This window comes from Pantoea sp. PNA 03-3, from assembly GCF_003201175.1.
Taxonomy (GTDB): domain Bacteria; phylum Pseudomonadota; class Gammaproteobacteria; order Enterobacterales; family Enterobacteriaceae; genus Pantoea; species Pantoea stewartii.
The window spans coordinates 365690-423360 of the sequence record NZ_QICO01000003.1 but is presented as its reverse complement, the minus strand read 5'-3'; the positions used below and the strand labels follow the sequence as shown (position 1 = coordinate 423360).

The window sequence follows — 57671 nt, the reverse complement described above, 5'->3', positions numbered from 1 at the left end:
AATGCCCCGCCGGGGCCAGCTTGAGAGATGGTGGCACCGGATGCCACAAACAGACCTGTACCGATTGATCCGCCAATGGCGATCATGGTGAGATGGCGTGCTTTTAGATCGCGTCGTAACGCAGGTTGTTGTGTTGTATTTGTGTCATTATGCATGTGTAAACATTACGCTGGGTAAAAATAAGGCGCGATTGTAGCAGCAAAGGCCACGCTGTATAGCGAATGCTACGCTGTTATTAGTTACCTTCATGATTGGCGCGAAATTATTAGCGGCGCCGCCTGTTTCCCTGAAATTCAAGGGGTTGAACCGCTGATTAAACCACCATTCATCGGGCGTTTACGTTTCCCGGCAGTACGATAAAAACCGCGACAGGGCCTTTGAGATGTGTTTTTGTCGATGGTGGATGCGATAAAGCGTGCGCGTCAGATTCGGCAAAGGCGTTTTCAGCTCAATCAGCGTCCCGGCGCTCAACTGCTCGGCAATCACCCGACGTGATAAGCAACTGATGCCCATCCCGTGCCGCACGGCATGCTTTATCGCTTCGGAGTTGCCCAGCTCCATGCCCAACTGAAATGTCGGCAAATGGGACAACAGCAGATAATCGACAATCTCGCGCGTACCTGAGCCGCGCTCGCGGAGAATCCAGGTGGCCTCAGCCAGCGAGGTCAGCGTGACGGGCTGCTGCAAAATGGCGGCGTCCGGTGCGGCAAAGACCACCAGTTCATCTTCCAGCCAGGGCTCGCTGACCAGTTCTGTCATATGGCACGGCCCCTCAATTAATCCCACATCGACGCGAAAATCGGAAACGGCTGTGATCACGTCCTGACTGTTTCCCACGCTCAGCTCTAAAGGCAACGTGGGGAAATCACGGCGGTAACCGGCAATCATCCCCGGCAGCAGATAATTCCCGATGGTGCTGCTGGCATAAATACGAATAGCCCCGTTATCTTCTTTAAATAACTGTTCGATTTCTGTGGCCTGTTCGAGCAGGCCAACGGCACGGGGATAAAGTAACCGGCCATGTTCGTTGAGCACTAGCCGCTTTCCTACCCGATCGAAAAGCTGCACACCTAACTGGTTTTCCAGATCAGCCAGGGCGGCACTGACAGCAGACTGGGAGAGCGCCAGCACCTGAGAAGCCTGGGTGGTAGAGCCGCTTTTAAGCACCTCGGTAAACACTTCAATTTGTCGCAGGGTAATATGCATGAAAACTCCGGAATCACTTAGCGCGCGACAAGGTAAACGATCAGGGCGATCCACAGCAGAAAAATCACACCCAGTACACCCAATACTTTTTTACCGCGTGCACGCTGTTGCTGCGCACGCGCGACGCTGCGGGCCCGAACCTCGCGCGGCAGCATTTTCAGCAGTAACATGACACCGGCAGGGATAATGACGGCATCGTCTACTAGTCCCACAACCGGGATAACATCCGGAATCAAATCGATCGGACTTATGCCGTACGCCAGCAACCCGGCGGCCAGGCCTTTACACCACAGCGGTGTTTGAGGATCGCGACAGGCAAAGGCGAGCGTCAGCACATCGCGTTTGATGAGCGTGATTAAGCGTTTCAGTCGTGCAAACAGCATAGTTCCTGCCTTATCACTTATAGCGGTAGATTATAAATATATAATCAATTTCACTTTTAACAAGCCCCGCATGATGATGAGCGCTCAACCAGGAGCGTAATCATGGCAGACATCACCCTTTCAAAAAATCCTTTCGTTCAGCAGTGGCTACCCGGCCTGTTGTTATGCGGCCTGATCGCCAGCGTGACTGCCGCTGTGGCCCAGGTGCCAGGCATCGCTCGTCTGGGTCTGGGCTCATTAACTCTGGCGATTATGCTGGGCATCATCGTCGGTAACAGCGTTTACTCGCCTCTTGCCGGCCAGTGTGACGCGGGCGTGCAGCTGGCAAAACAAAAACTGCTCAGGCTCGGTGTGATTCTGTTTGGCTTTCGCATCACCTTGCAGCAAATCACCGACGTGGGATTAAGCGGCCTGCTGATTGATGTGCTGACCCTGAGCAGTACGTTCTTTGTGACCTGCCTGCTGGGCCGACGTCTGCTGAAGCTTGACCGCGAAACTGTATGGTTAATTGGTGCAGGCAGCAGCATCTGTGGCGCCGCGGCGGTGCTGGCCACGGAACCGGTGGTCAAAGCGGCGCCGTCAAAAGTGGCCGTTGCCGTCGCTACGGTGGTGCTGTTTGGTACCCTGGCGATTTTTATTTATCCCGTTTTGTGGCCACTGGTGCATGACTTTTTTCCCCGTGTCACGCTGACGCAGTTTGGCATTTTTACCGGTTCAACCATTCATGAGGTGGCGCAGGTCGTTGCTGCCGGACACAGCATTGCGCCCGAAACCGAAAGCAGCGCCGTTATCGCGAAAATGCTGCGCGTCATGCTGCTGGCGCCGTTTTTACTGTTGCTGAGCGGCGCCCTGCGACGTGAGCAGGCAGAACAGCAGAGCGCAAAGCCGGTGACGTTTCCATGGTTTGCCCTGATGTTTGTCGTTGTCGCCTTGTTCAACTCGCTGCACTGGCTGCCGGCCGGATGGGTGAATATGTTCAACACGCTGGGAGGAATATTGCTGACCATGGCAATGGCGGCACTGGGTCTGACCACCCGTTTCACTGCTCTTCGTGCAGCGGGCTATAAACCTGTGCTGTTGGGGGCACTGGTCTTTGGCTGGCTGGTGCTGGGCGGCGGCACGATTAACCTGCTGGTTCAGCGTTTTATCGCGTAAGGCACGTTCATGCCTTCATCAAACCGGCCGCATGCAGGCCGGTTAGCCCGTTTGCTCGCGTACTGAAGGTGTTCATCTCACCCAACGTTGCGAGAAGCGCCGTAAATTAAACCATTGTTATTAGGTAAGATCCTCCCGTAGCTCTATTGTAGACCGGTGATTTTTACGAGCCGGAACTGATGAAGAGAACATCCCCAACACCGACACCTCACGACGCGCTGTTCCGACAGTTTCTGACCGAACCGGACGTGGCGCGGGATTTTATGGCGATCCACCTGCCACAAGCGTTGCGCGCCCTGTGCGATCTGACCACGCTTAAGCTGGAATCGGGTTCTTTTGTCGAGGACGACCTGCGGCAGTACTATAGCGATGTGCTGTACAGCGTGAAAACCGCGTCCGGCGAAGGCTATATCCACGTCCTTATTGAACACCAGTCTGGTCCGGATAAACACATGGCCTTCAGGTTAATGCGCTATGCGGTGGCCGCCATGCATCGCCATCTGCAAGCCGGACATCAAACGCTGCCGTTAGTCATTCCCGTCTTGTTCTACACCGGTAAACGTAGCCCCTATCCCTATTCTCTCTGCTGGCTGGATGGCTTTGCGTTACCGGATCAGGCGGGCAAACTTTACACGGCGGCTTTCCCTTTGGTTGACGTAACGCGTATCCCTGACGACGAGATCCTGCACCACCGCCGTATGGCCGCCTTAACGTTACTTCAGAAGCACATCCATCAGCGTAATCTGACCGTGATGCTTGACAGGCTGGTGGCTATTCTCACAAATGAATATCTCTCTTCATCACAGGTTATCTCGCTGGTAAACTACATGGTGCAGGCGGGCGAGGTGTCGGATGCGCACGCCTTAATCCATAAGCTGGCACAGCGGGTGCCGCAACACGGAGACGCACTGATGACCATTGCAGAACAGCTGGAACAAAGAGGGATTGAGAAAGGCAGAAAGGAAGAAGCGCTGAAGATTGCCCGGGTCATGTTAACTAACGGCTTTGACCGCCCTACCGTCATCAAAATGACCGGCCTGAGCGAAAAAGATATCGCGCAACTCCGCCACTGACAGGTTTGCCCAACCTTTTTAGTCCCCGCATCATTCTGTTGCAGACGCTTGCCAGCTCGCCATGCTGGCAGCCTGTCCTTTCTGACGCCGCTCTGTTCTGCGGGGCAGCAAATATTATCCTGTCGCGCTGCTGTTTGCCTGCCTAATCCGGGTGTAAAAATTTCCGCCGCGCTGCGTTTTGCCCCAGTGTCATCGTGTATCATGCCGTTCAGACTGAGTTGAACCCTTCAGGAGAACGGCATGAAGTATATTGGCGCGCACGTCAGCGCATCGGGTGGTGTGGATCAGGCAGTGATCCGCGCGCATGAACTGGAAGCCACGGCGTTTGCGCTGTTCACCAAAAATCAGCGCCAGTGGAAAGCCGCCCCGCTCTCGGATGAGACTATTGCTGCCTTTCGCGCTGCCTGCGAGAAATACCACTTTTCATCAGATCAGATTCTGCCTCATGACAGCTATCTGATTAATCTGGGGCATCCGGTTATGGAAGCCCTGCAGAAATCCCGCGATGCCTTCGTGGATGAAATGCAGCGTGCAGAGCAACTGGGCCTGACACTGTTGAATTTTCATCCGGGTAGCCATTTACAGCAGATTGACGAGCTGACCTGTTTAAAACGTATCGCTGAGTCCATCAATATCGCACTGGATCAGACCCGCAACGTCACCGCCGTGATTGAAAACACTGCCGGACAGGGCAGTAATCTGGGCTTTCGCTTTGAGCATCTCGCGACCATTATCGAACACGTTGAAGATAAATCTCGCGTAGGTGTTTGTATTGATACCTGCCATGCTTTCGCCGGCGGATATGACCTGTGCAGCGAAGCAGCCTGTACTGAAACCTTTGCCGAGTTTGATCGCATAGTCGGATTTAATTATCTGCGTGGCATGCACCTGAATGATGCCAAAAGTACGCTGGGCAGCCGGGTTGACCGTCACCACAGCCTGGGAGAAGGCAATATCGGTAAAACCGTGTTTAGCTGGATAATGAAGGATTCGCGCTTCGATGGTATTCCGCTGATTCTGGAGACCATCAATCCGGATATCTGGAAAGATGAAATAGCCTGGCTCAAATCAGAGCAACGTTAAAAAAAGGAGCCTGGCGGCTCCTTTTTCCTTTTAAGATCAGGCTTTCGCCAGTTCTTCTTCCGGGCGTTTCAGCACCGCATACCCTAATCCGGCAATGGCTGTGCCGATAACAATCGACAGCAGGTAACCCAGTACCGGGGTAATTGCACCTGGAATTAACAGCACGAACAGGCCGCCGTGCGGTGCCATCAGTTTGGCACCAATCGCCATAGAAGTGGCACCGGTCACCGCACCGCCGACGATACAGCATGGCAGGACGCGCATGGGGTCACGAGCGGCAAACGGAATCGCACCTTCTGAGATAAAGCACAGGCCCAGAACCAGCGCGGCTTTACCTCCTTCCTGCTGACCTTTATTGAATTTACGACGGGCAACCAGCGTCGCCAGCCCCATTGCCAGCGGTGGCACCATACCCGCAGCCATAATGGCGGCCATCGGTGCATAGGTTTGTGAACTCAGCAGACCGACACCGAAAGCGTAGGCAACTTTGTTAACAGGACCACCCATGTCGGTACACATCATACCGCCGAGGATAGCACCCAGCAGGATAGCATTAGCCGTTCCCATGTGAGCCAGCCAGCTGGTCAAACCGCTCATGATGCCCGCGACGGGTTTACCGACCACATAGATCATCAGCAAGCCGGTGATCAGGCTGGCAAACAGCGGAATGATCAGGATAGGTTTTAACGCTTCCATACTTTGTGGCAGCTTCACTTTGCCGCTAATGAGTTTGGCTGCATACCCCGCAATAAAGCCCGCGATGATGCCGCCAAGGAAGCCCGCGTTGATGCTGGTGGCGATCATCCCGCCAATCAGGCCCGGCGTCAGGCCCGGACGGTCCGCGATAGAGAACGCGATAAAACCCGCCAGCACCGGCACCATCAGGGCAAACGCGCTACCGCCACCGATTTGCATCAGCGCAGCCGCCAGCGTACCCGGCTCTTTAAACGCCGTAATACCAAACGCAAACGACAGCGCGATACTCAGACCACCAGCCACCACCATCGGCAGCATGTAAGACACACCTGTTAACAGATGACGGTAAGCGCCTGCACCGCCCTCTTTTTTCTCTTCCTGATTGCTGTTTTGCGCGCCGGACGGTTTAAACGGCTTCGCTTCAGCAACGGCTTTATCCAGTTCCTGAGCGGTCTTCTTCAGCGCCAGGCCGGTTGAGGTACGGTACATCGGTTTACCCGCAAACTTCGCCAGGTCCACTTCGATATCCGCCGCCACGATCACCAGATCGGCCGCCGCCACTTCTTCTGGCGTAATCGCGTTACCTGCACCAACAGAGCCACGGGTTTCAACTTTTACCCACCAGCCGCGTTTGGTCGCTTCAGCCTGAATAGCTTCAGCCGCCATAAACGTATGTGCTACGCCCGTTGGACAGGCCGTTACGGCAACCACGCGTTTTGGTCCGTTAGCTGACGCTGTTGCAGGGGTTGCAGCCGGAGCGGCTGCGCGGGCCTGCCAGGGTTTCGCTTCGGCTTTCGCACGGTTCAGGAACTGTTCTGGCTCACTGACCGCCTGTTGAACATCGCCCAGCCAGACGGATTTTCCGTTCAGCGCAGCATCGTCAGGCACATGTTGACCGGTGACAATCACCAGTTCGGCTTCCGCCGGGTTTTCTGTTAGCGTCAAACCCGCCTGCGCAGCCGCAGCAGCCAGACGTTGTTTTGCCATGTAGGCAGAGGCCAGTCCTGTTGAAGGATCTTTTATCAGCAGCGTTTTCACTATCGCTCTCCTGCTGTTAGTTAACGGGTTGTAAGTCGACGCGCGCCATCATTGCGGCCAACTGGGTACGATCGGTAACGCCAACGTTGCTCTGGCTCACGGCCATCGCGGCTACCGCAGTAGCCAGACGTAACGTATGTTCACTGGATTCACGCATTAACAGGCCATAAATCAGGCCACCTACCATGGAGTCACCTGCCCCAACGGTGCTGACAACCTCGCACACCGGCGGTTTAGCAATCCATTCACCTGAGGCATTGACCCAAAGTGCGCCTTCTGCACCCAGAGAAATCACCACATGTGCAATGCCCTGCTCACGCAACTCGTGCGCTGCGTTAATCACATCCTGCAACGTAGGGAGTTTACGTCCCGCCCAGATTTCCAGCTCGCGACGGTTGGGTTTGACCAGCCATGGTGCGGCCTTCAGGCCTGCGACCAGCGCTTCACGGCTGCTGTCGAAGATAATGCATGGGCAATGGGTGCGCAGTTCGGTCATCCAGCGGGTAAAGGCGTCAGGATCGACACCTTCCGGCAGGCTGCCACTAACGCAAACCATGTCGAACTGACCCAGCCAGGTTAATGAATCGCTGGTAAAACGATCCCAGTCCTGCGCGGTCACCCTGAAGCCGGAAAAGTTGAGATCGGTGACGTCCCCGTTTTGCTCGGTGAGCTTGACGTTGATGCGGGTACGGCCATTGACCACCTGAAAGCGGTTAGCAATCCCCAGTTCACTGAACAGCTGTTGGAAACCATCCTGGTTATCTTTCCCCAGAAAGCCCCCTACGGTGACATCAATCCCCAGATCTTTCAGCACTTTGGCAACATTGATGCCTTTACCGGCAGCATGCAATCCGGTGGTCTTCACCAGGTTCACTTCACCGCGCTCAATTTCAGGCGTATAGCCGACCAGGTCGTACGCAGGATTCAACGTGATAGTTGCCACACGTCTGGTCATGCTGCCCCCTCACCTAATCCGCTGTTGATTGCTTCTTCGATGGCATCTAATGCCTGCTGTGCATCATCACCACTGGCAGTGAAACGCAGGCGATGGCCTTTTTTCACGCCCAGCGCGACCACTTTCATCAGGCTGCGTCCGTTCGCCGGTTTGCCGCTGCCGTCGAGGTTCGTAATCGTGATCTCACTGTTAAACTGCTTGATAACGCTCACCAGTGCCGTACCCGGACGCGCATGTAAGCCATGCTCGTTGCGGATCGTGAATTCTGCAGTCAGTTGGTCCGCCTGCTCGTCGACTTCGCTGGTCAGCAGAGCATAAACACCTGCCGCATCCGCTTTTAATAAACGATCGGCCTTATTACTCTGCAGCAGAGCGCTGAGGTAGCCCAGCACGTCCAGAGGACGCTCATCAACGGCTGCCACGCTTATCAGCATGTTGACCGGTTCGCCCTGGTGCTCAAACGCGCTCGCTGCGCGGCTGACGGCTACGCCGCTTTGCAGATTGCCTTTACCGCTGTCACTGAGCCAGATGCCCTGTCCCAGACTCAGAGGATGGCGGGACACCACATCCGCGACATAGCTGGCATCAACCACGCCCGCCGCCTGTAAACGCCCGGCATTTAAGGCCTGCAACGTCATCAAATCACGTGCATTGACGTCGAGGGTAATCAGGGAGGTGTCAAAGCTGAACGCTGCGGGCTGCTTCTCACCCATCAGCAGCGCACGCAAATCTTCCGCTGAGGCCGTTTTAAGCTGTTCGGCAACAGAGTCATCACTCAGCACATGCGTAAGCTGACGTAACAAGGCCAGGTGTTCATCGGATTTGGCCGCAATACCAATCGCGACATAGGCGGTCTGATCGTCGCCCCAGGCAATGCCCTGCGGAAACTGAAAGACCTGCACGCCGGTTTTCAGCACCAGATCGCGCGTGTCGGTGGTGCCGTGAGGAATGGCAATACCATTACCCAAAAAGGTAGAGGTCTGCTGCTCACGTGCCAGCATACCGTTGACATAACCTTCCGCCACGTTACCTGCGGCAGTAAGTGCCGCCGCAACCTGACGAATCGCATCTTCTTTATTTTGGGCGCTGGCTCCGGTATGGATGGCCTGCAATTCGAGCTGGAACATAATTCTCCTCGCTTGCTGATTGAATCGTTTCAGCTTACTGGTGTCGAATCTTGCTGTTCGTGCCACTAAAGGCCGCTACAGCAACGCTGAAACGTTTCAAGAATTGTGCTGAACATGCGTGTCACTGGCAAGAAAATGCGTCAACGACGTAGCAGATCTTTGACGTTACGCACAATTCAGTGAGATCAGAGGATAATCTTAAAAAGCGTGCTGAAGTCTGGGTGACATGAGGTCGATTAACAGGAGGGGAATTTCAGCAACGTCAGCTCCTTGCCATTAATCGCATGCCTCGGCTCTGCTTCAGCGTCAGCAAACACTTTCACAAAGATACGAACAAATTCAGGACGCCATGCAGGCAGGGAGCGATTAACATGCACCAGAGGATAAATTATGCCGTCGACAATACAGCCAGAAATGCGGCGTTTTTAAACAGTGATGATGTCTCAAAAGACAACAAACGCAGCGAAGACGGGAACCTGCACCGGGGAAATCAGGGGGCGGTACTTTGCTCAAGGTGAATCAGATAATCCATCGCATAATGACGGTTACTACCGCACATCTCAACCGATGGCTGTAGTCCGGCGCACACTTTCGGACGCAGAGGCGATCCAAAAATTTTACAGAGGTTATTATCCGCAAGCTGAACGCACCGGGTATTAGCGGGTTTGCCCTGTGGCATTCCCGGAATGGGCGAGGAAATGCTCGGGGCAATACAACATGCGCCACAGTCTGTACGACATTCCATCTTTTACCTCCCCGAACCGCTAAAGCGCGCACGATAACAGAACGTGCCTTACCCTGACATCACCTTTACAGAGAAACAGGCCAGGCGCCGATCGCCGGTCATGCTGTGATGTCGCCTTTGCAACGCCAATGACGTCATGATCCATGATGTATACTGAGGTGGCTTTATCCTGTTAGTCGCCATCAGGCACAAAATTTTTCGCGCTGTCTTGCCTGTTCACGTCCGCGCGAGTAACGTTGCGCGCACAATCACTTTGACAGCGAGAACCGCAATGCCAAAAGCGAACGAAATCAAAAAAGGAATGGCCGTCACCCATAACGGCAAACTGCTGCTGGTGAAAGACATTGATGTCCAGAGCCCAAGCGCCCGGGGCGCGGCAACGCTGTATAAAATGCGCTTTACCGATGTGCGCACCGGCATGAAAGTAGAAGAACGCTTCAAAGGCGATGAAATTATTGATGCCATTTCGCTGAGCCGCCGCAGCGTCACCTTCTCTTATATTGATGGTGATGAATACGTCTTCATGGACGATGAAGATTACACGCCTTACGCCTTCAAAAAAGAGCAAATAGAAGAAGAACTGCTGTTTATCCCTGAAGGGGGCATTCCCGGTATCCAGGTGCTCACCATGGACGGACAGGTGCTGGCGCTTGAACTGCCTCAGACGGTTGACATGGAAATTGTGGACACCTCGCCCGGAATTAAAGGCGCGTCGGCCAGCGCACGCACTAAGCCTGCCGGGATGAGTACAGGCCTGGTCGTGCAGGTGCCCGAATATCTCAGTAACGGTGAGCGCATTCGCATCCATGTGGCAGAGCGCCGCTATATGGGACGCGCCGACTGATCAAGACTGGCGCGTGCGGCAGGCGAATATTGTTATACTATAACAATATTCGCATAATGCTTTGCAGGAGCCTCAGGCATGACACGTGTTAACCTCCTTACCGGATTTTTAGGCAGCGGAAAGACCACTACGTTGCTTCACCTGTTAGCGCATAAACCCGCCGGGGAAAACTGGGCTGTACTGGTCAATGAATTCGGTGAGATTGGTATTGATGGCGCATTACTTGCCAACCGCGGCGCCACGCTAAAAGAGATTCCCGGCGGCTGTATGTGTTGCGTTAACGGACTGCCCATGCAAATTGGGTTGAACAGGCTGTTAAAGCAGACTAAACCCGACCGTTTATTAATCGAACCCACTGGACTCGGCCATCCCCGCCAGCTCCTGACCATGCTGACCTCGCCTGCCTATGAGCGCTGGCTCACGCTTCAGGCGACGCTGACGCTGCTGGATGCGCGCCAGCTTGCCGACCCACGTATCCTCAATAATGAAAACTTTCGCGATCAACTCCTCGCCGCCGACATCATCATTGGCAATAAACGCGATCGCTGGAGTGACCATGATAAGCAGCGCCTGGCACAATGGCGGACAGCGCATCAGGCCGATCGGCCGTTTGTGGCTACGGAATTTGGCCGCATCCCTCCAGCCTTGCTGGACAAACCGCGAGGCGCACCGCGCGACATTCCGCATCCTGCACATCACTCTCATTCAACGCCTCCGGGCAGTGGTATTGCGGCAATGCGTCTTGACGGGCAGAGCACGTGGCGTCGGGCACTCAATCAGGGCCAGGGCTATGTCGCCTGCGGCTGGCTTTTTGACAATGAAACGGTGTTTGACGCTCAGCCCCTGCTTGAATGGGCGCGGCTTGCCCCTGTAGATCGGGTCAAGGGCTCCCTGCGTATAAAGGAAGGCGCAGTCAGTATCAATCGTCAGAGGGAGGATTTTCATTATGCATTGCTGGACACAACGCCGCCAGACAGCCGTGTTGAGATGATTCATTCCGCACCTGCCGACTGGAATAGTTTACAATCCGCCTTGTTGAAGATTCGTTTAAGCTGACATGGTTATGGTCGGCGGTTATTTTTTTACTGGGGCAGATTTATGCACGCAACACGTCTTGTCACCATCCTCCTGCTTAATGCACTGGGGATGATGCTGTTTTTTTCTTGGTACTTACCGCCTCATCACGGGTTTTGGTTTGAAATTGATAAAGGGATTTTTTTCGCCTTCAATAATGAGATGGTTGCTCACCCGGCGTTTGCCCTGCTGGTTGCCATCACTAATTTTCGCGGCTTTGATGCCGTGTCCTTGCTGGCAATGGGCTTGCTCTATTTGTGGCTGTGGTACCGCGAAACGCCCACCGGTCGACGTCGTATGCTGGCCATTGGCATTACCATGCTTGTGACTGCGGTCGTTCTGAATCAGGCCGGCCATCTGTTGCCGGTCAAACACGCCAGCCCGACGCTGTTTTTTGACGGCGTGCATCGTGTCAGTGAGCTGACCGGCATTCCCGCTAAAGATGCGTCAAAGGACAGTTTTCCCGGCGATCATGGCATGATGCTGATGATCTTTGCGGCATTTATGTGGCGTTATTTTGGCTTTCGCCCGTTTTTAGTCGGCGTGGTTATTGTCGTTTTATTCGCTTTGCCGCGCGTGATGGCTGGCGCGCACTGGTTTACGGATATTACGGTGGGTTCGCTTTCTGTTGTTCTGGTGGGATTGAGCTGGTGGTTATTAACACCGGCAAGTGATTATCTGGTTAATTGGTTTTATCACAAATTACCGGGCAAAAATAAACCCCAAGGGTAATTAATTAGCGAGGGCGGGTTAATGATTAAATTTTAAACCGCCCTTACTTATAAAAAACTTAAAGTAACAATTAGCACGCTAACAAAAAATCACGCTGAAGCCGATGATATTACAGGATTTATCCTGTCTGATGAAAGCCAGCCGCGCCGCCGCCCTCCCCGCAACCCGCACTATGCCTGGAATTAGCGCCTGTTTTCCCCTTTCATCCTGTTATTACACTTGCATTCCTGTTGATAAAGTGAACAAGTCATTTAAGTTTGATAAGTATCAAAAAAACCTATCAGAATTTGATTAAAAGCACTCGCCACGGCCTCGGGAATCGGTTAATCTCGGTCGCAGTGAGAAAGAAGTCGCGGTATTAAGCATTCTTTAACAGATAAATTGTGGTGATTTACACATTTTTATAATTAAAGCGTTGTCTTGTTCTGGCTGGCTTATTAATCTCATTCCGTTTTGTCATCTGGCTGGCGACAATCTTGTCGTAAGGACTTCGAAGGAAAACCCGAATAATGGTCAAGTCTCAACCAATACTGAGATATATCTGGCGGATAGCGCCCGCTCTGGCGCTGGCAACACTCCTCTCAGCTTGTAGCAGTACCCATAACGCAAAAATCGAGAATCATGAAGTTAACAACCAGAATGGTTTTTTACTTCAAGCGTCTCAGGATGAGTTCGAAGAGATGGTGCGTAATGTCGATGTTAAGACACGCATCATGGATCAATACGCGAGCTGGAAAGGTGTACGTTACCGTCTTGGCGGTGATACTAAACGCGGCATTGATTGTTCCGCTTTCGTACAGCGTACTTTTCGTGAACAATTTGGATTAGATCTTCCTCGTTCGACCTCCGAACAGCAGGGAACAGGGAAAGAAATCGCACGGAGCAGACTGCGCCCGGGTGACTTAGTCCTCTTCCGTGCAGGTTCCACCGGCCGTCATGTTGGTATCTATCTTGGCAACGACAACTTTGTTCATGCCTCGACCAGCAACGGCGTGATGATCTCCAGCCTTAATGAAGATTACTGGAAAAAACGTTATCGCGAAGCACGTCGGGTATTAAGTCGAAATCCGAGCTAGTGTAGAACGAACGTCCTCTCAGCCAGAGAAAAAAGAACGCTGCCTATGCAGCGTTTTTTTTTCTGAATCCAGCGAATCAACGTAAAAAAATACTTGTTTATCAAAATAATAACGAGACATTACTAACTGACTCGTTATATTCTCAAACGCGAAAATGTGTGCGATTGTGCATCATTTAGTTTTGTATTTTGATCAGGGGAAGCACTTCATGCCATTGTCGCGGGCGCTGATACGCCAGGCAACTTATCCTCGTCGCATCGCGTGGAAGAGCGCGATTGTTGGTAGTTTGTTTTTCTTGTTGTTAACGTCTGTTTTGCTTATTCAGACCCAGCACCATCGCAAGCAACAACACAAGCAGTTGCTCATCGACAGCAGCACCGATTTTCAGCACAGCGTGAACGCCCTTATTTCAGATACCCTCATTCCGCTGCTTCCCTTAGTTAAGTCTGAATGCTACATCGTTAATCACGAATTAACCGCGCGTGCAGCCTTTGCGGGTGACATACGCGCCATTATCCTGGTTAAAGACGGTAATGCCTTTTGCTCCTCGGCGACGGGCAGTTTCTTTCAGCCGCTCAGCGCGCTCTCACCGCGCACCGATCCTACACGTGAACGGGATATTCGTTTACTGCCTGGAACGCCAATGCAGCCAACAAAACCGGCGCTGGCCATCTGGATCAAACAACCTGGCACCCAGCAGTCAGGCCTGTTTGTCACGCTGAATGTCAGCCTGTCACCTTATCAACTCAAAGCGTCATCTCACCCTGAAATTACCGGTATCGCGTTACTTGCGCATAATACTGCCCTGACAAGCTGGCAGCCCACGCTGGTGCGAAATCACCTGATCCCCTCACCCCTTATGCAGACGCCAATGGACGGATTGCCGTTTCAGTTTGCACTTTATGGTTCAACCTTATCGGCGAGCGACTACCAAACGATCATGCTGATTAGCCTGTTGTTTGCGTTAATTGTCAGCGGGATGAGCTGGGTGTTACTGTCCCGGGTGCGCCGTCCCGGTAAAGAAATCACGATGGGCATTCGACGTGGCGAGTTTCATGTTGAATATCAGCCCATCATCACAGCAGCAGACAGGCAATCGTACGGCATTGAGGCGCTGCTTCGCTGGACGCACCCTTCAGGCGAAGCAATCTCACCCGACATTTTTATCAGTTATGCCGAAGCGCAAAACCAAATCATTCCCCTGACCCGGCACCTTTTTGAGCTGGTTGCACGTGATGCACATCTACTGCGCCACACGCTGCCGAAAGGAACCTGCATCAGTCTGAATATTTCGCCGCTGCATCTGGGTGCCTGTAGCTTTCGCGATGATGTGCTGTACTGGCAAGACAGCATGCCGCACGATCACTTTCAGTACGTTTTTGAGATTACTGAACGTGCTGTGGTGGAAAACAGTAACGCGGCCGCACTGTTTAACTGGCTTCATCAGCGCGGAATTAAAATTGCGGTAGATGATTTCGGTACCGGGCACAGTGCATTAATCTATCTTGAAAAGTATGCGTTTGATTATCTGAAGATTGACCGTGGGTTTGTTCAAAGTATTGGCACCGAAACGATTACCTCGCCCGTACTGGATACAGTCTTACAGCTGTCAAAGAAACTGAATCTGATGAGCGTGGCGGAAGGCGTTGAGACGGATGAGCAGGCAAGCTGGCTGATCAACCGTGGCGTGACACATTTGCAGGGCTATCTGTTTAGCCGCCCGCTACCGCCCGAACAGGTCAAGGCGTTCTTTCTGCGCCAGACCAGCCAGTCCATCAGCCTGTAACACCGCTGCGGTGTCAAAACGTTCAGGAGACCGCCCTCTTTATGCCGTTCCGCTATGTTGTTTTGCTGCTGTGCTGCTGGTTGACCAGCCCGCTGCACGCCAGCCCGGTGCAGGTCAGTTACACGTTTGCTCAGTTGGGCACGCCGAAGTATGCCGTGGACTTTCATCATTACGACTATGTGAACCCTGACGCGCCGAAGGGCGGCAAAATTGTTCAGGCTGTGCCCGGCACCTACGACAATTTCAACCGCTACGCATCGCGCGGCAATCCGGCGGCGGGCACCGGCACACTGTATGACAGCTTATTTACCACGTCGGATGATGAACCCGGCAGTTACTATCCGCTGATTGCCGAATCCGCCCGTCATCCCGCTGATTTTCGCTGGATGGAGATCACCCTTAACCCGCGTGCGCGATTTCACGATGGCTCTGCCATTACCGCTGAGGATGTCGCGTTTACGTTTCACACATTCATGACCGAAGGCGTGCCCCAGTTTCGTCTCTATTATCGCGGCGTGACGATGGAGGCGGTTAATCGTCTGACGGTGCGTATTACGTTACCGGCACCCGACAAAGATTTGATGCTGAGCTTACTATCGCTGCCGGTGATATCGCATACCTTCTGGCAGAATAAAAAGTTTAACGAACCGCTCAGTCAGCCTCCTCTGTCGAGCGGACCTTACCGCATCAGCCGCTGGAAGCTGGGCCAGTTTATTGAGTACAGTCGCGTGAAGGACTACTGGGCAGCTGATTTGCCGGTCAACCGCGGGCGCTTTAATTTTGACGTCATGCGTTACGACTATTACCTGGATGACAACGTGGCGTTTGAGGCGTTTAAGGCCGGTGCTTTCGACCTGCGAGAAGAGACGTCCGCGAAAAAATGGGCAACGCAGTACCGTGGCCGTCACTTTGACGATCAGCAGATTGTGAAAGAATCTATGCCCAATACCGCGTCAATTGATACGCGCTGGCTGGCGCTCAATAATCAAAAACCCCTGTTTCAGGATCGACGGGTACGCCAGGCGATGGCGCTGGCCTTTGATTTTGAATGGATGAATAAAACGCTGTTCTATCATGCCTTTAAACGTACCAGCAGCTATTTCCAGAATACAAACTATGCTGCAAAGGGCCAACCTGATGCCGCACAGCAACGGCTACTCACCCCTTTCCGTGCGCAGTTACCGCCGGACATCTTTACCGACGCCTGGAAACCCCCGACAACCCATGGCAGCGGTTACGATCGCACGAACCTGCTTAAAGCCATGTCCCTGCTGAACCAGGCTGGCTGGCATGTTAAAAACCAACGCCTGGTGAACGATAAGAACGGAAAACCCTTTACGGCAGAGCTGCTGTTGCCCGGTGGCACCAACAGCGAATGGGCCCTTCCCTACCAGCATAACCTTTCCCGCCTGGGGATCACCTTAACGCTGCGTCAGATTGACAGCTCTCAGTATCTGCGTCGCCTGCGCAGCGGCGACTATGATATGGTCAGCACGGTGTATCTCGCGATGCCAACGCCCTCACGTAACCTGCAGGCTAGCTGGCAGTCGGACTATATTCAGTCCTCGTGGAACCACGCCAGGGTTCAGGATCCCGTCGTTGATCACTTCGTTAAAGCGATTGTCGACCATCAGGGTGACGCCGACGCTTTGCTGCCACTGGGGCAGGCGCTGGACCGCATTTTGCTGTGGAATGCGTACATGATCCCGATGTGGTACAGCGCCGACCAGCGCCTTGCCTTTTGGAATAAATTTTCCCATCCTGCGAGGAAACCTGATTACAGTACGGGACTGGATAACTGGTGGTATGACGTCAGTAAAGCCGGCCGCCTGCCCGCTAACCGACGCTGAGGACATCCTGTGGCAATGTACTTTTTTCGCAGACTGTTACTGATCATTCCGACCTTGTGGGCCATTATCACACTCAACTTTTTCATTGTGCAGATCGCGCCCGGCGGCCCGGTTGATCAGGCGCTGGCGAACATTCAGTTTGGCCAGACCAGCGGCATGCCCGGCGCAGGCGGCGCTGACAGCAGCGGAACGCGGGCCAGCCTGAATCGCTCAACGCCTGGCGATAATCAGTATCGCGGCGCACGTGGTCTGGACCCGGAAGTGATCGCCGAAATTGAAAAGCGTTATGGTTTCGACAAACCCATCGCGCAGCGCTATCTTTCGATGCTGTGGAACTACCTGCGCTTTGACTTTGGTGACAGCCTGTTTCGCAGTGCGTCTGTGTTGCAACTGATTAAAGAGAGTTTACCGGTATCCATCAGCCTCGGCCTGTGGAGCACACTGATTATCTATCTGGTGTCGATTCCGTTAGGGATAAAAAAGGCCGTGCGGAATGGTAGCCCGTTTGATATCTGGAGCAGCACGTTCATCATCATTGGCTACTCGGTGCCTGCTTTTCTGTTCGGTATTATGCTGATAGTCCTGTTTGCAGGCGGCAGCTATTTCGACTGGTTTCCCCTGCGCGGGCTGACCTCGCCGCAGTTTGCCACCCTGCCCTGGTACGGCAAGGTGGGGGATTATCTCTGGCATATTGCGCTTCCGGTGCTGGCTACGGTCATTGGCGGTTTTGCTACTTTAGCCATGCTGACCAAAAATGCGTTTCTTGATGAGATTCGCAAACATTACGTCGTCACCGCCCGGGCTAAGGGAGTTTCCGAGCGCCGTATCCTGTACCACCACGTGTTCCGCAATGCGATGCTGCTGGTGATAGCCAGCTTCCCCGCCACCTTTATCAGTATGTTTTTTACCAGCTCGGTCCTGATTGAGGTGATGTTCTCGCTGAATGGTTTAGGTCTGCTGGGATTTGATGCCACCGTCCAGCGGGATTATCCGGTGATGTTTGGTACCCTGTATATTTTCACCCTGATTGGGTTGCTGATGAATATCCTGAGTGATTTGACCTACACGCTGGTTGATCCTCGTATCGATTTTGAGAGGCGATAATGCAGATTTCGCGTTTAAACCAGCAACGCTGGCAGCGCTTCCGGCATCATCGACGCGGCTACTGGTCGCTGTGGATTTTCCTGTTTATCTTCGTTCTTTCCCTGTGTGCCGAGCTGGTTGCCAACGACAAGCCGCTGCTGGTGCACTATCAGCACCGCTGGTACGCGCCTCTGTTTTTTAACTACAGCGAAACTGACTTCGGCGGCGACTTTGCGACGGCAGCCGATTATCAGGATCCCTGGCTGCAACAGCGGCTGGAAAAAGCGGGTTGGGCGCTCTGGGCACCCATTCGCTTTGGAGCCAATACCCTCAATTTTGCGTCACAGGTGCCTTTCCCTTCACCTCCCTCGCGACAAAACTGGCTGGGTACTGACGCCAACGGTGGCGACGTGCTGGCGCGGTTGCTGTACGGTCTGCGTATTTCGCTTCTGTTCGGTCTGCTGCTTACGCTGTTTTCCAGCGTCATCGGTATCGTCATTGGCGCAATACAGGGCTACTTTGGCGGCAGAACAGATCTGATAGGACAACGACTTACAGAAGTCTGGTCCGGTATGCCTTCGCTGTTTTTACTGATTCTGCTGTCCAGCGTGGTTCAGCCCAGCTTCTGGTGGCTGCTGTTGGTGACCGTGCTGTTTGGCTGGATGAGCCTGGTCAGCGTGGTCCGAGCCGAATTTTTGCGTACCCGCAACTTTGACTATATTCGCGCGGCGCAGGCGCTGGGCGTCAACGACGCACGCATCATGCTGCGGCATATGCTGCCGAATGCGATGGTCGCTACGCTGACCTTTCTGCCTTTTATTCTGTGCGGTTCGATTACCACGCTGACGTCCCTCGATTTTCTAGGTTTTGGCTTGCCCATCGGTTCGCCTTCGCTGGGTGAACTGCTGCTGCAGGGAAAAAATAATTTGCAGGCACCGTGGCTGGGTTTATCTGGCTTTTTTACGCTGGCGATACTGCTGTCGCTGCTGATTTTCATTGGTGAAGCCGTACGCGACGCCTTCGATCCCAGTAAAGGAGTCTGAATGGACGCGCCACTGCTTGCCGTTAATCACCTTTCCATCGCCTTTCGTCAGGGCAAACAGCTGCATCAGGTCGTGAAGGATGTTTCACTGTGCGTTGAGGCGGGAGAAACGCTGGCGCTGGTAGGCGAATCCGGCTCAGGGAAAAGCGTCACGGCCCTGTCAGTCATGCGGCTCCTGCATGAGGCCGCCGTCGTCTATCCGCAGGGAGAGATTCTGTTCGCCGGTGAGAACCTGTTAACGGCATCAGAGCAGCGCCTTCGCGGACTGCGTGGCAATCAAATGGCGATGATTTTTCAGGAACCCATGGTTTCTCTCAATCCGCTGCACAGCATCGAAAAACAGCTGTACGAAGTTCTGTCTTTGCATCGCGGGCTGCGGCGGGAAGCGGCACGGGCAGAGATTATTCGCTGTCTGGATCGCGTCGGTATTCGCCAGCCCGCCTCGCGACTCAATGATTTTCCGCACCAGCTCTCCGGCGGTGAACGCCAGCGCGTCATGATCGCCATGGCGCTGCTCACACAACCGAAGCTGTTGATTGCCGATGAACCGACGACCGCACTGGATGTCACGGTACAGGCGCAAATCCTTACCCTGCTGCGTGAACTGCAACAGGAACTGAATATGGGGATGCTGTTTATTACGCATAACCTGAACATCGTTCGTCAGCTGGCGGATAACGTGAGCGTCATGCGCGCCGGTCAGGTGGTGGAGCACAACCGCAGCGCGGTTCTGCTTCGTCAGCCGCAGCACGCTTACACTCAGCAACTCCTTGCGGCCAATCCGGAAGGCCGCGCCGTGCCGCTCGCGGCCGAATCTCCTGTGATGCTGAACGTGGCGCATTTGCGCGTCACTTTCCCCCTGCATCAGGGGCTGTTTAAGCGTAAAACGGGCGAAAAGATTGCCGTCAACTCGATCAGTTTTCGCCTGAAACGCGGGGAAAGCCTGGGGCTGGTGGGCGAATCCGGTTCGGGGAAAAGCACCACCGGGCTGGCCCTGCTGCGACTGATAGCCGCTCAGGGCGAAGTCTGGTTTGATCATCAGCCGCTGCATCAACTGTCACGTAAACAGCTGTTGCCGCTTCGCCGCCGTATTCAGGTAGTGTTTCAGGATCCTGACTCTGCGCTTAATCCGCGCATGACCGTCCTGCAGATTATCGCCGAAGGGCTGGCGGTGCATTTTCCGCAGTTGAGTGCGGCACAGCAGGAAGAGCGGGTTATCGCGGTGATGGCAGAAGTCGGGCTGGACACGGAGAGCCGCCATCGTTATCCGGCAGAGTTTTCGGGCGGACAGCGGCAGCGAATCGCTATTGCACGCGCACTGATTCTGGAGCCTGAACTGCTGTTGCTGGATGAACCCACATCATCGCTGGATCGCTCGGTCCAAAAACAGATTCTGGATCTGCTGCGTGGGCTGCAACAGCAACGTCAGCTCAGCTATGTGTTTATCAGCCACGATCTGGAAGTGGTTCGCTCGCTCTGCCATCAGCTGATCGTCCTGCGACAGGGAGAGGTGGTGGAACAAGGTGACTGTGAAACGTTATTCGCCGCCCCACAGCAAGCCTATACTCGCGAGCTGCTCAGGTCAGTGGCGCTCAGCGACCAATAAAGGTCTCCGCAATCGCAACGCCCTGGTTTTTCAGACAGCAGTTAGTGGCGCTTTCATCACAACGGCGGATAAAAAGACAGGGTTGCCCTTCGCACTCGGCAATTTTGCCATCGACCTGAATGGCGGTCAGCATGTCTTTCAGTTCATGCAAAATCTCCCAGGCGGGCACGCCATCATGGCTTATCAGACGAAGCGCGATAACATCGTGCTCTTCTGAATCCGTATCGTCAGTCTCAATCACGCTATGACGATCGCTCAACCAGCGAAACCGCTGGGGTAAACGATGCACCACCGAAAGTTGCAACATAGTGATCAGTATCTCCAGAGAATGCAGCCAATTCACCACCAACGGTATCAGCATCGCGCGCCGAACCTGTCATGCGCGTTATCTGCCAAATTGCGAGTTGAATCTCATTTTGGGCTATATGTACCGCGTTTAATGATAACTAACAATCATTTTAGACCCAATGTGATTACTTTATTTGCTATTTTTTTTCACAAATAAGAAACATTATTGTCTTTGCAGGTCAGGACAGGCGACAGCGGAGGCTGCCGCCTGCTTAGCGGGCGGCAGAATGCGGACGTGACGCGTAGAGAAAGAGCGCAACGGAGAGCGTTGCACAGAGCGCAATGGTGCCCACCATAGGCCAGGCACTGTTAAAGCTGAACAGGGAGAGCAGCGCACCGGCCAGTGCGCCTACGCCGAAACGTAGCGTGCCCGCCAGTGAAGACGCCGTACCGGCCATGTGCGGAAATTCATCCAGAATTACCGCCATGGCATTTGATGACACCATGGACACACAGCCGATAAACATGGCGATACCGAAGACCAGCGGCAAAAACCCCAGATCAAACGCGCTGACCACCAGCAACCAGATGCCCATCGCAAACTGCACCAGTAACCCAAAACGGAACAGGGTGACAGGGCCAAAACGGCGCACCGCGCGGCTGTTAATCAGGGTCATGATGAACAAAAACACGATATTCAGGCCAAAATAATAGCCAAAGCTTTGCGGCGAAATATGATTGAGCTCGATGTAAACAAACGGGCCCGCATTGAGAAAGGTAAACAGTCCCGCAAAGGAGAACCCGCTCGACAGCATATAGCTGAACGCCCGTTTATGGCGAAATAAAGCCACAAAATTCCCTAGCGTCGTGCGCAGATGAAAACGCTGGCGCTGCGCAGGCTTCAGCGTTTCCCGAATCTGGGTCGCGACCAGAACGGTGGTAATCAGCGCGGCTATCGAGAGTGTCCAGAAAATGGCGTGCCAGCTCCAGAGCAACAGCAGCCAGCCACCGATAATGGGGGCCAGCAGTGGCGCAATGGTGGTGATTAACATCACGAAGGACATCATGCGCGAAAACTCCTCTTTCGAGTAGCTGTCGCGCATCAGGGCATTTATCACGACACTGGCAGCCGCAGCGGACAAGCCGTGCAAAAAACGCATCGCGATAAGCTGTTCTATTGACTGAGAAAGCGCGCAGGCTGCCGCCGCACAGGCAAATATCAGGGTGCCCAGCGTTATCACCGGTTTGCGACCATAGCTGTCGGCCAGCGGACCGTAGATCAACTGCCCAATGGCGAACCCCAGAATATAAAGATTGAGCGTCATCTGTACGCTGCCTGCGGATACCGCAAACTGACGCGCAATTTGTGGCATGGCAGGCAGATACATATCTATCGACAATGGCATCAACATCGCTAACAGACCGAGAATGATCACCAACCCCATTGGCGAATTTTTTTCCTTGCGCACCGGCTTTCTCGCTATTTCTGTTTCAGTTCGTCAGGCAAGCCAATGCTGGCTATCTCTTCTTCTGTTAACGGGCGGTATTCTCCCGGTTCCAGGTCCTCGTCCAGGACGATGGCGCCAATGCGCTCACGGTGTAACTCCACCACCCGATTCCCCACGGCGGCGAACATGCGTTTGACCTGGTGATAGCGCCCTTCGCTGATCGTCAGCAGGACTTCCGTCGGTGTGATGATCTCAAGCTGTGCGGGTTTGGTCAGGCTCTTTTCGTTATGCAGTTGTACACCTGCGCTGAACTGCGCAGCGGTATCGTCGCTTACCGGCGCTTCAAGCGTCACACGGTAGGTTTTCTCACAATGGTGACGCGGTGAAGTGATACGGTGCGACCACTGTCCGTCGTCCGTCAGCAGCACTAATCCGGTCGTATCAATATCCAACCGGCCTGCGGCGTGCAGTTTGAATGCCATCGGTTCTTCGATGAAATAGACGATGGTAGGATGATCGGGATCGTCCGTGGAGCAGACATAGCCCTGCGGTTTATTCAGCATGAAATAGCGCGGCCCGGTCTGCATCTGAAGCACGTTGCCGTCATACTCGACCTCGTGATCGGGCTGGAGTTTGAACGCGGTATCGCGCACCACCTCACCATTAACGGTGACACGTTGACCACGGATTTCGCGTCCGGCGATAGCACGGCTGATTTCCAGTTGCTGAGAAATGAATTTGTCGAGTCGCATGAATGTGTTTTGCCTGTTACTGCGGAGGGAAACTAAAACGGCGTTATTAACCGTTGAAAAAGTCTGGGAAGTATAGCCTGAACGGCGTCTCTCTGACAGCGCGTTTATAGACGATTCGTGGCATAATTGCAGCAGGTTTTCCAAAAGTGAGCAGCATGTCTTTTACTTTACGTCCCTATCAACAGGAAGCGGTAGATGCCACCGTCGCCCACTTCCGGCGTCATCATGAACCTGCCGTGATAGTGCTGCCCACCGGGGCCGGAAAAAGCCTGGTGATCGCGGAACTGGCACGCCTGGCCCGCGGCCGGGTGCTGGTGCTGGCGCATGTCAAAGAGCTGGTGGCGCAAAATCACAGCAAATATCAGGCTTACGGCCTGGAGGCTGATATCTTTGCGGCAGGCTTACAGCGTAAAGAGAGTCAGCGAAAAGTCGTGTTTGGCAGCGTGCAGTCCGTTGCGCGAAACCTCAGCCTGTTTGACAGCGCCTTTTCGCTGGTGATCGTGGATGAGTGTCACCGGATTGGTGACGACAAAGAGAGCCAGTATCAACAGATTTTTACGCATCTGCGTCAGCATAATCCTAACCTGCGTTTACTGGGCTTAACGGCCACACCGTTCCGTCTGGGCAAGGGCTGGATCTACCGTTTTCATTATCACGGAATGGTGCGTGGCGACGAAAAAGCCCTGTTCCGCGACTGCATTTATGAACTGCCCCTGCGCTATATGATTAAGCACCAGTTTCTGGTGCCCCCTGAACGGCTGGATATGCCGGTGGTGCAGTATGATTTCAGCCGCCTGACCGCGCAGGCGAATGGCCTGTTTAGCGAAGCCGATCTGAACCGGGAACTCAAACAGCAGCAGCGTATTACCCCACAGATCATTCGTCAGATTGTGGAATTTGCCGACGATCGCCAGGGCGTGATGATTTTTGCTTCCACGGTCGAACACGCACGGGAAATTCTGAGCCTGCTGCCGGAAAACAGCGCGCTGGTCTCGGCGGAAACCCATGCCAAAGACCGCGATGCCCTGATCGCCGCCTTTAAAGCCCAGCAGCTTAAATTTCTGGTGAACGTCGCCGTGTTAACGACCGGCTTCGATGCGCCGCATGTGGACCTGATCGCCATCCTGCGTCCCACGGAATCGGTCAGCCTGTATCAACAGATTGTCGGGCGTGGTCTACGCTTGTCTCCCGGCAAGAAGGACTGCCTGATTCTGGACTATGCCGGTAATCCCCACGATTTGTTTACGCCCGAAGTGGGGACGCCAAAAGGGAAAAGCGACAATCAGCCCGTGCAGGTGTTTTGCCCTGCCTGCGGTTTCGCCAACACCTTCTGGGGCAAAGCCACAAGCGATGGCATGGTGATTGAGCACTTCGGCCGGCGATGCCAGGGCGTTTTAGAGGACGACGAGGGCGAGCGTGAACAGTGCGACTACCGTTTCCGCTTTAAAAACTGCCCGGAGTGCAACGCAGAGAACGACATTGCCGCGCGTCGCTGCCGCGAATGCGACAAGATTCTGGTCGATCCTGACGATATGCTCAAAGCCGCCCTGAAACTGAAAGATGCTCGGGTTCTGCGCTGCGGTGGCATGACCCTGGAACAGGGCCGCGATGAAAAAGGCGAATGGCTCAACGCTACCTACTTCGATGAAGACGGCACCAGCGTCAGCGAGCGCTTTCGCCTGCAAACCCCTGCACAGCGCAAGGCCTTCGAACAGCTCTTTATGCGCCCGCACCAGCGCGCACCCGGCGTGCCGCTGGGCTGGCAAACCGCCGCCGATGTGCTGGCCTTACAGCCGCTGCTGCGTCATCCCGATTTTGTTGTGGCGCGCGCCAAAGGCCGCTTCTGGCAGATTCGCGAGAAGCTGTTTGACTATCAGGGCCGTTTCCGCCGGGCCAATGAACTCCGCTAGGTCGTATTAGCGTTTGCCCCGGTGGGGGATTACGGCTATAATGCCGCCCGCTTTTGCATGTGCATCAGCGGTGTTGAATAACCCTTCTGTTACTGGGTCGCCTGTAGCAGAAATTATAAAGAGACGTATTAATGTTCACTATCAATGCAGTAGAACGTAAAGAGCAGGGTAAGGGTGCGAGCCGCCGCCTGCGCGCAGCAAACCGTTTCCCGGCCATCATCTATGGTGGTTCAGAAGCGGCTGTTTCTATCGACCTTGACCACGACCAGGTAATGAACCTGCAAGCGAAGCCAGGCTTCTACGAAGAAGTTCTGACGCTGGTTGTTGATGGTAAAGAAACCAAAGTTAAAGTGCAGGCTGTTCAGCGTCACCCGTTCAAGCCAAAACTGCACCACATCGACTTCGTTCGCGCTTAATCGCCGGGTGAGTTGAAAGTAGAAGGGCCGGTTGCGAAACCGGCCCTTTTATTTTGTCTGCGGTCAGCCGGAACGTCATGTCCGGCTCGCCATTACTTACTGCTGGTACGGCGCTGTAGCTGTTCGCGCAGGTTGGGCGGCGTGCCCTTGATGGTCAGGGTATCCGTCACCGGGTCCCAGAAAATGCGCTCGCCAAGCAGCATGGCATCAAAATTTAGCGTCAGCCCCCCACCGCTCCCGGCAAATTTGGTTAACTGACGTAAGGTGCTGCGGTCGGCCGGGAAATGTTCTTCCAGTTCATAGCCCTGCTCCTGGGTAAACGCTTCAAACGTTTTATCCCCCAGCGGTGGCAGTTCGCCAGACAGCGCCTTCAGCGCAATCTCTTCGCCTGCCTGAAGTTGCTCATTACAGTAGCTGTAAACCTGCTGGCGATAATTTTGCCGCTCATTTTTATCCAGATTCGACTCGTCACAGTAATCATCTACCGCCTGTAACAGGCCACGGTTTTGTGCTTTGGTATCCAGGCCGACTTCCGCGCCCAGGAAATCCATAAAGAAATCGGCCACTTTGCGCCCGACCCGGCCGCGCAAAAAAGTCAGGTAACGGGTGGATTCCGGATGGGTTTCCCATTCGGTGAGATCGATACGTGCCACGATATCCGCATGATTGATATCCAGATAGTGTGTGCTACTGATATCCATTTGTTCGTTGACGCGCATACTGGACTGGCTGTTCAATACCGCCACCAGTAAATACTCTACCGCCAGGTAACGATACTGAATAAACAGCACCACGCCGCCTTCTGCAAAAGGATATTTTGCCAGTTCATCACGCAGGCGTCCGGTCGCCGCCCGGCTGAAGGCGAGGAAATCATCATGTCCTTTGCGGCAGTTACGCAGCGCCTCGGCCAGTTCGCTTTCCGCATTAAACAGCCCGTAAGCTTTACTCTTCGCACTGTAAACACGGTGCAACTCTTCCGCCATTGCTTCGACCGTGCTGGTGGCCGGCAGTAACGAATCACGCAACACCAGCTCTAGCTGATTTTCATCACGTTTAATTAACTGATGCAAGGCAATCTGGTCGATATCCAGACTCATGGTAAACTCCTCCTGGTAGCACAGGCGCGTATTCAAACACCGCCAGCAGCAGCTTTCAACTCTCTGCATAACGCAGACCGGATGCTTTCGATAAATTTGCGGAAAAAAGTGCGTTGTTCCGGTACTATATCGCCTTTTGAGACGAGATAAGTTTTCGCTATGCCACAATCATCCCGTTACAGCGACCAACGCGTTGAACAACTCCTCGCGGAAATGGCGCAGGTTTTGCAAAAAGACCAGGCTCCCACCGATCTCTCCCTGATGGTTCTGGGGAACATGGTAACCAACCTGATTAACAGCGATGTTGCGCCTGCGCAACGCCGCGCTCTGGCTCGTTCTTTTGCTGATGCGCTACAGGCGTCGGTAGACGACAGTACTCATTAATTTGCCGGTCTGACGTAAAACTATGGTAACCAACCGACAGCGCTACCGCGAAAAAGTCTCCCAGATGATTAGCTGGGGACACTGGTTTGCTCTGTTTAATATCTTTTTCGCGCTCATTTTGGGTAGCCGCTATTTGTTGGTTGCCGACTGGCCTGCCTCCCTGGCGGGACGTATCTATGCGTACAGCAGTTGGATTGGCCACTTCAGCTTTATTGTCTTTGCCGCCTATTTACTGATTATTTTTCCGCTGACGTTCGTCGTTATGTCGCAACGTCTGATGCGGGTCCTGTCGTCGGTGGTGGCCACGGCAGGACTGACACTGCTGATGGTCGACAGCGCGGTATTTAACCGTTTCCATCTTCACCTTAATCCGGTGGTATGGGAACTGGTGATCAATCCTGATCAAAGTGAAATGGCGCGCGACTGGCAGTTGATGTTTATCGGCGTGCCGCTGATTTTTTTGGTGGAAATTTTGTTTGCTACCTGGAGCTGGCAGAAGCTACGTAGCCTGAACCGCCGCTCTTTTGGCAAACCGCTGGCGGCCCTGTTTATCTGCGCCTTCTTTGCCAGCCACCTGATGTATATCTGGGCGGATGCCAACTTCTACCGCCCTATTACTATGCAACGCGCCAATCTGCCGCTCTCCTACCCGATGACCGCGCGACGTTTCCTGGAGCGCCACGGCTTACTGGATGCGCAGGAATATCAACGCCGCCTGGTACAGCAAGGCGATCCCGAAGCGGCGGCCGTGCAGTATCCGCTGAGCGATATCACCTTTGCGGATAAAGGTACGCGCGATAACCTGTTAGTGATCACGGTGGATGGCCTGAACAGCGCCAACACCGACACGGCGCTGCCCGCGCTAGGCGCGTTTGCCCGTCAGAACGTGCGTTTCACGCAGCACTTCAGCGCAGGCGATAACGCTGAAAGAGGGCTGTTTGGCCTGTTCTACGGTATTTCACCCAGCTATATGAACGGCGTGCTGGCGCAACGTACGCCTTCTGCCCTGCTGACGGCGCTGAGTACGCAGGGCTATCAGTTTGGTTTGTTCTCTTCTGACGGCTTCAACCAGCCGTTGTACCGTCAGGCGCTGTTGTCAGATTACTCGCTGCCTGCCAGCGGCGATCAGCCCAATGCCAGCACCGTATCGCAATGGCAAAACTGGCTGAGCACGCAAAAAGTTGACGGCACGCCATGGTTCTCCTGGCTGGCCCTGAACGGACCGGATATCAGCGGCAACAATGACAAAACCCGCCAGCGCAGCTATCTGCGCCAGGCACCGGCACTAAATGAACAGATTCAGGCGATCCTCACCACGCTACAGCAGCGTGATTTGCTGAAAAACACCGTGGTCGTGATTACCGCACAGCACGGTATCGCGCTGGAGGGCGATCCGGATAACGAGGGAAATCGCCAAAACCTGCAGGTGCCGCTGGTGATTCACTGGCCGGACACGCCCGCACAGACGGTGACGCGCCTTTCCGATCATCAGGACGTGATGGTGACGCTGATGCAGCGCTTGCTGCATGTGCGAACGAATCCGGTGAATTATGCGCAGGGTGAAGATCTGTTTGCGGCACAGCGCCGTCATGACTGGGTGACCAGTAGCGAAGACAATAAGCTGGTCATCACCACGCCGAAAGTCACGCTGGTGCTCAACAATAACGGTAGCTATCGCGCCTACGACGCAGACGGCAATACGTTGAAGGATCATAAACCCGAGCTGGCGCTGTTGTTGCAGGTGCTCACAGAAGAGAAGCGTTTTATCGCTAACTGATTAATAATAAGGCAGTTAGGCGTTGGAACGCTTGCATTCGTGCTGATAATCAGTAGACTAGCTCTCCAAAGTTCGGCACGTAGCGCAGCCTGGTAGCGCACTGTCATGGGGTGTCAGGGGTCGGAGGTTCAAATCCTCTCGTGCCGACCAAATTATCCCGAAAAAACCAACCTTTACGGTTGGTTTTTTTATGTCTGTCTCCGGGCCCGCCAACCTGGCCGGCCCGACCTGTATTCAACCCCGCAGATCAATCAGCACCCGGTTCCAGCTCAGCGGCGGCAACGTCACCTGCATCTGACGACGTTCAGCCTCAGTGAGCGTGCGTGACGTTGGCACCACGTTGTCGGGCTGAGCAAAAGTGTTTTTTGCGTCCAGCGCATGACCTGCCAGTATGCTGTGTTCGGCTATCGTCCCTTCACCAAAGTCATCGAGCATAAAGGCCACATCCGCTGCCTCATGCGCGTGCATATTGAGCGCGAAGAAGGCAATTTGCTGTTTCTCTTCGTTGTACACCGCCGCGCTCTGTATCTGCCGGGTTTCGCCGTGCACCGTATTCAGGGTGGGAACATTGGCAAAATAGCGTAAGGCATGCCCTCGCCCGCAATGGCTCACCATCTGGAAAGGCCAGTAGATTGTCTGGCGAATGGCCTCCCCTCCCGGACGGGTAAAGATGGGGGCAATCACATTAACTAACTGGGCCAGAGAAGCCATTTTTACGCGGTCACAGTGATTGAGTAACGAGCACATCAGCCCGCCAAACGTCAGCGCGTCAAGGAAGGTGTAAGACTGTTCAAGTAACGGCGGTGCTTCCTGATAGCGATTAGCGGGATCGGTAAAGTAATCCTGCCAGGGCTCGCCTTCAATGGACCAGATATTCCATTCATCAAACGACAGCATCATTTTTTTATCGCTACGCAGTTTGGCTTTCACATAGTCGGCTGTGGCCGTGATGGTATGAATAAAATCATCCATTCGCTGGAAAGACGCCAGGAAGTCCTGCGGATTGCCGGTGCTGTTTTCAAAATAGTGGTGGCAGGAAAGGTAATCGATCTGATGATAAAGCCCTTCCAGAACGATGCGATCCCATTCCGGATAACTGGCCTGTAACGAGTTTGAACTGCCACAGGCGACCAGCCTGATATCCTGATCGACCCAGCGCATGATTTTTGCCGTTTCTCGGGCTTTTTTCACGTAATCTTCTGCACTCAGTTGCCCGGTTTGCCAGTCACCGTCCATCTCGTTACCCAGGCACCAGAGTTTAAAATTGTACGGCGCTGCCCGACCATGCTGGATACGCAAGTCGCTCAGCGCGGTCCCCGATGCCACATTACAGTACTCAATAAAGTAACCGGCCTCCTGCGGCGTGCCGGTGCCAAGATTTACGGCAATCATGGGCGTCAGCCCATAGCTTTCACACCAGGTCGCGAACTCATCAATGCCAAACTGATTGCTCTCTTTGGTAAGCCATGCGTAATCCAGCCGCACGGGACGCTCAGCTTGCGGCCCAATACCGTCTCGCCAGTTGTAACCAGAGACAAAGTTGCCGCCAGGATAGCGTACGGTGTTAATCCCCAGATCCTGCACCAGGGCCCCCACATCCTGACGAAAACCGTGCCGATCCGCCGTGACATGACCGGGTTCATAAATACCGCTGTAGACCGCACGTCCAAGATGTTCCACAAAAGAACCGTACAGCGCGTCATTGACCTGGCCGATGTAGTTTTGTTTTTGAAAAAAGTACTTAATCATTTTCTCCCCTTCTGTCTTCTCTGTGGCGAACGCGCAGAGGCTCACTCAGGATGCGTCGATAACAGGTCGTCTTCGATGGTTTTCATTTTGGCCGTGGTCAGTATGTAGCGCGTGCGGACCAGCCACACAGAAAGCAGATAACCCACGACCGGAATCCAGACCATCAGCGTATAAATGCCCGCAATCGCACTAGCTTTTTGAATGGCGACATTGGCCTGATAACCGGTAACCGACAGCACGGCCCCCACCATCGCGCCACTGACGGCCAGCGCAATTTTGAGTGAAAACAGGTTACCGGAGGCACAGATGCCGGACAGACGTTTACCCGTTTTCCAGTCGCCATAGTCATCCACATCGCCAATAAACGACCACAGAATGGGCGCGCCAATCTGATGAATCACTGACAGAACAAAGAACCAGACAAAGACCACCAGCACATTCTGAGCGGGCAGAAAAAAGAACCCGACAGACATCATCAGCGCGATAGCTTTGCATGCCTGGTAAACGGTGACTTTGCACCAGCGGTTGGTGAAATAGGGTGTGATATAGGAACCCAGAATCCCGGCGACAATCCCGGTGCTCAGAAATAGCGTGGCATAATAATCGTTTAGCCCCATCACGTATTTGGCAAAATAAATACACGCGGCCCCGCGCACAAACGACGGAATACAATCCAGGAACATGGCAAAGACACAGACGACCCACTGATCGTTTTTCATGATTTGCCGGATAATGTTAAAGATGGAATCCCCGGCGTTGCTTTTGGGGATCACGCGCTCCCGTGTCGTAGCCACGCAAAAGACAAACAGGAACAGGGAAATCACGGCAAAAATTGTAATGACCCAAAAGAAGCCCATTTGCCGGTTGCCGTTACCGAAGAAAGCCACCATCGGCAACAATGTCAGAGTACAGAATAAGCTGGCAAAGCCAGCGCCCATAAAACGAAACTGCTGACAGGACACCCGCTCCTGCGCATTGGTGGTGATAACACCGCCTAGCGAGCAGTACGGAATATTCACACCGGAATACAGCAGTGACAAAATCAGATAGGTAATAAACGCATACAGGATCTTTGCATTGCCCTGCAAATCGGGCGTGTAAAACATCACCATACAACTCATCGCAAACGGTACGGCGAAGCCAATGATCCATGGACGAAAGCGCCCCCAGCGTGTGGTGGTTTTATCAATCCAGGCGCCATAAAAAGGATCAAAAATCGCATCTGCAAAACGGACAACAAGAAAGATGGTCGCCACCACGCCCGGTGTCAGACCAAATATATCCGTATAAAAAAATGACAGGAACAGGGTTATCGGGTTGAACAACATATTACAGGCTGCATCACCGGCCCCAAATCCGGCCTTCTCAATAAAGCCTACACGACCCGAGCGGTCTGACTGAACAGTGTAATCGGCATGAATGGTTGACGTTATGTGCGTTTTCATTTTCCACCTTCCTGAAAAGAGGTGGCGATAAGCATATGTTTTAGAGGTGTTTTTAACCTACGATAACGCTCTCATAAGCAAAATAATAACCATATATTCCATGTATTCAGCGTATATGGGCATATATTCAGACATCATCTCGCCTGGGATAAAACCGACAGCAGCCTGGTTAATACGCGTCAGTCACCATCAAAAATTTAATTTTCTGCAAGTATAAAACCCGACGCTAATCACCTTCCCTGTGCAAAGGAGAAAAACGCCGACGATATTATTCCTTCTCTGATTCGCCTCTTCCCTGTCTTTATCTGCAATGCGGTTTGCTGCGATGGAGACCTCCGCGCGTTACCCGCACTCACCTTCATGAGACAATGCGATGCATCGACAAAACATCGCGGTTAACGACCCGCGCTGGAACAGATAGCCGCGCACGTCAACAACAGCACGGTCACCACCTCCGGGCTGACGGCCCGTGCCGCGCGGCTTACATTCAGGCACAAACAACATTTATTTAACCGCGGTCGCGCGAAGAGCAGGCGCACGCTACGCTTATCGCCATCAACAGGTTTGTGGTTGAATACCAGCAACATTTCCAGGCTTACGATTAACATGAATTATTTTAACGACATACAACACTTTATCGAGAATAAACCCGCCCTTTCTATTGCTGTTAACCTCCTGGTGTTGATTGTCACGGGCCTGGTAGCCCATCTGATATGCAAATTTTTTGTGGTCAGAGTGGTGCGTAAAGTGTTCTTCAGCAGTCACAAGAATCAGGTGCCGCTGGATAAAGATGTCAGATTGTCTGAAAAACTATCCAATTTTATTCCGGTCATCACGGTCTACTTCCTGTTGCAGTTTATGCCGGACCTGCCCGAGCACCTGTTAATCGCCATAAAAACCATTTGCGGCATTTTATTTATGGTTTATCTGTCGCTGTTTTTTAATGAAGTACTGGAGATTGTGAACATCTCCTATGTCAAAAAATCAAAACGTAAAAATCATTCAATCAAGGGCTATATTCAGGTCGGTAAGATTCTGGTCCACATTATCTCTGCGATAATGATCCTGGCCATTATGTCGAATAAGTCGCCAGCCATTATCATCTCCAGTCTGGGTGCCGTGGCAGCGGTTCTGATGCTGGTCTTTCAGCACACCTTGTTATCACTGGTGGCGAATATTCAGCTCTCATCGAATGACGTGCTACAGCTTGGCGACTGGATTGAGCTGCCCGCGAATAATATCAGTGGCGAGGTCATTGATATCGCGCTGCACACCATCACCATTCGTAACTGGGACAATACACTTTCGCGTGTGCCCACAAAAACCTTTTTGACCGAAACGTATACCAACTGGCAGGCAATGTTTTCCTCCGGTGCACGACGCATTATGCGGAGTTTCTACCTTGATCAAACGTCAATACGCTTTGTAGATCATGCCATGCTGGAGCCGATGGTCCAGGTCCGCGGCATCAGCGAACAACTGTCAAAGCTGATGGATGGTCGGGAACTGAGCGCGGTTGGTGACCGTTGGTTTGTTGAAAACGGCATGACTAACCTGATGGTCTTTCGTCACTATCTTACTGCCTGGCTGACACAGCGGGAGGATATCCACAAAGACATGTATATCGTGGTGAGATCGCTGAAACCGTCAGCCGAAGGCTTACCGATTGAGATCTACTGCTTTACCTCCTCCGTACTCTGGGTGGACTATGAAAATACGCAGTCGGCAATCTTTGAATATATCTATGCCATCGCTAACGTTTTTTCATTACGTATTTATCAGCGCCCGTCCGGCAGCGATCTCAGTTTTCTGTCGCAGGGGCCTGTCCGGCAAGCAACAGAAAGTGAACCCCAACCGTGAAAGCGGAAAACGCAGAACAGATAGCATGGCAGTGAGCGGATAGTGAGTCGGGCCACGCTGAGGCGGTTTCCCTCTGGCTTGCCAGAAAAAGGCCTGAAAGGGAGATTCAGGAAAAAAGTCATTGGGTTAACGTGACATGCAAAGTGTTTGTGGCTTCACAAAACGGGCAAATATGACAGCCATTCATGAAATTGAAACAATTTTGTAATAAAAATAACTTATTCTGTTTCCTCCTGAAATCGAGGATACAGATATGGTCATCAAAGCTAAGAACCTGAAGGATGCAGAAGACTTACTGCATTCAGGCATCAGTAAGGTGGAGCTGGCATACGACATCGGTTGTGACGATTTCTTCCGTCTGGCAAGTCAGTGGTGCGATCGCGGTGCGCGCATCAGTAAAGGCCAACACCACTTTGTCGTGTCACTAAAAAACTTTGCCATCCCACCCAATGATTGATTATCTCAAGCGACCAACCCACCGTTGTTGGCTCTGGCACTGTCAGGCCTGAGTGGAAGCTGAAAACGCCAACCCAACATTGAAAAGCCGCTGATTTGAGCGGCTTTATCTTTTGTCTTATTTCCGTTAATCGTCGATGCGCCGGCAACGGCTGCCACGCGTCTACAAGCCGGTGTCGGTAAGCTTTATCGCATCCTGCGTGGCCCGCTCGCGCTCACTGTCGGTTAACTCATACAGCCTGCCATCGCGCATCTCCAGCAGACGATCGGCATGAATGAAGTAGTGATCATCATGGCTGATTGCAAAGACGGTCTTGCCCGCCGCCTGCAACGCAGGCAGCAGTTCGCGGTAAAACACCCGGCGGAAATGCGGGTCCTGATCGGCGGCCCACTCATCCAGCAGCAAGACGTCGCGTTGTTCCGCCACCGCCAACAGTAACGCCAGCCTTTTGCTCTGCCCTTTCGACAGTTGCAGATTAAGTATCTTATTCCCCTCAATCTTCAGCTTGTCCTGCATTTTTAGCTTTTCAAGCCATAGCTGGACTCGGGCAGGCGAAGCCGGTTCGCCCTGACTGTCAATCAGGCGATCAAACAGGTGCACATCGGTAAAGACGGCTGAAAAATGCTGCCGCCAGGCATCCCGGTCGCCAGCATCGACCGGCTGACCGTCGATCACCAGACAACCGGACTGGGGCTGATACAGACCTGTCAGCAGCATCGCCAGCGTCGACTTACCGCTGCCGTTACCGCCAATCAAAAACACCAGTTCGCCACGACGAAGCGTCAGGTTGACCGGCCCCACCCGAAACCCGTTTTCACCGTAATGAAAGGTGACGTCGCGCAACTCAAGCGTTTGCCACGGAGTTGTTGCTGCGGGGACAGGAAAATCAGGTTGATAAGGTGCAAGTTCAAACAGCGCGAGTTTGCGAAAGGCCACCTGCGCGCTGAGCAATGTCGGCAAGGCCCCTACCGCCGACAGCAGCGGCGTGCGCAGAAACAGCAGCGTCAGGGAAAACGTTGCTGCGACAGCCGTATTCGCCCAGCCCAGACTGTTTGCCATGAAAAAGACCATGCCGATAGCACCCAGCGTCATGATATTGGACCAGTTGACGGCACTGAGGTGGAAAGTATCGGCGCGCACAATGTGGTGCCGGTAAGCGCGGGCATCCTGCTGATAAACCGTGTCATAAATCAGTCGGGCACGCGCGCGGTTAAGCTGCAGCTCTTTACGTCCTTCAATCACCGTCTGGTAGTCACGGTAAAGGTTGTCTTCAACTTCACGCAGTTTCGCCATGTGCTGATAAACCCGGGAAACCAGCATCCAGCCGCCCACCAACGTCACAGCCAGCCAGCCGCTGGTCACCAGCAACATTTTCGGCGACAGCCAGGCAAGATAGAGCGCTGAACCCAGCGTGATAATGATGCCCTGAATCAGCTCCGGCAGACGCACAAACGCAAGGGTAATGGCCCGGATATCGCTGGTTAATCCTGCCAGCAGTTGCGCACTGCCTGTTTGCTCAATGCGCTCCACGCGCGTATCCAGAATACGTTTGATAAATTCGCCGCGCAGCCGCCAGACAAACTGATGCCCCAGCCAGGTCAGCGACAGCTGTGAGGCCAGGGTCACCGCCATCAGCAGCGCGACCTGAGCCAGAAAAGCCGGCAACACGCTTAGCGAGGTATTCACCGCAACAATCATCTGACTGTTAATAAACGCAATCATGCCTAATCCCAATGCCGCACTCAGCAGGGTGAGCAAAATCACGCCAATAAACGGCCAGCGATACTGATTAAAAACAACCTGTAACAACGCCATAAAACCTTACCCGGCAATCCAGTGAGCCTGCAGTGTAAAGTGATGGCAAATGATAGCAATAGTTATTCGCACTAACTTGCGCACGTTAAAACGCCCGGCGAAATGTCAGGTTATAGCGGAACGCGCCAGTCAGCGGATGAATACCGGCTTTCAGCGGCAATATTCCATGGTAACGCAGGCGAGACGGGCCGCCCCAGACCACCACATCGCCGTGTTCAAGTAGCACCCGCTGCGCCTGATCGCTGCGTTCAAAACCACCAAACTGAAATACAGCAGGCAACCCCAGCGACACAGAAACGATCGGCTGACGCAGATCTTTCTCGTCTTTATCCTGATGCAAAGTCAGTTTTGCCCCAGGTTCATAGCGGTTGATCAGGCAGGCATCCGGGTTAAACGCCGGAAAGCCCGCCTCTTCTGCCGCCTGACGGGCCAGTAGCCGGAACGTCTCCGGCATCGCAGGCCACTGGCGTTGATGTGTGCTGTCCTGCTCACTGTAACGGTAGCCGCGCGCATCCGTGGACCAGCCAAAATCACCACAGTTGGTCATGGCGACGGACATGCGGTGTCCTCCCGGCGTAATACGGTGTTCAAACGGATTGCTCGCCGCAATCGTCATGATCGCCTCATACAGTGCGTCGGCCTGATCGCGGGCACGTCGCCGCAATATCACGGCGCCGTCCGCCAACGGTTCCTGCCAGGGTGAAGCGTCACTAAACAGATCCAGCATGCGTTTCTCTCTGTCAGTCAGATGGAATAATGAAAGCGGTAAATTGTGGCGACATCCAGCTCACAAATTTGTCCCCTTCCTTCGTAATCAGGTACACCGCCAGCTTCTCTTTCAGAGCCAGCGCTTTGGCTTTTTCTGTGCCTAGCACCATAAGCCCAGTATCCCAGCCGTCGGCTTCCATCGCGGTCGTGGCAATCACGGTTGCCGAAACCAGCTTGTGATCGACAGGCCGGCCTGTGGCCGGATCAATAATGTGGGAGAGGCGTTTACCGTCCAGTTCATAATAGTTGCGATAGCTCCCCGACGTACTGATCCCATGGCCCTGCAGATCGACTCTGGCCTGAACCGCATTTTCTCTGTCGGTCGGTTTTTGAATCGCAACCCGCCACGGCTGGTTCTGCGCGTTCATTCCGCGGGATAAAACGGCTCCCCCGACCGACACCAGATAGTTATTGATGCCTTCCTGCTCCATCAGGCGAGCCAGATGATCGGTGGCAAATCCTTCGCCCATAGTGGAGAGGTCGACATACAAGCCTGGCAGATCTTTCTGCAGCCATTGTCCGTTGCTGCCCTGTATGACGCGCAAATGCTGTAAGCCGGTCAACGCTCTGGCCGCAGCAATCTGTTGATCATCGGGAATATGCACGGGCTGTTTATCCGGCCCAAACCCCCATAAATTCACCAGCGGTCCCACCGTAATATCCATGGCGCCTGCTGTTTTTTTACCGATACGTAAAGCCATCGTCACAATATCAGCCATGTTTTCACTCACCGGCTGCGGTGTGGTGGCGCGGCTCTGATTAAAGCGAGAGAGCACGGAGGTAGCCTTCCAGGTTGAAAGTTCGGCATCGTCGGCATCCAGTTGTTGCTGAATGCGCTGCTGCAGATCGGCTTTACGCGTTTCATCCACGCCCGCCAGGCTCACCCGCCACACCGTTCCCATCGTTTTCCCTTCCAGCACCATTCCGTCTTTGGTTTTTGATGCGGGATGATCACATCCTGCTACCAGCAGGACCGCCGCCACTAACAGCAGATTAATCTTACTTCTCATCATTATTCATCCATAACGGGCGTTTTATGCCTGTTTCAAAGCATAAACATTAAGTAAATTAAATTAAAACTGGTTGATAAAGCTGAGTGAGTCGCACAGACTGGATCGTTCTCCTCAATACTGAGGGCGTAAGCATAAGGAGCAACAGATGATTTATATAATCCTTGCCGTTGCGCTGGGCCTGTTCGTTATTGGCAGTTATAAAACCTGGCAACAACGCCGTCACCGCCACATGGTTACGACTTATCTGCGCCGTCGTTGATCACGTCTGCACCATCAAAGGTCATTCTCTTCCCCTGAATCGCCGGCCATTGTAGCAAAACGGGCGAGATGTCCGTGGCTATGAGAGCGGTCGGACTGGCATGAATTCTGCACGTGTAATGCTATCTGCGTTGCCGGGAGAGAGAGGATGGAAAAGCCAGAAATCGGAATGACGGCGTTACAACGCTGGTTAAGTTACGCCGCGTTTACCTTGTCAGGTGTGGCGTTTGAAGGGGCGAGATACGGCAACGTTCTTGTGCCGTCAGACGAAAACCATCCGCCAGCCTCGGTGGGTGAGGAATAACGCAGGGAGCGCATAGCGCTCCCTGCTTTTATCAGAACTGGTAAACCAGTCCTACGCCCACCACATCGTCGGTATTGATACCGGCCGCTTTGGTAAAGTCATTATCGTCCAGCAGGTTGATTTTATAATCAACATAGGTCGACATGTTTTTGTTGAAGTAGTAAGTCGCCCCTACGTCGACGTATTTCTTCAGATTTTGTTTGCCCCAGTTCTGGACATCAGTACCGCGTGAGTTGATGTACGCCAGAGACGGACGCAGACCGAAATCAAACTGGTACTGCGCCACCAGTTCCCAGTTGTCGGCTTTATCGGCGTATCCGTAAGCGGTGTTCGCCTGGTTGCCGCTGGTGCTGTCGCCAAAGCTGATGGCGTTATAGGCGCGCGTGTACATCGCGGCCAGGTAAATATTGTTGGCGTCGTATTTCAGGCCACCGGTATAGGCTGCAGCTTTATCACCGCGTCCCAGAATGCCTGGCGCATTACCATTTTGGTTATTAGTACGATCGGACTGGAAGGTCGCGGCACCGATGCCGAAGCCCGATCCCAGATCGTACGTGGTGCTCAGGCCCCAGCCGTCGCCGTTCTCACCCAACACATCACGACCGCCTGACGTTTCAGTGGGGTTATCGTTCTTGCCTTGATACTGAACCGCAAAGTTCCAGCCATCGACCAGTCCGAAGAAGCCGTTGTTACGGTAGGTTGCCATGCCGTTACCGCGCTGGAACATAAAGTTATCCGCGCCATAGGTATCGCCACCGAATTCAGGCAGCACGTCTGTCCACGCGCCAATGTCGTAAGCGACACCGTAGTTACGGCCATAGTCGAATGAGCCCGCATCGCCGAATTTTAACCCGGCAAAGCCAACACGGGTATAGCTGTCAGCTGTTCCTTGGGCTTCTGAATTGTTGAGCGCGGCCTGGTATTCCCACTGGCCGTAGCCGCTCAGTTGATCGGTAACCTGGGTTTCACCCTTGAAGCCAAAACGCACATACGACTGATCGCCATTGCTACTGTCGTTGTCCGAGAAATAGTGCAGGCCGTCTACCTTGCCAAATAAATCTAATTTATTGCCGTCTTTATTATAGATTTCAGCCGCATTTGCCGATCCTGCCGCTGCGAGTAAAGCAGGGATCGCCAGGGAGAGAATGTGACGCTTCATTTTATTACCCTCTGTTATGTGCCTTTTATATTTGCCACTGCTGACCGATGATAAATCGGTTGAAGGCCCATTGTTATTTCAACAAGCGTAATAATCCATCGCTAAAATGATACGAAATTTCAGAAAGTGTTTCTTTAACTGTAAAATTTATTTCAGGATATGAATATTACGGAACTAATTAGCCGCACAGAGTGATAAAAAATAAAGCACAAATTGATAATCCCTTACTTAATAATAGTTATTCCTATGATTTTAGTGGGAATATTCCTAAGCACTCAATGATAAAACATCTTTCCCATAATCCCTATAATTACACCCGCTATCATCATTTATTTCTTATCTTCATTCACCCCCGAATGATTTCTTAAATGCTAATTAAGCGCCGGGCATATTGCCCGGCTTTTTTTTGCCTGCTGTTCAGTGTCTGGTCAGCTGTGCGGAAAATAGCACCGCTAAGTGCTGAATTATTCGTCACTTATGCCGCTTCGCCCTCGCCAAATTAACCCTCACCTCTTACAAAGTTTCCCCTGTATTTTATCACGGACCGAAACCAGCTAGGTTACCGGTCCGGTTCCACGCCTTATTAACGTTCACGCATCGATTCTTTAACCTTATTCAACGGCTTAAGCAAATAATCCATGACAGATTTCTGCCCTGTCTTGATCTCTACATTCGCCACCATGCCCGGCACAATGGGGAAGCGTCGTCCGGCCCGGTTTGTCAGCTCCGCTTTTTGTGTGCGGACATAAACACGGTAATAAAACTGATCGCGCTTAACCTCATCCTGCAAGGTATCCGGCGAGACCGTTTCCACCACGCCCGGCAGGTCACCGTAGATGGAAGAGTCATAGGCGGTCACTTTCACCACGGCTGGCAGGCCGGGCCGAATATAGGCGATATCACGAGGATTGATACGGGTTTCGATTAGCAGTTGATCTTCCAGCGGCACGATTTCCATCATCTTACCGCCCGGTTCGAGCACACCACCGACCGTGGTGACCCGGATATCCTTCACGATACCCCGAACGGGTGAAGTGAGCGTGGCACGCGTCAGCAGGTCTTCTTTGCCTGCGGCAACCTGCAGTTGGGCATCCAGTTCCGCATTGTTTTTTACCTGCTCTTCATGGGCACGGACCAGATAATCGTTACGTGCCTCATCAATTTTACCGCGCAGATCGCTGACCTGACGGCGCAGGCGAATGACTTCTACCTGCCCTGCGGCGCCCTTCGCCACCAGCGGTTCCGTTAAACGCAGCTCATCCTGAACCAGCCGTAAAGACTGTTGCAGGTTGCTGATCGTCTCTGTCAGGTTACGGCGACGTGATTCGTACAACTGCTTCTCACGCGCCACCAGTTGCGGCTCTTTTAGCGTCTCTGCGCTGAAGGTGAGCGGTGTACCAGACAGCTCTGCGCTCAGTCGCTCAGACGAAGCGCGCAGCGTCCTCACCCGTGCCTGCACTTCACCAAAGTTAGACTGAAAACGGGTGGGATCCAGAGTGGCCAGAATCTGGCCTTTTTCGACGATATCGCCCTCATGCACGTTAAGCTGCTTCACGATGCCGCCGTCCAGACTGTCAATTACCTGCGCACGGGTTGACGGCGTCACTTTTCCGGTGCCGACCGTGACTTCATCAAGAATGGCGAAATGCGCCCAGATCAGAAAAAGCACCAGCGCGGCGGTGCACAACCAGATGATGGTGGATGTGCGTCGCTCATGTTTGGCCAAATCTTTATCTAACATGACGATGCTCATGCTGCCCCTCCCTGACCGGCATCCGCGGTCGCGCGCCGCAGAATCTGCTCTTTTGTCCCATCCGCAATGATGCGGCCGTTTTCCATCACCACGATACGATCAACCATCTTCAACAGTGCGGGACGGTGCGTGACCAGGATTAACGTTCGTCCACTGATCCAGCTCTGCATCTGGCGGATCACATGATCTTCAAGTTGCTCATCCATCGAGGCGGTGGGTTCATCCAGCAGCACAACCTGTGGCTGGCGCAGAATCATCCGGCTGAGCATAATCATCTGGCGCTGTCCGCCCGACAGCCCACGGCCACCTTCATTAATAATGCGATCCAGACTGGCCGCATCCTGCTGAACCAGCGACAACGCACCGCTGATACGCAGCGCCTGCAGCATCTCCTGTTCACTGGCGTGTGGATTCCCCAGCAGCAGATTCTGGCGTAACGTGCCGAAGAACAGTCGCGAATCATGAGAAAGCCAGCCGAGCTGACGGCGGAGATCCGTGGGGTCGATTTGCGCCATATCCACGCCATCGACCAGCACTTTCCCCTGCGTGGCCTGTGCCTGACCGGCCAGAATTTTCAGCAGGGTGGATTTACCTGCACCGACCTTGCCCAGAATGGCGATTTTTTCACCGGGCCTGATGGTTAACTGCTGCACGTTGAGTACGTTCTTTTCGTTCTCTTCATCATAGGTGTAATGCACGTTGCGCAATTCATAGTGCCCGGTCAGCGTCGGACAGTGGGCCAATGTCGCGGTCTCAGGTTTATCGAGTGGTTTTTTCAGTAGCTCATCCAGCCCTTTCATTGCGGTTTTCGCATGCTGCCAGCGGGAAAAGACCATGGTGAGTTGCATCAGTGGCGCGATGGTGCGCGAGGAAAGCAGGCTACAGGCGACCAGCGTCCCGGTCGTGATTTGTGCGTCCAGCACCAAATAGACCCCAAAGACCAGCATGCCCGCATAGGTCAGCTGCTGCACGGTCGATGCCCAGCCCGTGAGTCTGGCCCCCCACAGGCGTTGCTGATTACCGATTGACGCACTGACCTCATGCGTTTGCTCCCACTGGCGTTGAAAATACGGCTCTGCCTGCAATGCCTTGATGTCTTCAATGCCTTCGATGGTCTCGACCAGCACCGCATTACGCAGTGCCCCTTCACGTAAGCCGGCTTTCGCCAGCCGGGCCATAGGAAACTGTACCAGCAGGCCTGGGATAATAATGAGGGGAATGGCGGCCAGCGGAATCAGGACCAACCAGCCGCCAATAAACGACATAATAAACAGGAAGAGAATGACAAAAGGTAAATCCGCCGCCGCGCCGACGGTCGTGGAGGTCAGTAACTCGCGCACCTGATCGATCTCGCGCAGTTGCGAGATAAAAGAGCCGGTTGATTTAGGTCGGGATTCGTTACGAATATTCATCGCCCGGGCAAACAGCATGGCAGAGACTTTCAGGTCAATGCGTTTCCCCATCAGATCGGATACCTGCGTGCGCATCAGACGAATCAAATATTCAATGGCGGCGGCAATCAGCACGCCCACAAACAGCACCCACAACGTAGCTTCGGACTGCGCAGGAATGACCCTGTCGTAGACCTGCATGGAAAACAGAATCCCGGCCAGCGCCAGAACATTACTGATGATCGATGCCAGGGAAATCTCAGCAATACGGCGGCCCATGCCCCGAAAGTTTTTCCAGAACCAGTGCGGCTCATAGGGCTGAACAAACTCATCAATGCGGGCATCCCGCCCACGAGCGGCAACGCCAATAACGCCCACATCCCCTTGTGTACGCGAAAGCAGGCCCGCCAGCTCACCTTCGCGAATCACGTCACCGCCTTCGCTGAGCCAGTAACGTGCGCTTCCCTCCCCATCAATGCCTTCCAGCACCGCCACGCTATGGTTTTCCATAACCAGCACGACAGGCGTGATGTCCTGGCGCCAGCGCAGTTTGTTGGGGGACACCATGGTCAGGTGCAGGCCGAGCAAACCGCAAAGCCGTTCAAGTTGCTGTTCAGCAGGGAGATGTTCGAACCAGCGCATCTGCTGACGCAGCGTTTTGCCATCGGCAGGCTTGCCGAAACGCGCCGCCACACGCAACATCGCGGCAATCCAGTTTTCCGTCTTCAGGTTTTGTACACTCATTATTCACGCCTTTTAGTGCAGACTGGCTATTGCAGCGAAGGAAGAAGATCGCCACTGTTTTTCTGGCGGTCGATGCCCATGATATCGAGCAGGTTGTCAACGGCGGCCGCATAGCGGACGGTGGCATCCCAGCCGTCGTAGAGGGCGATGATGCGGGAACTGTCGGCCTGAAAGACATCCTGCTCAACGCTGAGCAGATCGTTCAGGCTACGTTTGCTGAGCCGGTATTCGTCGGCGTAAACATTGCGTGTGTGCTCCGCGCTGGCCAGTTGCACTTCCCCCGCCTGCTGGCGTTGCTGGGCGCCAATCATATCGGCGTAAGCCGTGGAGGCGCTTTGATTAATGGCCAGTTTGGCTTGCTGCACCGCCGCCTGTGCGGCCAGACGCTCACCCTCGGCGGCCTGCGTTTTGGCATTGACCAGCCCGCCCTGATAGAGCGGCGCCTCAACCTGGAGCTGCACTTCGTCGTCCCAGTATGAGCGTTGATCGTTTTCATAACGCGTCCGGCCCGCCTGCACTTTGATACTGGGCCAGTGGCCAGACTGGGCCTGCCTTACCCGCTCACGCGCGGCTTCCTGTTTAGACTGCGCGCTGCGCACCGAAGCGCTGTTTTCATAGGCAATACGATCAAGAGTGACCTGCTGCCTGAGCAGCGCCTGAGGAAGTTCAGGCAGCGTCGCCGGTACCACGCCGGTCAAGACCGTAAGCTGGGCTTTGGCCGAGCGAAGCTGTGCCAGATACTGTTCACGAGTCGCCTGCATCGCAGCAATGCGGGTTTCTGCCTGCAATACATCGGACTGAGAATTGAGACCGGCATCCGCCCGCATTTTGGCAATTTCGCGAACGTGCTCAAGCGACGCGATGTTTGTCTGGGCCGTCATGGCAAGTGACTGATAGCGTTTGACCTCAAGATAGGCCTGTAACGTATCTTTCGCGGCCTGCGTCATGGCATCGAACAGGCCAAAGCGATATGCCTCTGAAAGGGCATGCTGTTCATCGATGGCACCGTTGGTGCGGCCAAAATCGTACAGGAGCTGACTGAGCATAATGCCGCCAGAGCCGTTGTTGTTCAGACTGCCGGAGGAATCCGTTTGATGTGAGCGCCCCGCTGCGCCCTGAAGCGATATCTGGGGATACCAGGCGCTCTGGGCCGCACTGAGATCCCCTTCCCCTACGTAAATCTGAGCGGCCGCTTCCGAAATCTTCGGATTGCGGGCAAACGCGCGCAGAATCGCCTCACGCAGGGTTAAGGTTGCCACCTGTTCTTCACTGGGCGCGGCACGCCAGTTAAATTCGGCTTCGGGTAAAGGCGCAGCCAGGGCTGCAGGGAGTACCATGCCATTTAAGGCACAACAGATCAGGACCAGACGCGCGTTCTTCATTCTTCATACCAACAGGGCTGTTTATCATCGTTAGAGGATTACCTGGTGATTTGGGGCGTAAAAAACAGCAATGCGACAGCAGAACACGCACTTTATTGTTAATTTAATTTATGTTTTTGAAAGCCTACCGCTAAGCGCGCGTTAATATTAATAGTATAAATTGGCGAGAGGTTCATGATAAAAATCGCCAGTTATCAAATATCTCGTCTGAAAGCTGTTTTTTTAGCCAAATTCAATCCCAAAAAGTCATTAGCATAAGTAAACAACCTGCCAGTTAATAAAGTTAAGGAATTACTCTATCCGTTGATGGACGAGGCGTCAGGACAAGGCGTGACGTTATATACCGCTTTATCCCGTGCCAGTCCTCCGCCTGGGGGAAGGATGACCGACACGCACTATCGAATGCGGCGCATTAACTGCGGTACGGTCAGTTAAAACGGATTAAAAAAGCGGGTGCTTGCGCACCCGCTGTGTTCTGCTTGTAACCATCAAACCGCACCGTTTAGACGATGGCGACCTGCAGGTTATGCTGGACCAGCACATCACCCAGCGTGTTGTCATTGGCAAGCGCCGAATTATGGTAGACCTCATAGGCCTGGCCATTCAGCATACGCTCACCACTGATTTCCCAAACGCCACCATCGCTATTGACCAGCGTGACCTGACTGCCGTCTGCGCCTTTAATCATCAAATCATCGCTCTGGTTGTCTGTAAGCGTAAGCGCCTCATTCAGATCAAGTTTGACCGAATTGGTGCCACTTTTACCCAGATCGAGAATTTCAATGTTTTCGACTTTCAGGCCAAGCGCAGTCAGATCCAGCGTGATGTGATCACCGCCCAGCACCAGGGTATCGGTACCGGCACCGCCATCAATATGGCTGAAATTCAGATCGTTGACGGTCACGGTATCGGCACCACTGCTGCCGCTTACCGTCGCCCCTTCAATCTGTCTGCCATCTTCCAGCGTAATCACCACCCCACCAATACTGTAAGCCTCCTCCGTTATGGGGGTTTCAGGCACGACAACGGCTTGCTCCGCGACATTCACCGACTCGGTACTGCTGGTCGGCACCACCGTATCGGCTTCCGTGGTCAGTGTAGAGACGGCATGGAGCGCCGGTGCTGTTTCCTCGCCAGACTGACTGTGATGCTGCGTTTCCAGACTGGCCGCCGTAACACTTTCGTCCGACACCGCGAAGGTGGCAAACGACTCCGCCGACAGCGTGGTCGTGGCAGGCAACAATGACCCCAGCAACAGCGTGTTTGTGGTGGTAAAGCTGTTACCGGCCACATCCGTAATGGTCACTTTCGCCAGCGTATTCACTGACAGCAAGAGTCCCCCTACAGAAAGCAGTGACGAGGCAAAATTAGCCGAGTAACGTCCCAGAGCATCGGTAGTCGTATTGATGGTTGGCCCGTTACTGCCGTTCGCCAGCAGCAGCGTCACGCTGACTCTGGAACCCTGGGCTGCGTTCAGCGATCCGCCCTGCACCGTCAAACCCGTCAAAAGTGCGGTCACGACGCTGAGCACCGGATCCACCCCGACGACAGGCTGGTTGTGCGACAACGCGGTAAAGGCACTGGTCGTCGTGGTGCTGTTACCGCCGATATCCGTGACGGTGACCGCGACCGAATGGCTGCCGTCCGAAATGCCTTTCAGTGTGGCTGACGGTACGCTAACGCTCCAGGTGCCGTTTGCGCCTACAGTGGTGGTCAGAATATTACCTGCCACGTTAACGGTCACGCGCCCGCCGACAGCATTGCTGCTGGTGCCGCTGATGGTTTCAGCAATATTGGATTCAGAGATGTTCAGATAACCATCACCGCCAAAGTAGCTGTTCACCCCAACGGTCGGCGTACTGCGGCTGGCGACGCCCAGCGAAGCAGACGCGCTGCCGCTGTTGCCGATACCATTGGTGACGCTGGCGGTAACGGTATAGAGTCCGTCCGCAATCGCCGCCAGGTTTGTTGCGGAGATCGGCAGGCTCCAGGTCCCGTTACTGTTTACCGACGTGGTAAAGGTCTGGGTACCGATGGTGACCTGCACCAGCGATCCTTCCGCGTTAGTGGCCGTCCCGCTAATCGTCTGCGTGGTTTTCACATCTGCGACGCTCAGCGCGTTGTCACCAAACAGGGAGGTAATGGTTAACGCCGGCGCACTGTTACTGATGACGCTCAGGTTGCCCGAACCGGACACGGTATTACCGTTAAGGTCGGTCCCTGTCACGGCAACAGTTTTCGCACCATCGCTGATGCTCAGCAGATCGGCCTTCGGTACGCTGATCGTCCACCCACCGCCGCTCACCACTTTGGTGGAGTAGGTCACGCCGTTTAACGTGGCGCTGACGGTTGCGCCCGCTGACAGTGACGACGACCCACTGATGGTCTGATTAGTTGAAAGGTCTGCGGCGCTCAGGACACCGTCGCCAAACACCGTATTGACCGTCAGAGTTGGCTGCGTCACGGCCAGCTGCACGCCTGCGCTGGTGGAGGTGGTGTTACCGACCGCATCCGTTACCGATGCACTGACCGTAAAGTTGCCGCCAAGCAATGTCGAAAGAACTGCCGGGCTTAACGAAGCAGAGAACGTGCCGTCCGCATTCACCACCGTCGTCGCCGTGGTGTTGCCAATCGCCAGGCGCACGGTGCTGCCCGCCGCCACGCCGGTTGCGGTCCCCGTAATGGTCTGCGTCACGAGCGACTCGGCAATATTAAGCACACCGTCGCCAAACAGCGGGTTCAGCGTCACTTTCGGCAGATTGTTAATGCCTACGGTCGCCGTGGCCGAGCTGCTGCTGGTATTGCCTGCGGCATCGGTGACGCTGACGCCTACAGTGAGCGTGCCATCGGACAAGCCTTTCAGCAAAGTCGGCGTTAAGCCGAGGCTGAAGTTGCCGCTGGCATCGGTGACGGTCACGAGCTGCTGCCCCGCAATCGTCACCACCACGCGAGATCCGGCTTCCGCCCCGGTTACCGCGCCGCTAATCGTCTGCCCCGCCAGGGCATCAGCTACATTCAGCAACGTATCCCCAAACAGCGGATTGAGGGTGATGGTTGGTACCACGGTATCGACGCGAATGCCCGCGCTGGTCGAGGCCGTATTCCCGGCAGCATCGGTAACCGTTGCCCCGATGGTGAGGTTGCCCTGCGCCAGCGTGCCGAGGATATCTGGCGTCACCGTTGCGGAGAAGGTGCCGTTCGCTCCCACCACTGCGTTAATCTGCGAGGCGCCTACCGTAAGCGTGACTGTCGAACCTGCTGCGACGTTGTTGACCACGCCGCTGAGCGTCTGACTGGTCGCAATATCGGCCAGGTTAAGCACACCATCACCGAACAGTGAGGTCAGACTGATAGTCGGCGTCTGGGTGAAAATGCCAATGGTGGTACTGTTGCTGGCCACGTTGCCGACAGCATCAACCACGCTGACGCCCAGTGTCTGGTTACCCGCCGTCAGCGCCGTCAGGTCGGCAGCAGGCAGCGTCAGACTCCAGCTTCCATTGGCGCCCACTGCGGTGGTGTAGGTGCGGGTGCCTAACGTCACCGTCACCTGCGATCCCGCCGCCGCATTTTCGATCGTACCGCCAATCTGTTGGTTGACGGCCGCTTCGGCAATATTCAGCAAGTTGTCGCCACCAAACAGGCCGGTCAGGGTTCCCACAACGGGTACAGCATCGACAATGGCCGTCACGGTTTCCCCCACGGTACGGACGTTGCCCGCAGCATCTGTCAGGGTGACGTCCAGCGCCAGCTGACCATCACTGATCAAACCCAGTACATTCGGTGGAACCACAATGGCCCATTTGCCATCCTGTCCGACCGCGCTGGTCAGCGTTGTGCCACCAATCGTGACCGCGACGGTCGCGCCCACGCCGGCCGATGTGGCCGTGCCGGTAATGGTCTGTGCAATCGTGGTATCGAGCGCACTGAGTGTGCCGTCACCAAACACAGAGTCGACCACCAGATTTAACGCCGCGTTCACCACCTTGTTGACGGTGATCGTCGCATCGGTTTGGTTGCCTGCAACATCGCTGACACGAAGACCAAAGACCAGCGGACCATCGTTAAGGCTGGCCAGCACGTCAGGCGTTAAGTCAATGCTCCAGGCACCGTCAGCACCGATAACCGCCGTAGCGATCGGCGCACCATCACCCACGAACAGGGAAATGGTTTGGCCCTCTTCTGCGCCCGTTGTGCGACCGGTCAGGACCTGACTGGTTGTGATATCGGCTGCATTAATCAGGTTGTCGCCCAGGAAGGCGTCAGTCTGAATCAATGGTGCGGTCGTATCTACAGTCACGGTGCGGTCGACGGAAGTCACGTTGCCCGCAGCATCGCTGAGCTGGGCATTGATGACCGTTTGACCCTCGGCGAGTGCCTGCATATCACTGGCCGGTACGCTGGTTGACCAGGTGCCGTCAGTCTGCACGACGGCGGTGTAGGTTTTGCCGTTGAGCGTCACCGTTACTGCGCGGCCCGCCTCACTGGTGTCCGAGGTACCGCTGATGGTCTGGCGTACCTGAGTTTCGCCGTCGTTAATGACATTGTCACCCGCAAAGTCATTGATAGTGAGTGACGGCGGTGTCAGATCCAACTGCACGGTGCCAGTGGCCGTGACGGTTTCCGAACCATTGGACGCGTTGACCGTAATGGTGACCGGCCCGTCGGTGGTGCCGAAATCGGCGACGGACAGCGCTCCCGTCGTCCAGTTGCCGTTCGCATCCAGCGTGGTGGCGTAAGGGGTCCCGTTGATGACAATGCTGACCTCGCCGGTAGCACCCAGGTTTTGCGATGTTCCGCTCAGCACGACACCATTTGCCTGATCGACCGTACTGATGATGTTGTCACCCGATACGGTGCCCAGCGTGACCAGCGGTCCCGGCGGTGGCGTCAGATCAACCGGAACTGACAGTTCCTGCGTCACCGGGTTACCGGCCTGATCGCTGACGGTCAGCGTCAGTGTGGTAGTCGGCTGCGTAAAGTCACGCATTTGTTCAGGCGTCAGAGTGAGGCTCCAGCTTCCGTCTGCCCCAACGATGCCCGTGCCCAGCACCGTGCCCGCAAGGGAAACGGTCAACGAAGTCCCGATTTCAGCCCCTGTTACTACGCCACTCAGCACCTGCGGCTGAACACTTTCGGCGTAATCCAGTCCGTCATCTCCTGCAAAGGCCACCGTGGTGATCACAGGTGCGGTAGTATCAATGGTCAGCGTCTCTGTAAGGGTGGCACTGTTGCCAGCCGCATCCGTCGCGACCACAGAAAGACTGTAATTTCCGTCGGTATAACCTTGCAGATCGGCTGTGCTCAGGGCTAATGTCCAGCTGCCATCTGCCTGTACCACCGCATCGAAGCTTGTCCCTCCTAAGGTGACCACAACCGTCTGCCCTTCACCGGGTTCCCCTGTGCTACCGGTCAGGGTGACGCCATTCGCGACATCCGCTGAATTAATAAAACCGTCACGTGCGAGCGGGGCCACGGTTGGCACCGGTGTCGTCAGATCGGCCGTGAAGTTAAACTGGGCAGTACCCGGGTTGCCGGTAGCATCAACGACGTTAACGGTGACGGTATACGGACCGCTCCCTAACGAATTTAACGCATTAGGCGGAATCGTCACGCTCCAGTTGCCATCGTTATCGACCGTGCCGGGATAGCTGATGCCGTCCAGATTCACGATAATGCTGACGGCCTGATTTGCGCCGCTGCTGCCCGTCGTTCCCGTCAGCGTGACGCCAGCGGCGGCCTCACTGATGCTCAGCACATTGTCGCCACCAAACTGTGTGGCCGCAAAAGTCGGCACGGGCGCCGTCACCGCGGTCACCACGTTTAATGTGGTGTTGTCGGTGTTCCCCGCACTATCGGCTGCACTCACCGTAATGACATGGCTACCGTTAGGAATTTGCGCCATCTGATCCGGGGTCAGCGTGAGCGACCAGCTTCCGTCATTCTGCACGACCGCATTCAGCGGTTCGTCATTGTTGAAGCCGCTGATCACCACCGTAACGGTTTGCCCCGCGCCACTGATGCCGGTGGTACCGGTCAGGGTTTGGTCCTGTGTCGCCTCAGTGGCATTCAGCGCACCATCGCCAAACGGCAGATTGAGACTCACATTCGGCAGCGTTTGCACAGCGACAATGATGTTGTCAACGGTGCTGGCCGTATTGCCATTGACGTCGGTGACGGTGATCGTCACCGGCCAGGTCCCATCCGGCAGCGTTTGCAGGACGCTCGCGGGCAGATCCAGTGACCAGGTGCCGTCGCCGTTAATGGCAGCCGCATAGAGCGTCCCGTTGACCGTAACGGTCACGGCGGCGGCGTTATCATTATTCAGATCGCCACTCAGGCTACCGCCAGCCTGCGCCTCGGCCGCGTTAATGCGTCCATCGCCAAACGGCGTATCAAGCGTAGGCGCGGCAATCGGTGCGGTTGCCGTCGTGAAATCCTGTGTGGTCGTCACCGAGGTATTGCCTGCCCGATCGGTCGTCACGATACTCAGGGTATGGCTGCCATCGGCCAGCCCCGCCATGACTTCCGGTGTCAGGCTGGCTGTCCAGTTACCCTGGGCGTCAACGGATACCGTCAGCGGTGTGCCGTCCACAGTCACGTTCACGGTTTGCCCGTCGCTCAGTGGTGTGGTGCCGTTAATCAGCTGTACTGACGCAGCTTCACTGGCATTGATGACGTTATCGCCAAACAGCGTTTCCGCAACCGTTGGCGTCGCTGGTGGCGTCAGTAAGATCTCAACGCCGACGGATGCTTCTGCCGGATTGCCCGCCACATCACTGGCCGTCACCTGCACCTGCGTCACGCCATCGGGTAAACCGCTGAGCGCGTCCGGTGCCAGATTGAGCGTCCAGATACCGTTGGCAGCGACCGTCGTGGTAAAGGCTTGATCCCCAATTGTGACGGTGATTTCGCTGCCTTCGGCCAGATTGGTGGCTGTGCCCGTCAGCGTCAACGCACCCGCAGCCTCTGCCTGACTCAGCAGGCCATCGCCAAACGGGACGTCCAGCGTCAGGACAGGTACGTTTCTGATCGCCACATCCAGCGTCGTGCTGCTGTCGGTCACGACGTTACCGCTGGTGTCCGTTGCCGTCACGGTGACAGTCTGAACACCATCAGTCAGCGCTTGCAGATCCGCTGCCGGGATGGCCAGCGTCCAGGCACCGTTTCCGTCGGCCAGGGCGGTGTAACTGATTTGATTTAGCGTCACGCTAATCTGTGCGCCAGGCGCACTGTTACCGGTGACCGTCAGATCCTGGAGCGATTCGGCCTGATTCAGCGACGTGCCTGCGCTCAGGGTAATATCGACCAGCGATGGCAGGGTCGTTTCGATGGCGACATTATGGCTGGCCTCCGCAGGATTGCCCGCAGCATCATTCGCCGTCACCACAAAGGCCTGTTCTGTCCCGGACGGCAGATCAGCAAGGGCATCGGCGGGCACGGTTACGCGCCAGTTGCCGTTGGCATCAATGGTGGTCGGGTACGCAATACCGTTAACGGTCAGCGTAACAGGCGTCCCTTCTGCCAGTAGCCTGCTGCTGCCCGTCACCTCCAGCGCCGTTCCGGCTTCGGTTGCGTTGATGATGTCGTCCGCTGCCACTACATCTACGCTAAGCGTTGGCTGCGCCGCCTCGCTGGCGATGACAGTGAGGCTGGCAGTGCTGCTGGCAGGATTGCCCGCCGTATCGCTCGCCACCACCACCACAGACAACGCACCATCTGGCAGCGCGCCAGCATCACCCGCAGGAACGGTCACGTTCCAGCTGCCGTCTGCCTGTACGGCACCGGTGTAGCTCTGACCGTTCAGGGTGACAGTCACAACCTGCCCCGCCGTCAGGTTCGTGCTGCCACCGCTGATGGTGAAATCGGCAGCGGCTTCTGCCCGGTTCAGCAAGTTATCGCCGCTGACGGTATCGACTGTCAGCACGGGCAATGACGCGCTGTCGGCGACGCGGGTCAGATTTTGCGTCAGCGTGGTCTGGTTACCCGCCGCATCTGTCAGGGTAATATCCAACGCATACGTGCCATCCGGTAAGCCCTGCATGACGCTGGCAGGAATATTGACCTGCCAGCTTCCATCCTGAAGCACCAGCGTCTGATAAGTCTGGCCTTGTAAGGTCACGGTAACCGTTTGCCCTTCATCAGCCAGCGATGCCGTGCCGGAAACCGGAATGGTCTGCAGCACCTCCACTGCATTGATTTGATTATCTCCGGTAACCGGCGTCAGAGTCAGTTCAGGCGGTGTGAAATCCACGGTGATGTTTCTGTCCAGGCTGCCCGTGTTACCCGCCGCGTCAGTCACATTGACGACAATGGGATTGACGCCTTCTGTCAGTGCCTGAAGGACATCACTACCCAGAGTCAGAGACCAGTTACCCTGTGCATCTACTGTCGCGCTGTAATCATTTCCCCCCACGGTCACCGTGACGGTCTGACCTGCGCCAGAAGCGCCGGTGGTGCCGCTGAGTGTCTGGTCAGTCGTGGACTCGATCTGGTTCAGATAGCCGTCTGTGAAAGGTGTAACGATACTGATCGGCAGACTGTTCGTTGATACGGTAATCTCGCGGGTTTCTGTCACGCTGTTTCCGGCCAGATCGCTGACGGTCACGGCCAGTGCATAGCTGCCTGCGGGAATACCTTCCAGTGCGCCAGCGGGCAATGTAAAGCTCCAGTTGCCTTCGGCGTCAACTGCCGTGGTCCATACCTGATTGTTTAAGGTGATCGTTACCACCTGACCTTCCCCGGCATCACTGCTGCCGCTGAGCACAATCGGTCCGGTGCTCTCGGTCGGGTCGACAACATCATCGCCTGTCACCGGATCCAGCGTCAGCCCAGGCGGGGTGAGATCCACCTCGACAGTGCCCGCAACGGAACGGCTGTTACCGGCCGCATCCGTGACCGTCACCGTATAGCCGGTGCTGCCCTCAGTCAGAGCGGTAAGCGCATCAGCAGGCAGCGTAACGCGCCAGTTGCCGTTTGCGTCCACGGTTCCGCTGTAAATATTACCGTTAAAGGTGACGTTAACGGTTTGCCCAACGCCACTCACACCAGTTGTGCCGTTCAGCGCCTGCGCACTGGTGACATCGTCTGCATTAATCACGCCGCCATCAAAAGCATTAATAACGACAGGGTTGGGTACATTGTTAATGGCCACGTTCAGCGTGCCTGAGCTGCTGAGTACGGCCCCCGTGGTATCCGTAGCCGATACGGTCAACGTGGTCGGCCCATCCGTCAGGCTTGCCAGATCGGCAGGTGGGATCACAATGTTCCAGGTTCCGGTGGCTGAAACCGTGCCGGTATACGTGACGCCATTGAACACCAGCGTAACCGTGCTGTCGGGCGCGACATTGACCGTGGTTCCGCTAACAATCAGCGGGTCGGTTGCCTCACCGGCATTCAGATAGTTATCGTCGCTCAGGGGAGCCAGCGCGATGCCTGAGGCATTGCTGTTGAGCGTCAGATCCAGACTGCCAGTGGCGGTATTGCCTGCGGCATCACTGACGGCCACGGTGTAACTGGCGCTGCCGTCAGCCAGCGAAGCGAGGACCTCTGCCGGAACAGTCAGTTGCCAGGTGCCATCCCCCAATACTGTGCCGCTGAAAACATCGCTGCCTACAGTGAGGGTGACGGTCTGACCCTGCTCGACATTCGTGGTGGTGCCGGACAGCACCTGACTGACCTGACGCTCTGCGCCATCGACGACATTATCGCCTGCGAAGGGATTGAGGGTTAACGTTGGCAGCGAAGCCGCATCCGCTTTTACCGTCAGGTTACTGGTATTGGTAGAGACGTTACCGGCACTGTCTGTCGCCGTCACCGTTAAGGTATAGCTACCGTCAGACAATCCACTCAACGCAGCATCCGGTACATTCAGCGTCCAGGTGCCATCTGTATTAGCCGTTGTTGTGACGGTTGTACCATTAAACGAGGCGACGATGGTCGCACCGTTTTCACTGGTGCCGGTCAGCACAAGAGGCTGCTGAATTTCCGTGGCGTTGAGTACGCCATCGCCAGAAGGCGTGGCAACCTGCAGCACCGGCGGCACGGTATCCACCGTGACGGAGCCAGAGGCCGTACTGGTGTTGCCGGCAATATCGGTGAGCGTGACGGTATAAGGTACCGTTCCCTGATCCAGCGCAGCGAGGATGCCTGACGGAATGCTCACCTGCCAGTTACCTGCACCATCTACCGTGCCGTTGTAGTCAACCCCATTGAAGTTGACGACGACGCCTTGCCCGGCACCGGACACACCGCTGTTGCCCGTAATCGTGCCGTTGGCCGTGGCTTCAGCGCCATTCAGCACGCCATCACCAAAGGCGACGCCAGCCGTTGCGATCGGCAGATCGGTAGCAAAGACGTTAATATTCGTTGTATTGGTGGCAAGCGTGTTACCACCGGCATCGGTGATAGTGGTAATGACCGGCAGAGCACCGTTTGGCAGTTCAGCCAGCGAACCGGCAGGCAGCGTCACCGTCCAGTTGCCCTGCGCATCGACCGTGCCGGTATAGCTGGTGCCATTAACACTAACGATCACCTGACTGCCCGCAGGAATGTTGATTGTGGTGCCACTCAACACGACATCGCTGGCCACATCCTCAACATTGAGGTAGTTATTTGTCCCTACAGGCGACAGCGCAACGCTGCTGCCCGTATTGTCCACCGTAAAGGCCAGCTCGGCACTGCTGGTGTTCCCGACGGCGTTTACGACCTCAACGGTCAGCGTCTGCGCACCATTCGGCAAGCCGGACAATGCGGTGGACGGCAGCGTGATTTGCCAGTTACCGTTGGGCTCTACTGTACCCGTGTAGGTCACGCCATTCAGGGTAACGCTAACCTGTTGTCCCGCCTCAACATTGGTTGTGGTGCCGGTAAGGGTTTGTGGCTGCTGCTGTTCGGCACCATCCAGAATGCCATCGCCAGCAAAACTACCCGAATTAACCGTAATCGTAGGCTGGACTTCTGGTGCCGTCGCGACATTCAGATCGCTGGTGAACGTCGTCTGGCTGCCATTGGCATTCGTCACCGTGACCGTAAACGGATTGCTGCCTGACGGTAATGCAGCGAGATCAGACTGGTCAACTCTCAAAGACCAGCGGCCATTAGAGGCCACCAGCGTCCGGTAAAATCTGCCGTTGAGCGAGAGTGTGACCTGATCGCCATTCTGGCCGGTACCATTCAGGATCAGTGGCTGTGTCAGATCGCTGACGCTTAGCGTGTTATCGCCGCCCACGGGATCAACGCCCAGCACAGGTGACTGAGTATCCACCGTGAGGTTATTTGTCTGGGTAACCACGTTGCCAGCCTGATCAACCACACTGACAACCAGTGGGTTATTCCCCTGCGGTAAGGCAGACAGATCGGTGGCAGGAATCGTCGTACTCCAGCTGCCGTCCGTATTAACCGGAACGTTGTAGGTGTTGCCGCCGAGTTGAATCTGTACCTGTTGTCCGTCACCGGTAATGCCGGTATTCCCGCTCAGTACCTGATCACTGGCGGCGTCCAGATTATTAAGGACACCATCGCTGATCGCGCCGCTGTCGAGGTTAACAGCAGGCAATGTTGTGGCCTGCAGGATCACGTCAGCTGTGCCGGTCACAAGGTTACCGTTAGCATCCACGGTGCTGACGGTAATCGATTTCAGCCCGTCTGCTACGCCGTCAAAAGCGGCTGCAGGCATCGTGACCGACCATAATCCGTCGCCATCTACGGTACCGTTGTAATTGACACCGTTAAAGTTAACCGCAATCTGCTGACCCGGTGTCCCACCAAGGAACGCACCCTTAACGATAACGCCCTGGCTGGCTTCCAGCGCATTAATAAAACCATCTCCGCCCAGCGGTTGGGTAATCGTCAGCGATCCCGGCGTCCCCGCTGCGGGTTCAACGATAATGTCCTGGTTGCCCGTCGCGATGTCTCCGGCATTGTTAGCCACGCTGACGGCAATTGTCGTCGTGCCCGCCGCTAATGCGCCCAGCGCTGACGACGGCACCGTCACGCTCCAGCCGCCGTCCTGGCCCACCGTGGTAGTATAGGTCTGCCCGCCCAGGGTCACGGTCACGGTCTGGCCCGGCTCCACATTGACGGTGGTGCCGGACAGAATCTGATCCGTTGCTTTTTCTGCATTATCCAGCACGTTGTCTCCGGCGAAAGGATCGACGGTCAACGTCGGATCGCCAGGCTGTGTTGCCGGTGCCTCCACAGTGATGGTTTCGGCAGTCGTGGCTGCGGTGCCCGCCGCGTTGCTCACCGTCGCCTCGATGGTCGCCGTGCCCGCCGCCAGCGCCTGCAGCGCCGCCGCCGGCACCGTCACGCTCCAGCCGCCGTCCTGACCCACCGTGGCGGTGTAGGTCTGCCCGCCCAGCGTCACGGTCACGGTCTGGCCCGGCTCCACGTTGCTGGTAACGCCTGAAATGAGCTGATCCGACGTTTTTTCGTCGTTATCCAGTACGTTGTCCCCGGCAAACGGCGCAAGAGCCACCGTCGGATCGCCGGGCTGTGTTGCCGGTGCCTCCACGGTGATGGTTTCGGCAGTCGTGGCCGCGGTGCCCGCCGCGTTGCTCACCGTCGCCTCGATGGTCGCCGTGCCTGCCGCCAGCGCCTGCAGCGCCGCCGCCGGCACCGTCACGCTCCAGCTGCCGTCCTGGCCCACCGTGTTGGTGTAGGTCTGACCGCCCAGGGTCACGGTCACGGTCTGGCCCGGCTCGACGTTGGCGGTGATGCCCGAAACGGTCTGATCCGTGGCCTTCTCCGCGTTGTCCAGAATGTTGTCCCCGGCAAAGGGCGCGAGGGTCACCGTCGGATCGCCCGGCGAGGTCACCGGCGCTTCCACGGTGATGGCCTGGGTCTGGGTGGCTGCGGTGCCCGCCGCGTTGCTCACCGTCGCCTCGATGGTCGCCGTGCCCGCCGCCAGCGCCTGCAGCGCCGCCGCCGGCACCGTCACGCTCCAGCTG

Annotated in this window: 41 protein-coding genes and 1 tRNA gene (2 of these 42 running past the window's edge); 21 read left to right on the top strand and 21 right to left on the bottom strand. The window is 54.9% G+C overall.

The window, feature by feature from the left end:
• The 3 genes from C7433_RS11745 to C7433_RS11735 form a co-directional block, all read right to left on the bottom strand.
• A protein-coding gene (locus tag C7433_RS11745; RefSeq protein WP_033740564.1) for an amino acid permease crosses the window boundary here: on the bottom strand, window positions 1-155 show its beginning. It extends 1306 nt beyond the left edge of the window; only the first 155 of its 1461 coding nucleotides appear in the window; its start codon is at window positions 153-155; its stop codon lies off the left edge, out of view.
• Window positions 156-336: 181 nt separating this feature from the next.
• Window positions 337-1206, bottom strand: a complete 870-nt coding sequence (gene yieE, locus C7433_RS11740; RefSeq protein ID WP_033740566.1) for a DNA-binding transcriptional regulator YeiE — start codon at window positions 1204-1206, stop codon at window positions 337-339.
• Between the two features lie 17 nt (window positions 1207-1223).
• Window positions 1224-1589, bottom strand: coding sequence for a YkvA family protein (locus C7433_RS11735; RefSeq protein ID WP_006119946.1), 366 nt, complete (start codon window positions 1587-1589; stop codon window positions 1224-1226).
• A 102-nt stretch (window positions 1590-1691) separates the two neighbouring features.
• On the opposite strand from C7433_RS11735, the gene C7433_RS11730 reads away from it, so the two are divergent.
• From C7433_RS11730 to nfo, 3 genes are all read left to right on the top strand, one after another.
• Window positions 1692-2744: a YeiH family protein gene (locus tag C7433_RS11730; RefSeq protein ID WP_039338166.1), complete on the top strand. Its 1053-nt coding sequence runs from the start codon at window positions 1692-1694 to the stop codon at window positions 2742-2744.
• Between the two features lie 179 nt (window positions 2745-2923).
• Entirely contained in the window at window positions 2924-3817 is an 894-nt protein-coding gene (locus tag C7433_RS11725; protein ID WP_054633445.1) for an Rpn family recombination-promoting nuclease/putative transposase, read from the top strand.
• Between the two features lie 240 nt (window positions 3818-4057).
• Complete coding sequence (gene nfo, locus C7433_RS11720; RefSeq protein WP_033740573.1) at window positions 4058-4900, top strand: deoxyribonuclease IV; 843 nt, start codon at window positions 4058-4060, stop codon at window positions 4898-4900.
• 36 nt (window positions 4901-4936) lie between these two features.
• Here the strand turns inward: nfo and fruA are convergent, their stop codons facing one another.
• The 4 genes from fruA to C7433_RS11700 all read right to left on the bottom strand — a co-directional run bounded on the left by fruA (window position 4937) and on the right by C7433_RS11700 (window position 9461).
• Window positions 4937-6634, bottom strand: coding sequence for a PTS fructose transporter subunit IIBC (gene fruA, locus C7433_RS11715; protein WP_006119954.1), 1698 nt, complete (start codon window positions 6632-6634; stop codon window positions 4937-4939).
• A gap of 16 nt (window positions 6635-6650) precedes the next feature.
• Window positions 6651-7589, bottom strand: a complete 939-nt coding sequence (fruK, locus tag C7433_RS11710) for a 1-phosphofructokinase (protein ID WP_006119955.1) — start codon at window positions 7587-7589, stop codon at window positions 6651-6653.
• Entirely contained in the window at window positions 7586-8716 is a 1131-nt protein-coding gene (gene fruB, locus C7433_RS11705; RefSeq protein ID WP_006119956.1) for a fused PTS fructose transporter subunit IIA/HPr protein, read from the bottom strand. Before fruB ends, fruK begins: the two co-directional genes overlap by 4 nt.
• Window positions 8717-9206: 490 nt before the next feature.
• Window positions 9207-9461 carry a YkgJ family cysteine cluster protein gene (locus tag C7433_RS11700; RefSeq protein ID WP_006119957.1) on the bottom strand — a complete coding sequence of 85 codons (255 nt, stop codon included), beginning with the start codon at window positions 9459-9461 and terminating at the stop codon, window positions 9207-9209.
• Window positions 9462-9732: 271 nt separating this feature from the next.
• Between C7433_RS11700 and yeiP the strand changes: the two genes are divergently transcribed.
• From yeiP to yejF, 9 genes are all read left to right on the top strand, one after another.
• Window positions 9733-10305: an elongation factor P-like protein YeiP gene (gene yeiP / locus C7433_RS11695; protein ID WP_006119958.1), complete on the top strand. Its 573-nt coding sequence runs from the start codon at window positions 9733-9735 to the stop codon at window positions 10303-10305.
• Window positions 10306-10383: 78 nt separating this feature from the next.
• Window positions 10384-11361: a GTP-binding protein gene (locus C7433_RS11690; RefSeq protein ID WP_110268210.1), complete on the top strand. Its 978-nt coding sequence runs from the start codon at window positions 10384-10386 to the stop codon at window positions 11359-11361.
• 42 nt (window positions 11362-11403) lie between these two features.
• Window positions 11404-12111: a phosphatase PAP2 family protein gene (locus C7433_RS11685; RefSeq protein WP_006119960.1), complete on the top strand. Its 708-nt coding sequence runs from the start codon at window positions 11404-11406 to the stop codon at window positions 12109-12111.
• A 509-nt stretch (window positions 12112-12620) separates the two neighbouring features.
• Window positions 12621-13187, top strand: coding sequence for a bifunctional murein DD-endopeptidase/murein LD-carboxypeptidase (gene mepS / locus C7433_RS11680; RefSeq protein ID WP_006119961.1), 567 nt, complete (start codon window positions 12621-12623; stop codon window positions 13185-13187).
• 208 nt (window positions 13188-13395) lie between these two features.
• Entirely contained in the window at window positions 13396-14973 is a 1578-nt protein-coding gene (locus tag C7433_RS11675; protein ID WP_033740578.1) for a cyclic di-GMP phosphodiesterase, read from the top strand.
• A 41-nt stretch (window positions 14974-15014) separates the two neighbouring features.
• Window positions 15015-16823: an extracellular solute-binding protein gene (locus C7433_RS11670; protein ID WP_110268209.1), complete on the top strand. Its 1809-nt coding sequence runs from the start codon at window positions 15015-15017 to the stop codon at window positions 16821-16823.
• Between the two features lie 9 nt (window positions 16824-16832).
• On the top strand, window positions 16833-17927 hold the full coding sequence (locus C7433_RS11665) for a microcin C ABC transporter permease YejB (RefSeq protein ID WP_110268208.1): 1095 nt from the start codon (window positions 16833-16835) through the stop codon (window positions 17925-17927).
• Window positions 17927-18949: an ABC transporter permease gene (locus tag C7433_RS11660; protein WP_039338172.1), complete on the top strand. Its 1023-nt coding sequence runs from the start codon at window positions 17927-17929 to the stop codon at window positions 18947-18949. Before C7433_RS11665 ends, C7433_RS11660 begins: the two co-directional genes overlap by 1 nt.
• The gene (yejF, locus tag C7433_RS11655) at window positions 18950-20554 is read left to right on the top strand and encodes a microcin C ABC transporter ATP-binding protein YejF (RefSeq protein ID WP_033740585.1); all 1605 of its coding nucleotides are present in this window, start codon (window positions 18950-18952) and stop codon (window positions 20552-20554) included.
• Here the strand turns inward: yejF and C7433_RS11650 are convergent.
• The 3 genes from C7433_RS11650 to rsuA all read right to left on the bottom strand — a co-directional run bounded on the left by C7433_RS11650 (window position 20541) and on the right by rsuA (window position 23042).
• Window positions 20541-20861, bottom strand: coding sequence for a hypothetical protein (locus C7433_RS11650; protein ID WP_033740957.1), 321 nt, complete (start codon window positions 20859-20861; stop codon window positions 20541-20543). The genes yejF and C7433_RS11650 overlap by 14 nt on opposite strands.
• Window positions 20862-21114: 253 nt before the next feature.
• Entirely contained in the window at window positions 21115-22311 is a 1197-nt protein-coding gene (locus C7433_RS11645; protein ID WP_006119971.1) for a Bcr/CflA family multidrug efflux MFS transporter, read from the bottom strand.
• A gap of 11 nt (window positions 22312-22322) precedes the next feature.
• Window positions 22323-23042 (bottom strand): 16S rRNA pseudouridine(516) synthase RsuA, encoded by a 720-nt coding sequence (gene rsuA, locus C7433_RS11640; protein WP_033740587.1) that lies wholly within the window; start codon window positions 23040-23042, stop codon window positions 22323-22325.
• Window positions 23043-23197: 155 nt separating this feature from the next.
• On the opposite strand from rsuA, the gene C7433_RS11635 reads away from it, so the two are divergent.
• Together C7433_RS11635 and rplY are read left to right on the top strand one after the other, a co-directional pair.
• Window positions 23198-24952, top strand: coding sequence for a DEAD/DEAH box helicase (locus tag C7433_RS11635; RefSeq protein ID WP_110268207.1), 1755 nt, complete (start codon window positions 23198-23200; stop codon window positions 24950-24952).
• Window positions 24953-25083: 131 nt separating this feature from the next.
• Complete coding sequence (rplY, locus tag C7433_RS11630) at window positions 25084-25368, top strand: 50S ribosomal protein L25 (protein ID WP_006119974.1); 285 nt, start codon at window positions 25084-25086, stop codon at window positions 25366-25368.
• A 92-nt stretch (window positions 25369-25460) separates the two neighbouring features.
• On the opposite strand, the gene yejK is transcribed toward rplY, so the two are convergent.
• Window positions 25461-26465 (bottom strand): nucleoid-associated protein YejK, encoded by a 1005-nt coding sequence (yejK, locus tag C7433_RS11625; RefSeq protein WP_110268206.1) that lies wholly within the window; start codon window positions 26463-26465, stop codon window positions 25461-25463.
• A 159-nt stretch (window positions 26466-26624) separates the two neighbouring features.
• Here yejK and C7433_RS11620 point away from each other — a divergent pair, with 159 nt between their 5' ends.
• From C7433_RS11620 to C7433_RS11610, 3 genes are all read left to right on the top strand, one after another.
• The gene (locus tag C7433_RS11620; RefSeq protein ID WP_006119976.1) at window positions 26625-26849 is read left to right on the top strand and encodes a YejL family protein; all 225 of its coding nucleotides are present in this window, start codon (window positions 26625-26627) and stop codon (window positions 26847-26849) included.
• Between the two features lie 22 nt (window positions 26850-26871).
• Complete coding sequence (yejM, locus tag C7433_RS11615; protein ID WP_058708435.1) at window positions 26872-28626, top strand: LPS biosynthesis-modulating metalloenzyme YejM; 1755 nt, start codon at window positions 26872-26874, stop codon at window positions 28624-28626.
• Window positions 28627-28699: 73 nt separating this feature from the next.
• Window positions 28700-28776, top strand: a tRNA-Pro gene (locus tag C7433_RS11610).
• Window positions 28777-28860: 84 nt separating this feature from the next.
• On the opposite strand, the gene C7433_RS11605 is transcribed toward C7433_RS11610, so the two are convergent.
• Both C7433_RS11605 and C7433_RS11600 read right to left on the bottom strand, forming a co-directional pair.
• On the bottom strand, window positions 28861-30375 hold the full coding sequence (locus C7433_RS11605) for an alpha-N-arabinofuranosidase (RefSeq protein WP_110268205.1): 1515 nt from the start codon (window positions 30373-30375) through the stop codon (window positions 28861-28863).
• Window positions 30376-30416: 41 nt separating this feature from the next.
• The gene (locus tag C7433_RS11600; protein WP_110268204.1) at window positions 30417-31820 is read right to left on the bottom strand and encodes a glycoside-pentoside-hexuronide (GPH):cation symporter; all 1404 of its coding nucleotides are present in this window, start codon (window positions 31818-31820) and stop codon (window positions 30417-30419) included.
• A 606-nt stretch (window positions 31821-32426) separates the two neighbouring features.
• Here C7433_RS11600 and C7433_RS11590 point away from each other — a divergent pair.
• Window positions 32427-33680, top strand: a complete 1254-nt coding sequence (locus C7433_RS11590) for a mechanosensitive ion channel family protein (protein ID WP_110268203.1) — start codon at window positions 32427-32429, stop codon at window positions 33678-33680.
• 253 nt (window positions 33681-33933) lie between these two features.
• Entirely contained in the window at window positions 33934-34137 is a 204-nt protein-coding gene (locus C7433_RS11585) for a hypothetical protein (RefSeq protein WP_006119987.1), read from the top strand.
• Between the two features lie 162 nt (window positions 34138-34299).
• Here the strand turns inward: C7433_RS11585 and C7433_RS11580 are convergent, their stop codons facing one another.
• The 3 genes from C7433_RS11580 to apbE all read right to left on the bottom strand — a co-directional run bounded on the left by C7433_RS11580 (window position 34300) and on the right by apbE (window position 37733).
• Window positions 34300-35952: a multidrug ABC transporter permease/ATP-binding protein gene (locus C7433_RS11580; RefSeq protein WP_058702163.1), complete on the bottom strand. Its 1653-nt coding sequence runs from the start codon at window positions 35950-35952 to the stop codon at window positions 34300-34302.
• Window positions 35953-36037: 85 nt separating this feature from the next.
• Window positions 36038-36679, bottom strand: a complete 642-nt coding sequence (alkB, locus tag C7433_RS11575) for a DNA oxidative demethylase AlkB (protein WP_110268202.1) — start codon at window positions 36677-36679, stop codon at window positions 36038-36040.
• 13 nt (window positions 36680-36692) lie between these two features.
• Window positions 36693-37733: an FAD:protein FMN transferase ApbE gene (gene apbE / locus C7433_RS11570; protein WP_033740598.1), complete on the bottom strand. Its 1041-nt coding sequence runs from the start codon at window positions 37731-37733 to the stop codon at window positions 36693-36695.
• 145 nt (window positions 37734-37878) lie between these two features.
• Here apbE and C7433_RS11565 point away from each other — a divergent pair, with 145 nt between their 5' ends.
• Window positions 37879-37992: a hypothetical protein gene (locus C7433_RS11565; RefSeq protein ID WP_006119983.1), complete on the top strand. Its 114-nt coding sequence runs from the start codon at window positions 37879-37881 to the stop codon at window positions 37990-37992.
• Window positions 37993-38139: 147 nt separating this feature from the next.
• Complete coding sequence (locus C7433_RS23740) at window positions 38140-38295, top strand: hypothetical protein (RefSeq protein ID WP_006119982.1); 156 nt, start codon at window positions 38140-38142, stop codon at window positions 38293-38295.
• Between the two features lie 31 nt (window positions 38296-38326).
• Here the strand turns inward: C7433_RS23740 and ompC are convergent, their stop codons facing one another.
• From ompC to C7433_RS11540, 5 genes are all read right to left on the bottom strand, one after another.
• On the bottom strand, window positions 38327-39454 hold the full coding sequence (gene ompC / locus C7433_RS11560; protein WP_006119981.1) for a porin OmpC: 1128 nt from the start codon (window positions 39452-39454) through the stop codon (window positions 38327-38329).
• Window positions 39455-40037: 583 nt separating this feature from the next.
• Complete coding sequence (locus C7433_RS11555; protein ID WP_110268201.1) at window positions 40038-41207, bottom strand: HlyD family efflux transporter periplasmic adaptor subunit; 1170 nt, start codon at window positions 41205-41207, stop codon at window positions 40038-40040.
• Window positions 41204-43342, bottom strand: a complete 2139-nt coding sequence (locus tag C7433_RS11550) for a type I secretion system permease/ATPase (RefSeq protein WP_039338184.1) — start codon at window positions 43340-43342, stop codon at window positions 41204-41206. Before C7433_RS11550 ends, C7433_RS11555 begins: the two co-directional genes overlap by 4 nt.
• 26 nt (window positions 43343-43368) lie before the next feature.
• Complete coding sequence (locus C7433_RS11545) at window positions 43369-44724, bottom strand: TolC family outer membrane protein (protein WP_110268200.1); 1356 nt, start codon at window positions 44722-44724, stop codon at window positions 43369-43371.
• A 502-nt stretch (window positions 44725-45226) separates the two neighbouring features.
• A protein-coding gene (locus tag C7433_RS11540) for an Ig-like domain-containing protein (protein WP_110268199.1) crosses the window boundary here: on the bottom strand, window positions 45227-57671 show its 3' portion. Its footprint extends 1115 nt past the window's final position; only the last 12445 of its 13560 coding nucleotides appear in the window; its start codon lies beyond the right edge, outside the window; it ends in the stop codon at window positions 45227-45229.

Bases quoted from the DNA above. Each gene is read 5' to 3' on its own strand.
- yieE (WP_033740566.1), bottom strand. From the start codon at position 1,206: ATGCATATTACCCTGCGACAAATTGAAGTGTTTACCGAGGTGCTTAAA.
- C7433_RS11735 (WP_006119946.1), bottom strand. From the start codon at position 1,589: ATGCTGTTTGCACGACTGAAACGCTTAATCACGCTCATCAAACGCGAT.
- C7433_RS11730 (WP_039338166.1), top strand. From the start codon at position 1,692: ATGGCAGACATCACCCTTTCAAAAAATCCTTTCGTTCAGCAGTGGCTA.
- C7433_RS11725 (WP_054633445.1), top strand. From the start codon at position 2,924: ATGAAGAGAACATCCCCAACACCGACACCTCACGACGCGCTGTTCCGA.
- nfo (WP_033740573.1), top strand. From the start codon at position 4,058: ATGAAGTATATTGGCGCGCACGTCAGCGCATCGGGTGGTGTGGATCAG.
- fruK (WP_006119955.1), bottom strand. From the start codon at position 7,589: ATGACCAGACGTGTGGCAACTATCACGTTGAATCCTGCGTACGACCTG.
- fruB (WP_006119956.1), bottom strand. From the start codon at position 8,716: ATGTTCCAGCTCGAATTGCAGGCCATCCATACCGGAGCCAGCGCCCAA.
- C7433_RS11700 (WP_006119957.1), bottom strand. From the start codon at position 9,461: ATGGAATGTCGTACAGACTGTGGCGCATGTTGTATTGCCCCGAGCATT.
- yeiP (WP_006119958.1), top strand. From the start codon at position 9,733: ATGCCAAAAGCGAACGAAATCAAAAAAGGAATGGCCGTCACCCATAAC.
- C7433_RS11690 (WP_110268210.1), top strand. From the start codon at position 10,384: ATGACACGTGTTAACCTCCTTACCGGATTTTTAGGCAGCGGAAAGACC.
- C7433_RS11685 (WP_006119960.1), top strand. From the start codon at position 11,404: ATGCACGCAACACGTCTTGTCACCATCCTCCTGCTTAATGCACTGGGG.
- mepS (WP_006119961.1), top strand. From the start codon at position 12,621: ATGGTCAAGTCTCAACCAATACTGAGATATATCTGGCGGATAGCGCCC.
- C7433_RS11675 (WP_033740578.1), top strand. From the start codon at position 13,396: ATGCCATTGTCGCGGGCGCTGATACGCCAGGCAACTTATCCTCGTCGC.
- C7433_RS11670 (WP_110268209.1), top strand. From the start codon at position 15,015: ATGCCGTTCCGCTATGTTGTTTTGCTGCTGTGCTGCTGGTTGACCAGC.
- C7433_RS11660 (WP_039338172.1), top strand. From the start codon at position 17,927: ATGCAGATTTCGCGTTTAAACCAGCAACGCTGGCAGCGCTTCCGGCAT.
- yejF (WP_033740585.1), top strand. From the start codon at position 18,950: ATGGACGCGCCACTGCTTGCCGTTAATCACCTTTCCATCGCCTTTCGT.
- C7433_RS11650 (WP_033740957.1), bottom strand. From the start codon at position 20,861: ATGTTGCAACTTTCGGTGGTGCATCGTTTACCCCAGCGGTTTCGCTGG.
- rsuA (WP_033740587.1), bottom strand. From the start codon at position 23,042: ATGCGACTCGACAAATTCATTTCTCAGCAACTGGAAATCAGCCGTGCT.
- C7433_RS11635 (WP_110268207.1), top strand. From the start codon at position 23,198: ATGTCTTTTACTTTACGTCCCTATCAACAGGAAGCGGTAGATGCCACC.
- rplY (WP_006119974.1), top strand. From the start codon at position 25,084: ATGTTCACTATCAATGCAGTAGAACGTAAAGAGCAGGGTAAGGGTGCG.
- yejK (WP_110268206.1), bottom strand. From the start codon at position 26,465: ATGAGTCTGGATATCGACCAGATTGCCTTGCATCAGTTAATTAAACGT.
- C7433_RS11620 (WP_006119976.1), top strand. From the start codon at position 26,625: ATGCCACAATCATCCCGTTACAGCGACCAACGCGTTGAACAACTCCTC.
- yejM (WP_058708435.1), top strand. From the start codon at position 26,872: ATGGTAACCAACCGACAGCGCTACCGCGAAAAAGTCTCCCAGATGATT.
- C7433_RS11605 (WP_110268205.1), bottom strand. From the start codon at position 30,375: ATGATTAAGTACTTTTTTCAAAAACAAAACTACATCGGCCAGGTCAAT.
- C7433_RS11600 (WP_110268204.1), bottom strand. From the start codon at position 31,820: ATGAAAACGCACATAACGTCAACCATTCATGCCGATTACACTGTTCAG.
- C7433_RS11590 (WP_110268203.1), top strand. From the start codon at position 32,427: ATGAATTATTTTAACGACATACAACACTTTATCGAGAATAAACCCGCC.
- C7433_RS11585 (WP_006119987.1), top strand. From the start codon at position 33,934: ATGGTCATCAAAGCTAAGAACCTGAAGGATGCAGAAGACTTACTGCAT.
- C7433_RS11580 (WP_058702163.1), bottom strand. From the start codon at position 35,952: ATGGCGTTGTTACAGGTTGTTTTTAATCAGTATCGCTGGCCGTTTATT.
- alkB (WP_110268202.1), bottom strand. From the start codon at position 36,679: ATGCTGGATCTGTTTAGTGACGCTTCACCCTGGCAGGAACCGTTGGCG.
- apbE (WP_033740598.1), bottom strand. From the start codon at position 37,733: ATGATGAGAAGTAAGATTAATCTGCTGTTAGTGGCGGCGGTCCTGCTG.
- C7433_RS11565 (WP_006119983.1), top strand. From the start codon at position 37,879: ATGATTTATATAATCCTTGCCGTTGCGCTGGGCCTGTTCGTTATTGGC.
- C7433_RS23740 (WP_006119982.1), top strand. From the start codon at position 38,140: ATGGAAAAGCCAGAAATCGGAATGACGGCGTTACAACGCTGGTTAAGT.
- ompC (WP_006119981.1), bottom strand. From the start codon at position 39,454: ATGAAGCGTCACATTCTCTCCCTGGCGATCCCTGCTTTACTCGCAGCG.
- C7433_RS11555 (WP_110268201.1), bottom strand. From the start codon at position 41,207: ATGAGCATCGTCATGTTAGATAAAGATTTGGCCAAACATGAGCGACGC.
- C7433_RS11550 (WP_039338184.1), bottom strand. From the start codon at position 43,342: ATGAGTGTACAAAACCTGAAGACGGAAAACTGGATTGCCGCGATGTTG.
- C7433_RS11545 (WP_110268200.1), bottom strand. From the start codon at position 44,724: ATGAAGAACGCGCGTCTGGTCCTGATCTGTTGTGCCTTAAATGGCATG.